The following is a 57,393-nucleotide window of genomic DNA, read 5'->3' as shown; positions in this document are numbered from 1 at the left end:
GCTCGATCGGGAACTTCAGCGGCCCGCGCGCGACCACGTCGCCGACGAAGGCCCGCGCGGCCTCCGTGCGGTCCGAATCGATCAGTCCGGCGATGACGTGCAGCCGGTTCGCGAACTCGTGCCGCTGGGCGCGGAGCGCGTTCGTCATCGACGCCACGGCGTCCAGCCGCTCCGTGAGCGAGACGAGGTCGGTTCGATCGCGGATGACGGCCACCGCGCCGAGGTCGCGACCGTCGCGCTCCACCCGGCGGAGGTCGACGTAGAGCACGCGCCCGCCGACGACGAAGGTCTCGCCCACCACCGGTGCGCCCACGACCAGGACCGCGGCGACCCCGGGATGCACGCCCAGCTCGGCGATCGGCAGCCCGACCAGCGCGTGAGCGGCGCCGCTCACGCCGAGCAGCTCGGCGGCGCGCCCGTTGCAGACGCTGACCACCCCGTCCGCGGTGACCGCCAGGACGCCTTCGCCGACGCCGTCGAGCACGGCGGCGCGGTCCTGGACGAGGGCGGCGAACTCCTCCGGCTGCAGTCCGAGCGTCACCCGCGTCAGCCGTCGCCGGAGCAGCCACGAGGCGCCGACGCCGATCGCGAGCGCACCCGCCGAGGCCGCCCCGATCGCCGTGAGCAGCCCGGGCAGGCTGCCGAAGACGCTCGCGCTCGCGAAACCGACGCTCACCTCCCCGACCGGGTCGCCGCCGTCGACGTCCCGCACCGGCACCTTGGCCCGCGCGGACTCCCCCAGCGTGCCGGATTCCCACGCCACCGACTCGCGACCGGCCAGCGCGTCGGCGAAGCTCGTGCTGACCTGCTCGCCCAGCCGGCCGGCGTCCGGATGCGCGAGCCGGATGCCGTGGTCGTCGGTGATCACGACGAAGAGCGCGCCCGTGCGTGCGCGGACCTGCTCGGCGAGCGGCCGGAGCGGACCCGTCGCCAGCGCCGAGGCGTCGGGGGTGCCCGGGTCCGCGCTGTAGCGCGCGACGGCCGACCGGACGTCGGAGTCCTCGGCGACCGTGCGGGCGATGGCGAGGGCGGAGGCCTCGGCCTCCTGGCGCAGCTGCAGGACGCCCAGCCACGTGAACGCCCCGGCGCACACGGCGACGACGGCGGAGACCGTGGCGACCTGCAGGAGGAGGACCTGGCTGGCGAACCGCACGCGGCGCCTCCCTCCTGTCTCCGTCGTCCGGACCAGCGTAGGCGGACCGGCTCCCGCACGGCGAATGAGCAGAACGCGCAGAACCTGCTGATCGCGCATATCGCCGAGGAATGCGCGATACCGCGACCCCGCGCGCGGCGATCCCTACCGTGTGGGGAAGTCCATCCCACTCGACGAAGGAGTCGACGTGCTCGTCATCCTCGGATTCACCATGATCCTCGCCTTCATGGCCCTCATCATGACCAAACGGCTGACGCCGATGGTCGCCCTCATCATCGTCCCCACGGTCTTCGGCCTGTTCGCCGGCGCCGGTCTGGGCCTCGGCGACATGATCGTCGATGCCCTCAAAGACCTCGCGCCGACCGCGGCCCTGCTCATGTTCGCGATCATGTTCTTCGGCATCATGATCGACGTCGGCCTGTTCGATCCGCTGATCCGCTTCATCGTGCGCTTCCTCGGCGACGACCCGGCCAAGGTGGTCCTGGGCACGGCGCTCCTCGCGGGGGCCGTCTCGCTCGACGGCGACGGGTCGACCACCTTCATCATCACGACGTCCGCCATGCTCCCGATCTACCTCCGGCTGGGCATGAGCCCCGTGGTCCTCACCTGCGTGGCCGGGCTGGTCAACGGCACGCTGAACATCGTCCCGTGGGGCGGTCCGACCGCCCGGGCCGCCGCCGCGCTCAAGGTCTCGCCGACGGACATCTTCGTCCCCATGCTCCCGTCGCTCGCCGTCGGGCTCGTCGTGGCCTTCGCCCTGGTGTGGGTGCTGGGCGTGCGCGAGCGCAACCGCGTCGGCAGCCTGGCGCTCTCCGAGCCGTTCGCGACGGAGCGCGGCGGAGAACCGCGGCGCCGGTTCGCGCTGTTCCAGGGCGGCCGTCTGGTCCGCGGCGCGCAGGCGGCTCCGGGAGCGCGCGGCTCGGTCGACACGCGCGGCATCGTCACGGTCCGCGGAGGCGCCGCGACGGCGACCGTCGACGCCCCGGCGGAGACGCTCGCGGGCACCGCGCTCGACCCGGGACGCGCCACCCTGCGCCCGCGTCTGATCTGGGTGAACCTCGTCCTCACGCTCGTCGTGATGGTGCTGCTGGTGATCGACGTCCTGCCGCTCGCCTACATCTTCATGGTCGGCTCGGCCGTCGCCCTGATCGTGAACTTCCCGAAGCTCCGCTCCCAGGCCGACGAGATCGTGGCGCACGCCCCCAGCATCGTCGGCGTGGTCTCGATGGTGCTCGCCGCCGGCGTGCTGGTCGGCGTCCTCAACGGCACCGGCATGGTCACGGCGATGGCGAACTGGGTCGTCGACATCGTCCCCGCGTCGATGGGCCCGTTCCTCGCCGTCATCACCGGCCTCCTGTCGATCCCGATGACGTTCTTCATGTCGAACGACGCCTTCTACTACGGCATCCTCCCGATCCTGTCCGAGACCGCGGCGACCTACGGGATCAGCCCCGTCGAGATGGCGCGGGCGTCGATCATCGGACAGCCCGTCCACCTGCAGAGCCCTCTCGTGCCCGCCATCCTGCTGCTGGTCTCCCTCGCCGGCGTCAACCTCGGCGACCACCACAAGAAGGTGCTGTGGCGGGCGCTCCTGGTCTCGCTGGTCATGCTCGCGGTCGGCGTCCTGCTGGGAGCGGTGCCCTTCGGCTGAGACGACGGAGGGCCGGGCGTCACGACGACGCCCGGCCCTCCTGCTCGTCCGGCGGGGTCAACCGCAGTACGAGCCGAGCGTGTCGAACTGGTCGCTGATCGTGTCGACGTCCGACTCGAGCAGCGTGGAGTCGCGGTCGGCCTCCGGCGTCGCGACGTAGGTGTTCAGGTCGGCCTTGAGGGTCTCGACGTCCGCGTTGAACGCGTCCACCTCGCTCGCCAGGTCCGGGTCGCTCAGGTCCGAGGTCGAGGCCGTGAACGCGTCGAACGCGGCCACGATCTGCGCCTGCGCCGTGGCCGGGTCGGTGGCGAGGTTCGGGATCTGCTCGTTGAGCACCGGGATGAGGCTGCTGGCCGCGGCGTCGAGCCGCGCGCAGTCGACGGTGAGCGCGGCGTCGCTGGACGAGTCGCTCGGCACGTCGGTCGGCAGGTTGCGCACCGCGTTGGCCACGGCGAGGCCGCTGGCCACGGAGGCGATGATGACGAAGACGATGCTGGCGATCGTGATCGCGACGCTGACGTAGCCGATGATGAGGCCGGCCAGCGCGAAGCCGCGGCCCTTCTCGCCCGTGCGCTTGATCTGGCTGAGGGCGATGTGGCCGCAGACGATGCCGACGATGTTCACGAAGAACGACGCGACGAAGGCGACGATGGCGAGCACGTTGGTCGTGCCGCTCGACGGCGCCGGCGCCTGGTACGGCTGGTACGGCGGGACGCCGGGGCCACCAGCCGCGGGGGGCGCGGGCGGTGCAGCGGCGTAGCCGGGAGCGGGCGCGGCCGCGTACGCGGGAGCCGGCTGCTCGGCCGGCTGCTGCGGGGCGTCGGGAGCCGGGTTCGGCTGGGCGTCGTTCGGTTCGGGAGGGGTCGTCGTCAAGGGAGTCTCGCTTCTGGTGAATGGGACGCACGGACCGCCGAGGATGACGTGACCCCCGGCACGGCCTTCCGAGTCTACGGAGAAGGGGCCCTTCCCCGAAACCCCGGGCGGCGCGCCGTCGAAGGCCGCGGCCGTTTTCTGCGAGACTCCCGCAGGCGGCCCGGCACGGCCGCCTGCGTCGGGGAGGGACAGATGAGCGGTCACGAGACCACCGGTACCGGCACGGCCGCCGAGGCCGTCGTCCGCATCCGCACGGGCGCGGTCCGCGGCGTCGCCGGCGAGCGCGCGAGCGTCTGGAAGGGCATCCGCTACGCCCAGCCGCCGATCGCCGCCCGCCGCTGGCGCGCTCCCGTGGCGGCCGAGCCGTGGGAGGGCGTGGCCGACGCGACGGCGTTCGGTGCGGCCGCCCCGCAGCAGCTCAACCCCGGCATCTCGCTCGGCCCGGACGCCGAGCTCGACGAGGACTGCCTCTTCCTCAACGTCTGGCGGCCGAACGGCGGCGGCGCGGGCAAGCCCGTCATGGTCTGGATCCACGGCGGCGCGTACACCTACGGCGCTGCCAGCCAGCCGCTCTTCGACGCCGCCGGACTCGCCACCACGGGCGACGCGGTCGTCGTGACGATCAACTACCGGATCGGTGCGCTCGGCTTCCTCGACCTCACGTCGTTCTCGACCCCGGAGCAGGTCTTCGACTCCAACCTCGCGCTGCGGGACGTGCTGCTCGCCCTGGAGTGGGTGCGCGACAACGTCGCCGCCTTCGGGGGCGACCCCTCCCGCGTCACCGTCTTCGGCGAGTCCGCCGGCGCCGGCCTCGTGACCACCCTGCTCGCGACCCCCGCGGCCGCCGGGCTGTTCCAGGCCGCCATCGCGGAGAGCTCGCCGGCGAGCTCGATGTACGGCCCCGCACGGGCACGGGCGGTCGCCGACCGCTTCCTCGCGGCGGCCGGAGTCGAGCACGCGGACGCCGCCGCCGTGCTGCGCCGCCTGCCCGTCGACCGGATCGTCGACGCCGCCGCCGCGGTCTACAACGACGTGCCGAGCAGCATCCCGGGCACCCTGGCGTTCGCGCCGATCGTCGACGGCGAGCTGGTGCCCGAGCACCCGATCACCGTGCTGAGCGAGGGGCGCGGCCACCCGGTCCCCCTGCTCATCGGCACGAACCACGACGAGGCAACCCTCTTCAAGTACATGAAGTCGCCGCTCATCCCGATCACGCGGGACGCGATCGAGCGGATGTTCGCGCTCATGCTCGAGGACAACCCGGGACTGCGCGCGCCGAGCCGCGACCAGGTGCTCACCGCCTACCGCCGCGGCCGGGCGAAGTCGCGCGGGCTCGACATAGCGACCGACATCGGATTCCGGATGCCGGCCGTCTGGACGGCGTCCGGGCACTCCCGCGTCGCCCCCACGTACCTCTACCGGTTCGACTTCACGACGCCGGCCCTGCGGCTGGTCGGCATCGGCGCGGCCCACGGCACGGAGCTGCCGTACGTCTGGGGCGTGCTGGGGCTCGGCCCCACGGACCCGACGTTCAAGCTGGGCGGCCGGCGCGCCGGCGCCGCGCTCTCCGCTCGGATGATCCGCCGCTGGACCGACTTCGCGCGCGACGGAACGCCCGGCGACGACTGGCCCGCGTACACCGACGCCGACCGCGCCACCCTCGTCATCGACGCGCAGGACCGGGTGGCCCCGGACCTCGACGGGCCGCTCCGGCGGGCGTGGGGCGACGTCGTGCTGTCCTTCCGCTGAGGGCGGCCTCCGCAGCGGCCCAGCAGGCACGCCACCCCTAGACTCGGGGCATGGTGCTGGTGTTCCTGGCCGTGCTCGTGATCACGGCGATGTCGCTCTACGACATCCTGTCGCGCGACCCGGCGCTCGTGCGCCTGGCTCCGAAGGCGGTCTGGCTGTTCCTCGTGATCGTGCTGCCGCTGATCGGCGCCGGCCTCTGGTTCTTGATCGGACGCCGGCCCGAGCCCGCCGACGGCGGCACCGCCGAGGGTCGGACCGGACGGACCGTGGTGGTGCGCGAATCCCCCACCGCATCGCCCGCAGCGCCTCCGGCAGCTCCCGCGCCGCGCCACCCCGGCGCCCCGCTCAGCACCGAGGAGCAGCTGGCCGCCCTCGAGCGCGAGATCGAGGAGGACCGCATCGCCCGGCGCATCGCCGAGCTCGAGACGGAGCTCCGCCGCCGCCGCGGCGACGACGGCGAGCCCGCGTGATCAGAAGTCGGTGTGACCCAGCCGTGGCTCGGCCACGAACTCGGCCGTCGCATCGGCGGCCGATTCCAGCTCCAGGATGATCAGCTCGTTGTGCCCGGCGCGGACCACCGGTCCGGGCACGTGGAGGGTCTCCTGCGGCCCGCGGGTCCAGTAGCGGCCGAGGTTGAAACCGTTGATCCAGGCCACGCCCTTGCCGAGGCCGGTGGTGTCGAGGAACAAGGTCCCCGGCTCCTCCACCTCGAAGGAGGCGCGGGCGAAGACCGGGCCGGCCAGGCGTTCGGGGGCGGGGTCGCCGGCGGCCACGGAGGCGTCCAGCGCCGCGCGCACGGCGACCAGGGACGGCAGGCGCAGCGGCAGCACGCTCCAGCGCTGCAGCTCCTCGCCGTTCAGGTGCACCGGACCGATGAGTCCTTTGGACTCGCCGATGCGCGGCCCGTAGTCGACGCGGCCCTGGTCCTCCACGAGCACCGTCAGGGTGCCGCGGCTCGGCGAGAGGGTGATCGCGCGGTCGTGGTGGTCGCGCGCGAGCACGCCGACGCGGGTGGAGCCGACGAAGACGTACGCGCGGTCGCGCACCTCCCCGAACTCCAGCACGGCCGGCTCCTGGGTGTCGATCTCGGTGCGGTACAGCCCGAATCCCGAGTAGTGGCCGAGCTCGTCGAAGGTGGAGACGTCGTCGGTGTGCGCCCACTCCCCCAGCTGGCCGGCGACCGCGAAGAGCGGGACGGCAGACTCGAAGGCCTGCGAGAACGCGGGAGCGGAGGCGGCCACGACGGGCTCCTCCACCGGCACCGGCGCGTGCTTCGCGATGACGTCCCGGAACGCCCAGAACTTCTCGGTCGGCTCGCCGGCCTCGTCGAGCGGGGCGTCGTAGTCGTAGCTGGTGACGATGGGCTGGTACACGCCCTTGTCGTTGGCCCCGTTGGTGAAGCCGAAGTTGGTGCCGCCGTGGAACATGTAGATGTTGACGGACGCGCCGAGGGCGAGCAGGTCGTCCAGGTCGGCGGCGGACTGCTCCACCGGCGTCGTGTGGTGGTGCGCGCCCCAGTGGTCGAACCAGCCGTCCCAGAACTCCGAGCACATGAGCGGCCCGGTCGGCTGGTGCTCGCGCAGGGTGGCGAGGCGCTCCGTCGAGCGGGAGCCGAAGGAGGCGGTCTTCAGCAGCTCCGGCAGCGAGCCGTTCTCGAGCATGTCGGGCTGCGGCTGGTCCACGGTCGTCAGCGGCACGGTGATGCCGGCGCCGCGGAACACCTCGACGAGGTGGCGCAGGTACTCCTTGTCGTCGCCGTAGGCGCCGTACTCGTTCTCGACCTGCACGAGCAGCACGGGGCCGCCCCGGTGGACCTGGAACGGCTCGACGATAGCGAGCACGCGCTCCAGGAACGCAGTGACGGCGGCGACGAATACCGGCTCCGAGCGGCGGATGCCGACCGACGGGTCGGTGAAGAGCCAGGCGGGCAGGCCGCCGTTGTCCCACTCGGCGCAGATGTAGGGGCCGGGGCGCACGATGGCGTGCATCCCCTCCTCCTGGATCGTCCGCAGGAAGCGGGCGAGGTCGAGCGCGCCCTCGGCGGAGAACGCGCCGGGCTGCGGCTCGTGCGCGTTCCACGGGACGTACGTCTCGATGGTGTTCAGCCCCATGAGCCGGGCCTTGCGGATGCGGTCCGCCCAGTCGTCCGGGTGCACGCGGAAGTAGTGGATCGCTCCCGAGAGGATGCGGTACGGCTCGCCGTCGAGGACGAAGTCGTCGCCCGCGATCTCGAACGTGGTCATGAGGTGGGTTCTCCTGGTGGATCGGTGCAGACGCGTGGCCGGCCGCGGTGAGCGACCGGCCACGCGGGGCGGTCACTTGCCGGTGACGGTGAAGCCCTGCTTGTTGCCGTAGTCGACGATCGACTGCTGCCAGGCCTTCAGGCCCGTGTTCAGGTCGCTGTTCGACGCGTAGGACTGGCCGACCGAGTCGGCGTAGATGCTGTTCGCGTAGACCTGGTAAGGCAGGTACTGCCAACCGGTCGACACGTTCTTCGCGCCGTCGGCGAGCACCTCGTTGATCTTCTGGCCGCCGAAGTACTCGGGGGCGTCGGAGAGGAACGCGTCGGAGCTGAGGTCCTTGGTGGTCGACGGGAAGCCGCCCGACTTCAGGAAGACCTTGATGCTCGACTCGTCGTTGTTCAGCCACTTGAGGAAGCCGGCCGCGAGCGCCTGGTTCTTGCTCTGCTTCAGCACGACCTGGCCGCCGCCGCCGTTCTCTGCGTTGGCGGGCTTGCCGTCGTACGTCGGGATGGGCGCGACGCGCCACTGGCCGGACGCCTCGGTGACCGACGACTCGAGGGTGCCGGGCATCCACGCGCCGGTGATCAGGGTCGCGATCGAGCCGTTGCCGAGCGCCTTGTACCACTCGTCGCTCCAGCCGGGAACGGAGGAGAGCAGCTTGCCCTCGACCAGCTTGTTCCAGGTGGCGGTCCACTTCTTGGTGCCCTCGTCCTGCAGGTTGACGGTCACCTTGGTGCCGTCGACGCTGAACGGACGGCCGCCGGCCTGCCAGATCATGCTGGTGGTGAAGCCGGAGTCACCCGAGTCGCTGGTGATGTAGGCGTTCGGGTCCGCGGCGTGCAGCTTCTCCGCTGCCGCCGTGTACTCGTCCCAGGTGGTCGGCACGGCGATGCCGTACTTGTCGAAGACGGTCTTGTTGTAGAACATCGCCATGGGGCCCGAGTCCTGCGGGAGGCCGACGAGCTTGCCGCCGACGTTCACCGAGCTCCACGGGCCGGCCGTGTAGTCGCTCTTGAGCTTGTCGAAGCCGAACTGGGTCAGGTCGACGAGGGAGTCGGAGAGGGCGAACTGCGGGATGGCGTAGTACTCGACCTGGGCGACGTCGGGGGCGCCGGAGCCGGCCTTGATCGCGTTCTGCAGCTTGGTGTACTCGGTGGTGTTGGTGCCGGCGTTGACCAGCTTGACCTTGACCTTCGGGTACTGCTTCTCGAAGGCGGCGACCTGGGCCTCCGCCGAGGGGGTCCACGACCAGTACGTGATCTCGCCGCCCGCCTTGAGGGCGGCGTCGACGTCGGAGCCGCTCCCGGACGAGTCGGAGCCGGAGCCCGACGAGCACGCGGCGAGCGAGGCGCCGACGACGGCCGTGGCGACGATCGCCGTGGCGACCCGCCGGAGCGACCGTGAACGCAGGATGCGCTTCATGGGTGTTCCTTTCACTTCATTGGGATTCAGGGTGATGCGGTGATGCGGTGGTGCGAGGGAGGAGCGATGGGTCACTGCTTGACGCTGCCGGCGGCGAGGCCCGACTGCCAGAAGCGCTGCAGGAAGAGGAACGCGATGACGATCGGGACGATCGTGAGCAGCGATCCGGTGATGACCAGGTTGTAGATCGGTTGTGCCGCGACCCCGGTCGCCTGCGCGCTCCACTGGCTGAGGCCGACCGTGAGGGGGTACCAGGTCGGATCGCTCAGCATGATGAGCGGCAGGAAGTAGTTGTTCCAGGTCGCCACGATCGCGAAGAGGGCGACGGTGACGACGCCCGGTGCGAGGAGCCGCAGCGAGATGGTGAAGAAGGTGCGGAACTCGCTCGCGCCGTCCATCCTGGCCGCCTCCAGCAGCTCGGTCGGGATGGCCTCGGTCGCGTACGTCCAGACGAGGTACAGGCCGAACGGGCTGACGAGCGAGGGCAGGATGACGGCCCACGGCGTGTTCGTCAGGCCGACCTGGCTGAACATGAGGAACGTCGGCACCGCCAGCGCCGTGCCGGGGACCGCGATCGCGCCGAGCACGATGGCGAACACCGCGCGCTTGCCGGGGAAGTTGAATTTCGCCAGGCCGTAGCCGGCGACCGTGGCGAGCAGGGTCGCCCCTCCCGCGCCCACCACCACGTAGAGGAGGGTGTTGCCCAGCCACTTGAGGAAGATGCCGTCGCGGTAGGTCAGCGTGTCCGCGATGTTCTGGAAGAGGTTGAAGTCCTTCCCGAACCAGAGGCCGAACGACGAGAACAGGTCGGGCTGGGTCTTCGTCGCGTTGACGAGCAGCCAGGCGAGCGGCACCAGCGAGTAGACCGTGAAGAGCACCATCACGATCGTGAGCACGATGGAGCGGCGGGGGCGGCGTCCTCCGGTGGAGAAGGACTTCGCTGCCCGGCGGTCCGCCTTGCGGACGGCCGCACGGTCGGCGCGGGTGGGGGCGATGTCGGTGAGCGTGGCCATCAGCGGACCTCCTTGCGGGAGCCGCGGAGCTGGACCACGTAGGCGATCACCGCGGTGATCACTCCCATCACGATCGCCACCGTGGCCGCGTAGTTGAACTGCTGCCCGGCGAAGGACAGGTTGTAGGCGTACATGTTCGGGGTGAAGTAGCTGCTGATCGCGTTCGGGGCGATCACCTTCAGGAGGTTCGGCTCGTTGAAGAGCTGGAAGCTGCCGATGATCGAGAAGATCGTGGCGATCACGATCGCACCGCGCACGGCGGGGATCTTGATGCTCCACACCTGGCGGAACGCGCCGGCGCCGTCGATCTCGGCCGCCTCGTACAGCTCGCCCGGGATGACGCGGAGGGCCGCGTAGAAGATGAGCATGTTGTAGCCCATGAACTCCCAGGTGACGATGTTGCCGATCGAGCCGAGGATCCACGACCCGCTGAGCGGCGCGAGGCTGGTGCCGAGCAGCTGGTTGACGCTCGCGGTCAGGCCGAACTGGTCGCCGTAGATGAAGCCCCAGATGAGGGCGGCGACGACGCCGGGCACCGCGTAGGGGAGGAAGAGGGCGATGCGGAAGAAGCCGGAGCCGTGCAGGCGCGCACTGTCGAGGGCCAGCGCGGCGATCAGCGAGATCGCGAGCATGATCGGCACCTGGATGACGAGGAAGACCGACACGCGGCCGAGCGACTCCCAGAACTTCGCATCCTGGAACACCGCGATGTAGTTGCCGAGGCCGACGAAGGCGTTGCCGCCGATGAGCTGCTGCCGGAACAGGCTGAGGTAGATCGCGTAGAGCACCGGCGCGATGATCATCGCGGCGAAGACGACCAGGAACGGGGCGACGAAGGCCCAGCCGCGCCAGTCGCGACGCGCGCGGCGCTTGCGGGGATTCGGGGAGACGGCCTGCCGGGTGGCCGGCGGCGTGAGAGACGTCGTTGTCATGGCCTTCCTTGGATGGTTCGGGGGCGATGCGCGGATGTTTACGTCAACATCCGCGGGCATACCCTAACATGTTGACGTCAACATCGTGCAAGTCCGATGCGCATCTCCGCGCGGACCGTGCGGGTTCAGCAGAATGGGGAGCTATGACCGAGTCGATCGCCGAGCCCGCACCCGGCACCGCGCCGCGCGGCCGGCGCAAGCGGGGCCCCTCCCTCGGCGACGTCGCCGCGCACGCCGGCGTCTCGACGCAGACCGTGTCGCGCGTGGCCAACGGCCTCACCAATGTCGAGGCCGCCACCCGGGAGCGCGTGCTCGCCTCCATGCACGCCCTCGGCTACCGCCCGAACCACGCGGCGCGCGCCCTCCGCTCCGGCCGCTTCCGCAACCTCGGCGTCGTGATGTTCACCCTCTCGTCGTACGGCAACATGCGCACGCTCGACGCCATCGCCGTCAACGCGGCGACCGCCGGGTACTCGATCACCGTCGTCCCGGTCGAGCGGCCCACGCAGAAGGACGTCAGCATCGCCTTCTCGCGCCTCCTGGAGCAGGCCGTCGACGGCATCATCATCGTCATCGAGGCCCACATCGTCGACGGCGCCGACGTGGAGCTGCCCGAGGGCCTCTCGGTCGTCGTCATCGACTCCACGCAGCGCCCCGACTACCCGCAGGTCGACAACGACCAGGCGCTCGGCGCACGCCTCGCGACCGAGCACCTCCTGTCCCTGGGCCACGAGACCGTGTGGCACATCTCCGGCCCCACCGAGTCGTATTCCGCCGGCCGCCGCGAGGAGGCCTGGCGCGAGACGCTGGAGGCCGCGGGCGCGCCCGTGCCGGAGGTCCTGCACGGCGACTGGTCGACGGCCGCCGGCTACGAGCACGGCCTCGCGATCGCCGAGCGCCCCGAGGTCACCGCCGTCTTCGCCGCCAACGACCGCATGGCGCTCGGGGTGCTGCGTGCGCTGCACGAGGCCGGCCGGCGCGTCCCGGCCGACGTGAGCGTCGTCGGCTTCGACGACATGGCCGAGTCCGACTCGTTCTGGCCGCCGCTCACGACCATCCACCAGGAGTTCGAGGCCACCGGCCGCCGCGCGGTCGAGCTGCTCATCGCCGAGATCGAGGGCCGGCCCGAGCCGGTCACCTCCACCGTCGTCCCGACCCGCCTGGTCGTGCGCGCGAGCACGGGCCCCGCCCCGCACTAGCCCGCCCGCTTCTCGCGAGACGTGAGTAGACGCGGGTGCGGAGACCGCATCACCCGCGTCTACTCACGTCTCGCGGAGCGCTCCGCTCGCTATACTGCGAGAGTCCGGCGGGCCCTCCCGTCGGTGCTCGAAAAAAGGGCACGAGGCGCGCGCGGGGATGCGCGCGCGAGACACATACGGAAGCTCACCATCCGTCCTGTCTCGAAAGGCTCCGCCATGCCCTCCGTGTCCGCCCACGTCGCCGCCACCCTCGCCGCCCACGTCCAGCACGTCTTCGGGGTGATGGGCAACGGCAACGCCTACGTCCTCGACGCGCTGGAGCGCCAAGGCGCCGTCCCGTACACCGCGATGCGGCACGAGGGCGGCGCGGTGGTCGCCGCCGATGCCTTCCACCGGGCGTCCGGCGGCCTCGCCGCGGCGACCGCCACCTACGGCGCGGGCTTCACGAACACGCTGACCGCGCTGGCCGAGGCCGTGCAGGCGCGCATCCCGCTCATCCTGCTGGTCGGCGACGAGCCCACGTCGGGCCCGCGGCCGTGGGGCGTCGACCAGATCGCCCTCGCGTCGGCGGTCGGCGCCCGCACCTACACGGTGGGCCGGGCGGATGCGGCGGCGACCACCATGATCGCGGTCGAGCACGCGCTGACCTATCGCGTGCCGACGGTCCTGGCGATCCCCTACGACATCGCGACCCGCGAGGCGGGGCCGATCCCGGCCGCGCCCCAGCCCGTGCTGCCCGCTCCGCTCGCCCCGGCGGGACCGTTCGCCGCCGGCGCGGTGCGGGCGGCGGCCGATGCCCTCGCGCGGGCGGAGCGACCGCTCCTCCTCGCGGGACGCGGCGCCTGGATCGCCGGTGCGAGCGAAGCCCTGGGCGCCCTGGCCGAGGCGACCGGCGCGATCACCGCGTCGACGGCGCTGGGTCGCGGCGTCTTCCCCGACGACCGCTACGACCTCGGCGTGACCGGCGGGTTCGGCGCGGACGGCGCGATGGAGCTCCTCCGGGAGGCCGACGTCGCCGTGGTCTTCGGCGCCTCCCTCAACCAGTTCACGATGCGGTTCGGCGAGCTGTTCGCGCCGGGCACCCGCATCGTGCAGGTGGACGTCGCCGCCGCCGCGACGCACCCGTACGTCGGCAGCTACCTGCGCGGGGACGCGCGGGTGGTGGCGGAGGCGCTGGTCGCCGAGCTGCGCGAGCGCGGCGGCCGCCCGTCGGGCTGGCGGGAGTCGGTGGACGTCGGCGCGCTGCGCGCACGCGAGCTCGGCCGGGCGGACGGGCTCGCCGACGACGGCCTGCTCGACCCCCGCGCCGCCGCCGCGCGCATCGGCGAGCTGCTGCCGGAGGATCGCGTCGTCGTCTCCGACGGCGGCCATTTCATCGGCTGGGCGAACATGTACTGGCCGGTGGCCTCCCCCGACCGGATGATCATGGTCGGCACCGCCTATCAGTCGATCGGCCTGGGCTTCCCCAGCGTCCCGGGTGCGGCGGTCGCGCATCCCGAGTCGACCGTCGTACTGACCACCGGCGACGGCGGCGGGCTGATGGCCCTCGCCGATCTGGAGTCCGCCGTGCGCGTCGCGCGAGGTCACGGCCTGGCCGTCGTCTGGAACGACGCCGCGTACGGAGCGGAGGTGCACGTCTACGGCCGCAAGGGCCTCGCGCAGGCGCCCATGCTCATCCCGACCGTCGACTTCTCCGGGCTCGCCCGCGCGGTCGGCGCCGAGGCCGCGATCGTCCGCACCCTCGACGACCTCGCGGTGCTCGCGGAGTGGGCCGCGCGCCCGGCGGACGAGCGGCCGTTCCTGCTCCTCGACCTGCGCATCTCCCCCACGGTCGTCGCGCCGTACCAGCAGGAGATCTACCGCGTGAACAGCTAGCCCCGCAGGGGTTCACGACGTGGCGCCCATTCCCTGCGGAATAGGCGCCACGTCGTGAACCTCGCGTGCGGACGGCCTCAGCCGCGGGCGCCGTAGATCGGCGAGCGCGCCTGCGCGGCCTCGTTGTCCGGCCCGAGCGGGATGCCGGTGCGGTCGCGCAGCAGCAGGGTCGCGATCAGCCCGATCACCGTCATCCCGGCCAGGTAGAGCGTCACGGCGAACGTCGACCCGGTGGCCTGCACCAGCGCCGTCGCGATCGTCGGTGCGAACGCCCCGCCCAGGATGGCGCCGATCGCGTACGAGATCGACACCCCCGAGAAGCGCACCGATGCCGGGAAGAGCTCGGCGTAGTACGCGGCCTGCGGGCCGTAGGTGAAGCCGAGCCCGATCGTCAGCACCGCGATGCCGAGGAACAGCAGCCACACGCTGCCGGTGTTCACCAGCGGGAAGAGCGAGAACACGCCGACGAGCTGCAGGATCCAGCCCGCGATGTAGGTCGTGCGGCGCCCGATGCGGTCGCTCAACCTCCCCGCGTACCAGGTGGAGAGCAGCCAGGTGACCGCCGATCCGGCGACCGCCCAGAGCACGGGGCCGCGATCGAGCGCGATCGGCCCGTCCGGGTTCGTGGCGTAGTTCTGGATGTAGCCGCCGGTGGTCATGTACCCCACCGCGTTGTTGCCGGCGAAGATCAGGGCGGCGATCACCACGAGCAGCGCGTGCTTGCGGAACAGTTGCACGATCGGGGTGCGGGTCTGCTCCTTGCGCTGGGCGATCTCGAGGAAGACCGGGCTCTCCTCGACCCGCCGGCGCACGTAGTAGCCGATCAGGATGAGCACGATCGACAGCAGGAACGGCACGCGCCAGCCCCACGCGAGGAAGGCGTCGCCCGGTGCGATCACTGCCATGAGCGCCATCGTGCCCGACGCGAGCAGGAGGCCGAGCGGCACGCCGATCTGCGGCGACGCCCCGAAAAGGCCGCGGCGCGCGGTCGGCGCGTGCTCGACGGCCATCAGCACCGCCCCTCCCCACTCGCCGCCGGCCGAGATGCCCTGCACGATGCGCAGGAGCACGAGCAGGATCGGAGCCGCGATGCCGATGGCGGCGTACGTCGGAAGAAGGCCGACGAGCGCGGTCGTGGCGCCCATGAGGATGAGGGTGATCATCAGCACGAACCGGCGCCCGTACTTGTCGCCCAGGTGCCCGGCGACGAAGGCGCCGAGCGGGCGGAACAGGAAGCTGACGCCCACGGTGAGGAACGACAGGATGGTCGCGAACTGCGGTCCTGCCGGCTCGAAGAACAGCTGGCCGAAGACCAGGGCGGCGGCCGACGCGTAGATGAAGAAGTCGTACCACTCGACCGTGGTGCCGACCACGGTGGCGAAGACGACCCTCCGGCGATCCGTCCGGGCCGCGAAGCTCCCGGTCGGGGTGAAGGTGGCGGGCGGGCGGGGCTGCGACGTGCTCATGCGGGGTTCTCCTTCGATCGACGTCATCGTCAGCACCGAGCAGCGAGGCTCGGAAGGGGATCACGATAGTATATGATACGATTTCGGATATTTCGAGCCCGCAGCACACTCGGATATATGATCGCCTTTCGATGGCGACGGACGAGAAGACGCAGAGCAAATCGCGGGCCGCGTACGACTGGGTCAAGGCGAAGATCGCTCGACGCGAGTACACCCCCGGCTACCGGCTGGTGCTCGGTTCGATCGCCGCCGAGCTCGACATGAGCGTCGTCCCGGTGCGGGAGGCGCTGCGCCAGCTCGAGGCGGAGGGGCTCGTCACCTTCGAGCGCAACGTCGGCGCGCGCGTCTCGATGGTGGACGAGTCGCAGTACGCGTTCAGCATGCAGACCCTGGCCATCCTGGAAGGGTCGGCGACGGCGCTGGCGGCCCGCGCCCTCACGGCGGACGACCTGCGGCGCGCCCGCGACATCAACGACCGGATGGTCGCGAGCCTCGACCACTTCGATCCCGGCGCGTTCACGGCGCTCAACCACGAGTTCCACGCGACGCTCTACGCCCCCTGCCCCAACGCCCGCCTCCTCGACCTCGTGAACGCCGAGTGGGGACGCCTGGGCAACCTCCGCAACTCCACCTTCGCCTTCGTGCCCGGCCGCGCCCAGGAGTCCGTGCGCGAGCACGAAGGCATCGTCGGGCTCATCGAGTCGGGCGCGCCGCTCGACGAGATCGAGTCCGCCGCGCGCCGCCATCGCTCGGCCACCCTCGACGCCTACCTGGAGCACGAGCACACCTCCGCCTGAGCACGCGGACTATTCGCCGCCTCGGGGAGGCGGACCGTCCCAGCCGGCCGCCGCGCGAACGCGTCGCGCGATCTCGTCCGGTGCCGCGTCCGTCGCGTCGACGACCAGGCCGTCGAGCGCGGCGGCGTCCAGGATCGCTGCGAGTTCACCCGCGCGGTGGAGGTGCCAGTCGAGACCCTCGGGATCGGCGGAGTGACGCGCCCGCAGCCGCCGCTCGACGACCGCGGGATCGGCGACGAGCCGGCAGACCAGCATCCCGTCGGCCTCCAGCGCGGCGGTGTAGCGCGCCACCTCCGCAGCCTCCTCGATCACCCCGGCCAGGATGAAGCGGCGCGCGCCCGCCGCCCGGTAGTTCGCCGCGAGCGCGCGGAGGTTGCGGAGCTCCAATTCGTGGTTGAACACATCGCTCGCGGGCGCGGGATGCAGGCGTCGCACCGCGTCGAGGTCGATCACCGCGTGCGGCGCGGGCTCGAGCGCGCTGATCGCGTCCGCGACCGTCGTCTTGCCGACGCCGACCGTCCCGTTGAGAAACACGCCGTCCATCCCCTCATTCTTCCCCGCGAGGCGGCACAGACTGCACGCGAATCCGCCGAGGCGGCGAACCATTCCCCGTCTCGGCGCACTGACCATCCCGTGTGAGCCGCCGATAGTCGGCAGGGACGGCATCGGCCGTCACCGAGTGGAGGTTCCCCGTGATCGACTCCCCCCGCACCGACTCCGGCCCCACCGACGCGCGCTCCGCCGACTCGCCCCGCCGCCGGCGGTCCGCCCTCGCGGCGGCGCTCCTCACCGCCGCGCTCGTCGTCGGCGGTGCCGTCGCCTCCACCGCGGCGAGCGCCGCCGCCGATCGCGTGGACGTGACCTGGACCACCACCAACTCGTGGACGACGGGATTCCAGGCGTCGGTGGATGTCGCCAACGGCTCGACGACGAAACTGTCGCCCTGGCAGGTGCGCTTCACCTTCCCGCACACCCTGGTGAGCATCTGGTCGGCGGTGCAGCAGCCGTCGGAGGCGGGCACGCTCACCGTGGGGGCACCGTCCTGGGCCACGACCCTGACCCCGGGCGCGAAGACGAACTTCGGGCTGACCGCCACGAAGGCCGGAGCGGCGGCGATCGTGCCCACCGGCTGCACCATCGTGGGGCTGCCCGCCGGCACGTCGGTGCCGTGCTCGGTGAACGGCGGCCCGGTCGGTGGCGGCAGCACGTCCGGACCGACCGCCCCCACCCCGACTCCGACGCCGACGCCGACCGTCACGACGACGCCCACGCCGACCCCCACGCCGACGCCGACGCCAACCCTGACGCCCACGCCGACCCCCACGCCGACGCCGACGCCCACCAGCGCCGGCCTCCAGGTCACCTGGAGCACCACGTCCGAGTGGACGGCCGGGTTCCAGTCCGCCGTGCGCGTGCGCAACACGTCGGGCACGGCGCTCAACCCGTGGCGGCTGTCGTTCACCACCGGCACCACCGTGGTGAGTCTCTGGGACGGCACGGCCGGCGCCGCTCCGGACGGTTTCACCGTGGCGGCGCCCTCGTACGCGACGTCCCTCCCCGCCGGCGGCGAGGTCTCCTTCGGGCTGACGTCGAACAAGGCGGCAGGCGCCGGTCTCGTCCCGACGGCGTGCCGCGTCGTCGGCGCCGACCTCCCCTGCACGATCAACGGCTCGACCAGCACCCCCGAGCCCACGCCCACCCCGACGCCCACGCCGACCCCGACCCCGACCCCGACCCCGACCCCCACCATCCCGGCCCCGTCCGGCCCTCTCGTCGTCGCCCCCTACGTCGACCTGGGCCTCTGGCCGACCGCCGACCTCACCGCCTTCAGCCGGGCGAGCGGCGTCTCCGCCGTGACGGCCGCGTTCGTCGTGGCCGACCGCAGCAGCGCCTGCTCCCCCACCTGGGCCGGCTACACCGCCTACGCGATCGGCGGCAGCCAGGACTTCCAGCCGAACATCGCCGCGTTCCAGGCGGCGGGCGGTCGGGTCGTCGCCTCGTTCGGAGGCGCCGTGAACGACGAGCTCGCGCGGGTCTGCACCGATCCGGCGAAGGTCCTCGCCGCGTACACGACGGTCGTCACCCGCTTCGGCCTCGACCGGGTGGACTTCGACATCGAGGGCGCCGACGTCTCGGACTCCGCGGCGAACCAGCGGCGGGCGACGGCCGTGGCCGCCCTCCAGAAGCAGCGCGCGGCCGCCGGGCATCCGCTGGAGGTCACCCTCACCCTCCCGGTCATGCCGTACGGGCTGCTCGACAGCGGTCTGCGCACGATCCGCGAGTTCACCGCGGCCGGCGTCCAGCTCTCCGCGGTGAACCTCATGACGATGGACTACGGCACGGGCGTGACCGACATGGCGAAGGCCGCGATCGACGCGGCCACCGCGACCGCCACGCAGTTGAAGACGGTGAGCGCCTTCGCCGGCCTCTCCGACGCGCAGCGGCGCGCGCTCGTCTCCGTGACCCCGATGATCGGGGCCAACGACACGGGCGAGGTCTTCACCCTCGCGAACGCCACGACGGTCGCGGCGTACGCGAAGGCGAACGGTCTCGCGGGCCTCGGCTGGTGGGAGCTCACCCGCGACCAGCCCTGCACCGGCGGCATCCCGGCGTACATGTGCACCGGGACGTCGGCGGCCCGGTGGTCCTACTCGAAGGCGTTCGTCGCGGCCGCGCGCTGACCCGCGCCGATCACGGTGGGACCGGTGCCGTGCCCGGCGCCGGTCTCACCGTTCAGCACCGCCCAGGTCCCGAATCCGACGAGGGCGATCGCGACGAGCGCCAGGATGATGGCGACGACGACGGTCGCACGCTTGTGACTCACGAACCCTCCCCCGGGTGGACAACGGTGTCCACCCTACGGGGAGAACGGTAGGTTTCAGAATCGAGCGCCCGGGTGTCAGACCCCGGCCGTGCTGCGCACCCCGAGAATCGGCATGAAGAACCCGGCGAGCGCCTCCGTCGCCGCCAGCGGGAGCACGTCGGCGACGTACTGATCGGGGCGCACCACGACGATCGCACCGCCGCGATCGATGCCGCGCGCCTCGAACACGTCGTCGGCCGGATCCGCCGCGTAGACCTTCTCCTGGTCGATCAGCGCGAACGGCCCCACCCGCGGACGGAACACCGACGGCACGGCGCCGAGATCCACCTCGGTGTGCGGCTGCTGGTAGACGATCTTCACGTCGAAGTGCGCATCGAGGTCGGCGCCCTCCGGGGTGGAGACGACGATCGGAGACGTCGGTGCGTGCTCCAGCCAGTCAGCCAACTGGGCGACCACGGCGGACTCCCCCGGCCGCGCCGCGTCGGCGAACACGTAGATCCGCCAGCGGCCGTCCGCCTTGGCGTGATGGCCGAGGTGCACGGGGTTGCCGTCGCACACCCGCGTCGCCATCGGGGACTTGAAGCGCTTGCCCAGGGGGAACCCGCTCGCGAGCTCCTGGTGCGCCGGTTCGCCGACGAGGAGGCTGGGCGGGTACTGCGTCATGAAGCCGGCCGGGAACTCCGCCGTGCGCACGTAGAAGTCCTCCAGCTCCGTGGGGTCGCCGAGCTCCTCCGGCTTGGCCGCCATGAGCGAGGACCACTCGCGGTCGAAGTCGATGAGGTTCTGGGCGATCACCTGACGCTCCGCCGAGTAGGTCGCGAGCAGGCTCTCGGGGCTCCGGCCGTCGAGCACGTGCCCGAGCTTCCAGCCGAGGTTGAAGCCGTCCTGCATCGAGACGTTCATGCCCTGGCCGGCCTTGGCGCTGTGCGTGTGGCAGGCGTCGCCGGCGATGAACACGCGCGGGGTGCGGGTGCCCAGGTCTTCGGCGACCACGTCGTCGAACCGGTCGGTCAGCCGATGGCCGACCTCGTAGACGCTGTGCCAGGCGACGTTCTTCACGTCGAGCACGTAGGGGTGCAGGATCTCGTTGGCCTTTGCGATGATCTGCTCGATCGTCGTCGCCCGCACCGCGCCGTTGTCGCCCTCCCTGACCTCGCCGAGGTCCACGTACATCCGGAACAGGTGACCGCCCTCGCGCGGGATGAGGAGGATGTTGCCCGCCTCCGACTGGATCGAGCACTTCGTGCGGATGTCCGGGAAGTCGGTGACGGCGAGCACGTCCATCACACCCCAGGCGTGGTTCGCCTGATCGCCGGCGAGCGTGCAGCCGATGGACTCGCGCACCTTGCTGCGCGCGCCGTCGGCGCCCAGCACGTACTTCGCCCGGACGACCCGCTCCTCGCCCTCGTGCTCTCCCGCGGTGCGCACGAGGCGCACGCTCACGGGGTGCTCGGCATCGTCGTCCACGGTGAGCCCGGCGAACTCGTAGCCGTAGTCGGGGTGCATCCGCGCGGGGGCGTTCGCCATGTACTCGGCGAAGTAGTCCAGCACGCGCGCCTGGTTGACGATGAGGTGGGGCCACTCGCTGACACCGGTGGGGTCGTCCACGGCGCGGGCGGCGCGGTGGATGCGCGAGGGATCGGCCGGGTCCGGCTTCCAGAACGCCATCTCGGTGATCCGGTACGCCTCCGAGATGATCCGCTCGGCGAAGCCGAAGGCGTCGAAGGTCTCGACACTGCGCGCCTGGATCCCGTCGGCCTGTCCGATCGCGAGGCGGCCGGGGCGGCGCTCGACGATGCGGGTCGTGACGCCCGGGAACTGCGAGAGCTGCGCCGCGGTGATCATGCCGGCGGGGCCGGTGCCGACGATGAGCACGTCGACCTCGTCGGGCAGCTCGTCGGGCCGGTCGATGCCCGTCCCGGCCGCGGGCTGCACTCGCGGGTCTCCGGACACGTAGCCGTGGTGGTGGAACTGCACGGGTTCTCCTCACTTCGCTGTGGGGTGCGGTGTTCGATTATCGAACAGCGGGTTCTGATATCGCACACTGATCATAGGCATGCGACGGCAGCGCGACAAGAGCGCGACGAAGGGAGGGGGAAGGAGGAGGGGAAAATGGAGCCGGCTGCGGGACTCGAACCCGCGACCGCTCGCTTACAAGGCGAGTGCTCTACCAACTGAGCTAAGCCGGCGACGACGGCTGGCCCGTCGCGCACCATCCTAGAGGATGGCGTGAGGATCGTCCGGAGGGGTCAGCCGGCGGACGGGGTCGGCGAGGGCGTGGGGGTCGAGGTCGAGGAGTACTCGTCGCCCTGGGCCTGCAGGATGAACGCCTTGAAGTCGTCGGCGCTGGTGAGCGAGCCCGTGTACGGCTTGCCGTTCACCAGCACGAGGAGCGCGTTCGTCATCTTCTTCACATCGGAGTTCGGGATGGGGCCGCTCAGGGCGCGGTCGCTCGCCGTGGTCACCCAGGTCTTGAACCGGCCGTCGTCGATGCACGAGTCGATGCTGGAGACGCTGGCCGCCTTCGCGGAGGCGACGCGGGACTTCAGCTGCTGGTCGCTGAGACCGGGGCTGCCCTCCTTGGGCTGCTTCTCGAACAGCGACGAGTTGAACGCCCAGAAGGCCTCCGGCGAGTAGTTCGCCACGCAGGCGGCGGCGTTCGCCGCGCGGAGCGAGTATTTCGTGCCGGCCGAGTGGCTGGTGTAGATCGCGACGGGGTGCATCTCGACGGTGACCGCGCCATCCTTCACCAGCGGCTCCAGCTGCGAGAGGTTCGTGCGCTGGAAGTCGCCGCAGAGGTCGCACAGGTAGTCGGCGTAGATGCGGATGTCCACGGCCGCGCCGTCCGGGTCGGGCGTGCTCGCGACGGGCTTCGAGTCGGCCGCGAGCGCCGGAGTGGTCGCGACCTTGAGGCCGGCGCCGACCACGACGCCGTCGCTGGCCATGTTCTTCGGGCCGGGCACGGTCGGGCGGATGGCGCCGACGATGACGACGGCGACGATGGCGATCACGGCGAGCACGCCGATCGCGATGCCACCGCCGATCAGGGCCCGGTTGCGACGGTCCTTGCGCTGCTGGGATGTGCGGAGCTGCCGGGCTTTCTCCCGTGCGGCCGCGCGGACATCGCCGCTCTCGTCGGGATCGGTCATGGGGGAATCACACTCTCGGGGTCGATCGGGGCTGCGCAGGGGGACGCAGCGGCGTCGTCGTGCGCCGGGACGCACGCAACCGGACGATCGTATTCCGCCAGTCTGGGAATAGGCCAGACGGTCGCTGGACGTACTGGGGCACGGCTTGGGCGTCCCGACCCAGGGACGGTCGTCGACACCCTCGCCGATGCCATATTATGGGGGATTGCGGCGCCGATGCCCAACGGACGTCGACGCCACGTTCATCCATCACAACGGATCGTCCGGCACGTACCTGCCGGTGAAGGAGAAAAGAAAGAAATGGCGACTGTCACTTACGACAAGGCGACCCGGCTCTACCCGGGTTCCAACCGTCCCGCCGTGGACGCGCTCGACCTCGACATCGCGGACGGCGAATTCCTCGTCCTCGTCGGCCCGTCCGGCTGCGGCAAGTCGACCTCCCTCCGCATGCTCGCGGGTCTGGAAGAGGTCAACGACGGCAACATCTTCATCGGCGAGCGCAACGTCACCGACGTGCCGCCGAAGGACCGCGACATCGCGATGGTGTTCCAGAACTACGCGCTGTACCCGCACATGACCGTCGCCGAGAACATGGGCTTCGCGCTCAAGATCGCGGGCGTCGGCAAGGAGGAGCGTGCACAGCGCGTCCTCGAGGCCGCCAAGCTGCTCGACCTGGAGCCGTACCTCGGCCGCAAGCCGAAGGCCCTCTCCGGTGGTCAGCGTCAGCGCGTCGCCATGGGCCGCGCGATCGTCCGCTCCCCCCAGGTGTTCCTCATGGACGAGCCGCTGTCGAACCTCGACGCCAAGCTCCGCGTCCAGACCCGTACGCAGATCGCGTCGCTGACGCGCCGCCTCGGCGTCACCACCGTCTACGTGACCCACGACCAGACCGAGGCGCTCACCATGGGCGACCGCATCGCGGTCCTCAAGGACGGCGTCCTGCAGCAGGTCGGCACCCCGCGCGACCTGTACGCGCAGCCGAAGAACGTCTTCGTCGCCGGCTTCATCGGCAGCCCGGCCATGAACCTGTTCACGGCCGACGTCACCGACGGCGGCATCAAGTTCGGCAACGCGGTCGTCCCGGTCGAGCGCGACATCCTCGCCGCCGCCGGCACCGCCGTGACCATCGGTGTCCGCCCGGAGGACGTCGTCGTGTCGTCCACCGAGGGCAGCGGCCTCAAGGTGACGGTCGACCTCGTCGAGGAGCTCGGCGCCGACGGCTACCTGTACGGTCACTCGGAGGTCGACGGCAAGCGCACCGACATCGTCGGCCGCGTCGACGGCCGCGTGCACCCGAACGCCGGCGACACCGTCTTCATCACCCCGAAGCCGGGCCACGTCCACGCGTTCCACGCGGAGTCGGGCGAGCGCCTCGGCGGCGCCGTCGTCGACTGAGGTCGCACGCACTAGGCTCCAACAGGAATCACACTCTGCCGCAGTCCGGTTCCCGGGCTGCGGCAGAGTGCTTTTCCCCTCAGCACCGACACCGGAAGGCACTCTCATGCCCGGCTCCGTCAACATCACCGCCGCGACCGTCGACCCCGCGCTGCTCGACCTCCCGTGGAACATCCCGCTCGATCAGTGGTCGGCCGAGCACATCGCACTGTTGCCGAAGGGCATCAGCCGGCACCTCGTGCGTTTCGCCAACCTCTCGGGCTACGTCATCGCCATCAAGGAGACGACGGCGGAGATGGCGCAGCGCGAGTACGACATGCTCCGCACCCTGCAGCGCCTCGACGTGCCCTGCGTCGACCCGGTGGCGGTCATCAAGAACCGCACCGACGACGACGGCAACGAGTTGAACGCCGCCCTCGTCACCCGCCACCTCAAGTTCTCGCTCCCCTACCGCGCCCTGTTCTCGCAGACGCTGCGCCCCGACACGGCCACGCGGCTCGTGGATGCACTGGCCGTGCTGCTCGTGCGCCTCCACATCGTCGGCTTCTTCTGGGGCGACGTGTCGCTCTCCAACACGCTCTTCCGCCGCGACGCCGGTTCGTTCGCCGCGTACCTCGTCGACGCCGAGACCGGCCAGCTGTACGACGGCCTCTCGAACGGCCAGCGCGAGAACGACCTCGAGATCGCCCGCGTCAATATCGCCGGCGAGCTGATGGATCTGGAGGCCGGCGGCCGCATCGACGAGGAGCTCGACCCGATCAGCGTCTCCAACGGCATCGTCGCGGCCTACCGTTCGCTCTGGAAGGAGCTGACGGGCAGCGAGTCCTTCTCGTCGTCCGAGCGCTGGCGCATCAGCCAGCGCGTCGAGCGCCTCAACGAGCTGGGCTTCGACATCGAGGAGCTCGCGATCAAGACCTCGGATGCGGGCACCACCGTCCGCATCCAGCCCAAGGTCGTCGACGCCGGGCACCACCAGCGCCGTCTCCTGCGCCTCACCGGCCTCGACACCGGCGAGAATCAGGCCCGCCGCCTGCTGAACGACCTCGACTCCTACTCGGCCACGCTGGGCAAGCAGGGGCTCGACGAGGAGGCGATGGCGCACGAGTGGCTGCTGCGCGTCTTCGAGCCCGTGGTCCGCGCCATCCCGGCCGACCTGAAGGGCAAGCTCGAGCCGGCGGAGGTGTTCCACCAGCTCCTCGAGCACCGCTGGTTCATGTCGCAGCGGGAGGGCCGCGACGTGCCGCTCGCGGAGGCCCTCACGTCGTACATCAACGACGTGCTCCGCCACCGCCGCGACGAGGCCACCGTGATCGCACCGCCCACGGACACCATGAGCATCCCGACCATCCGGCGCGCCGCCGGCCTCGACGACGACGAGGACGACGACGACGACTGGCGCTCGAAGGTCTGACGCCGCTGCACGACGAAACCGCCGAGTGCGCAGATTCTCTGCGCACTCGGCGGTTTTCGTCGGACGTTCCGCGTACTCGGCGGGTGCCCGGCTGCTACTTCGCGGACTCCGCGCGCAGCTTCGCGATCTCGTAGAGGGTGACGCTGACGGCGATGCCCGCGTTGAGGGACTCGGTCGCGTCGCTGATCGGGATGGAGACGACGGCGTCACAGGTCTCGGTGACGAGGCGGGACAGGCCCTTGCCCTCGCTGCCGACGACGATGACGACCGGCCGGTCGGCGAACGACAGGCCGGGCAGCGAGAGGTCGCCGCCGCCGTCGAGGCCGAGGACGAAGACGCCCGCCTGCTTGTACGCCTTGAGCGTCTGGGTCAGGTTGGCGGCCATCGCGACGGGCGTGCGCGCCGCGGCGCCGGCCGAGGTCTTCCACGCGGAGGCGGTCATGCCGACCGAACGACGCTGCGGCACGATGACGCCCTGGCCGCCGAACGCGGCGGTCGAGCGGATGATCGCGCCGAGGTTGCGCGGGTCGGTGATGCCGTCGAGGGCCACGAACAGCGGCGTCTCGCCCTTGCGCAGGGTGAGGTCGAGCAGCTCGCCGGGGTGGGCGTACTCGTACGGCGGCACCTTGAGCGCGACGCCCTGGTGCACGGCGTCCCGGCCGGCGAGGCGGTCGAGCTCGGGGCGCATGATCTCGAGCACGGGGATGCCACGGCCGGTCGCGATGGAGAGGATCTCCTTCATCCGGTCGTCCATCTCCACGCGCGCGGCGATGTACAGCGTCGTGGCCGGGATGCGCGCGCGCAGAGCCTCGAGCACCGAGTTGCGACCGGTGACGATCTCGCTCTCGTCCCCGGACTTGGCGCGACGGGCAGCGCCCGAGGCACCACGCGGTGCGGCGTCACGACCGCCGCGCCCCGCATGCTTGGCCGCGGCGCGCTCGCGCAGCACCTTGGCCTTGTGCGCGACGTGGTACTCGCGGTCCTCCGCCTTGGGCGTCGGCCCCTTGCCCTCGAGCGCCCGGCGCCCGTTGCCTCCGCTGCCGACCTGGGCGCCCTTGCGCCCCTTCCTCACGGCGCCGCCGCGGGACTTGCCACCCGAACTCTTCATGCTTCGATACTCCAATGCGACCCCGTCGGGGTGTCTTCGATGGTGATGCCCGCGCCGATCAGCTCGTCGCGGATGCGGTCGGCAGAGGCGAAGTCGCGCGCCTGCCGGGCGGCCTGACGGTCGTCGAGCAGTCGCGAGACGAGCTGGCCGAGCGCCGCGTCGGCGGCGGACGAGCCCGAACGGCTCCACTGCGGGGACAGCGGGTTGATGCCCAGGACCTCGGTCATCGCGAGGGCCTGACCGCGCGCGGATGCGGCGGCCTCCAAGTCTTCCGCATCCAGCGCCGCGTTTCCTGTGCGCACGGTGTCGTGCAGCACGGCGAGCGCCTGCGGCACGGCGAGGTCGTCGTCCATCGCCGCGGCGAACGCGTCGGGGACGACCTCTGCGCCGCTGCCGGCGAAGCGGGTGCCGGCGAGCCGGCGGTCGACGCGCTCGAAGAAACCGGCGATGCGGTCGAGGGCCGCCTCCGCCTCGGCGAGCGAGCCGTCGTGGAAGTCGATGGTGGAGCGGTAGTGCGCCGAGCCGAGGTAGTAGCGGACGACGAGCGGGCGCGCGGCGCCGAGCAGGTCGGCCGCGTAGACCGAGTTGCCGAGCGACTTGCTCATCTTCTGCCCGTTGACGTGTACCAGGCCGTTGTGCACCCAGTAGTTGGCGAACGCGTCGCCCGCCGCGGTCGACTGGGCCAGCTCGTTCTCGTGGTGCGGGAAGCGCAGGTCGAGGCCGCCGCCGTGGATGTCGAACTGCGGCCCGAGGTAGCGCCGCGACATCGCGGAGCACTCGATGTGCCAGCCCGGACGTCCGTCGCCCCACGGGGAGGGGAACGCCGCCGACTCCGGCTCGTCGGCCTTGCGGCCCTTCCAGAGGGCGAAGTCGCGCGGGTCGCGCTTGTCGCGCGGGTCGGCGTCGGCCGCCGCCTCCATGTTGTCGATGCTCTGCCGGGTGAGCTCGCCGTAGGCGCTCCAGCTCTTCACGTCGAAGTAGACGTCGCCGGAGCCGTCGGCGGCGGCGTATGCGTGCCCGCGCTTGATCAGCCGAGCGATGAGCTCCTGCATCTGCGGGATGCTGGCGGTCGCCCGCGGCTCGTACGTCGGCGGCTGCACGCCGAGCGCCGTGTACCCGGCGGTGAACTCCAGCTCGAACCGGTAGGCCAGGGCCCACCACTCCTCGCTGCCGCCGTCGGCCTGCGCGGCCGCCGCGTTGATCAGGATCTTGTCGTCGATGTCGGTGACGTTGCGCACGAGCGTGACATCCAGCCCGCGGTAGGTGAGCCAGCGGCGCAGCTGGTCGTAGACCAGGGCCGAACGCAGGTGCCCGATGTGCGGCGACGACTGGACGGTGGGGCCGCACACGTACATCCCCACGGCGCCGGGGCGGAGGGGGACGAAGTCGCGCAGGGCGCCGGCCTTCGTGTCGTAGAGTCGCAGAGTCACGGCATACAGCCTACGGGCCGCGCGCCTCCGCCGCTCAGCGCGGGAGCAGCAGGGCGGTCGCGAAGACGGCGACGCCCTCCCCGCGGCCGGTGAAGCCGAGGCCGTCGGTGGTCGTCGCGCTGACCGAGACCGGGGCTCCGAGCACCGCCGTGAGCGCCTCCTGCGCCTCCGCCCGCCGCGGCGAGAAGATCGGCCGGTTGCCGACGATCTGCGCGGCGACGTTGCCGATGCGGTAGCCGGCCTCCTCGACCAGGCGGCGCGTCTCGGCCAGGAAGACCTCGCCGCGCGCGTCGGCGAAGCGCGGGTCGCCGGTGCCGAAGACGCTCCCGATGTCGCCGAGGCCCGCCGCCGACAGCAGGGCGTCGACGATGGCGTGCGCGACCGCGTCGCCGTCGCTGTGGCCGGCGAGGCCGCGCTCCCCCGGCCAGTGCAGCCCGGCGAGCCAGAGCTCCGCGTCGGCGTCGAAGGCGTGGGTGTCGCTGCCGAACCCGGTGCGCGGGACGGCGGAGGCGCCGAGCAGCTCCTCGGCCCGGCGCAGGTCCCACGGCGTGGTGATCTTGAACGCGTGCGCGTCGCCGGGCACGACGGAGACGGGATGGCCCGCTGCGGCGACGAGGCCGGCGTCGTCGGTCTCGTCCCGCTCGGCGGCGGCGTACGCGGCCAGCAGCTGGTCCCGCGGGAAGCCCTGCGGGGTCTGGATGGCCGAGAGCTCCGAGCGGTCGACCGTCTCGTGCACGGCGCCGTCGACCGACACCCGCTTGATCGTGTCGCTCACCGGCAGGCCGGGGATGACGCCGTGCCCGGTCGCGCGGACCGCGGAGACGACCGCGTCGAAGAGCGAGGACGGTGTCAGCGCGCGTGCGGCGTCGTGGACGAGCACGACCTCCACCCCGGACGCGAGCACAGCGAGTCCCGCGGCCACCGACTGCTGCCGGGTGTCCCCGCCCACGACGACCGCCACCGGAGCGAGGTCGCCGAGCGTCGCGCCCGCGATCCCCTGCGCCTCGTCCAGGAGGTCGGCGGGGGCGACCACGATCGTCTGCACCGGCTCGGCGAGGCCGCGCACGGCCGCGAGCGAGCGCTCGAGCAGGGTGCGGCCGGCCAGCCGCACGAACGCCTTGGGGAGCCCGGCGCCCAACCGGGTGCCGCTCCCGGCGGCGACGACGACGACGGCCACGCGCGGGTCCGGGATGCTGCTGTTCACCCCACGAGACTACCGGGGCGCCCCTGCCGCGCGGCCCGCCTCAATAGGCGAAGTGGATCTGCGCGCGGCGACGCGTCGGATGCTCGATCTCGTCGAGCACAGCTGTCGCGAAGTCCTCGCCGCCGATCGTCGACTCCCCCGCAGCGTCGAACAGTGCGACATCCTCGCCGACGCGGTACTCCCCGCGCCGCTCGCCCTGCGGGGCGTACGCGCCGTAGGCGGCGGCCGGGCTGACGAACAACCAGTCGAGCTCGTCCGGGGTCGCGCCGAGCGCGGTGAGCACGTCGTTCATCTCCCGCGCCTCCTCGACGAACTGGGGCGGCAGGTCGTCGCCCTCCGCGAACCGCGGAGCGCCGGGAGCGGGGCGCAGCGAGCTGAAGCCGCCCACCACCACCAGCCGGGCGCCGGCGCGTGCCGCCGCCTCCCCGAGCTGCGAGTAGACGCCGACCAGGGTGCCCGCCGTGTTACCGCGCGGCGACAGGGCGCCGACGACCACGTCGGCCCCGTCGACCAGCGCCGACGCATCGGCCGCGGCTCCCGCGACGTACTCGACGCCGTCGACCTTCTCCTCCGGCACAGAGCGGCTGAGCGACACGACTTCGTGCCCCCGCCGCGCGGCCTCGCGCACGATCCGCGATCCGGTGAATCCCGTTCCTCCGACGACGACCACTCGCGCCATGGTTGCACCCCGCTTCCGCTCGGGCGGCGGATGCCGCCATCGACTCGAAACGCTAGTCCCACGCCGGCCGTTCCGCGAGGATATGCCCGTGAACGTATGCGGCCCCGCGACCAGAAGGTCGCGGGGCCGCAGGAAAAAGCAGGTGAGTCGCTAGGACGCGAGGACCTCGTCGAGCAGGCTGGACGCCTTCTCGTCATCGGTCTTCTCCGCCAGCGCGAGCTCGGAGATCAGGATCTGGCGAGCCTTCGCCAGCATGCGCTTCTCGCCGGCCGAAAGGCCGCGGTCCTGATCGCGGCGCCAGAGGTCGCGGACGACCTCCGAGACCTTGATGACGTCGCCCGACGCCAGCTTCTCCAGGTTCGCCTTGTAGCGGCGGGACCAGTTCGTGGGCTCCTCGGTGAACGGAGCACGCAGGACCTCGAAGACGCGGTCCAGGCCCTCTTTGCCGATCACGTCGCGGACCCCGACGAGGTCGACGTTCTCAGCGGGGACCTCGATGGTCAGGTCGCCCTGGGTCACGTTGAGCTTGAGGTACAGCTTCTCTTCACCCTTGATGATTCGTTTCTTGACCTCGGTGATCGTTGCAGCACCGTGATGGGGGTAAACGACGGTTTCGCCAACCTCGAAAAGCATAGATATGTTGTCCCTTCAGCAAAGAATAGGATACCACACGAGGCACATGCTAAGGTTCGCTCCCGCACCTTCCGGGGCCCCCGAAGCGCCCTCGCGCATACGCTAAACTCGACTCGAATCTCCGCTTTCTGACAAGGCTGCACCGCGCCGTCGAGCGGAACGATCGGGAGGGTCATCCAGTGAAAGCTCGAGTCGCGGCGTCCGTCGTCCTCGCCCTGACGGTTGCATTCGGCACCGCGGGCTGCGGCCTCATCGCCCCGCAGGCCACCACGAAGCACTACGACGCGAGCGACGGCGTCAGCGGCAGCGTCGGCAGCGTCGACGTCCGCAACGCGATCATCGTCACCGACGCCTCCGGCGGCACGGTCGGCAACCTCGTCGTGACCCTCGTGAACACCGGCTCGACCGCCCAGCGCGTCGCCGTCACGGCGGGCGACAAGAGCACCGAGCCCGCCTACGTGACCGTCGACGCCGGCCAGACGAAGAAGGTCGGCACCTCGCCGAAGTCGACCTCCGGCAACGTCTTCTTCTCGCCGTTCTCCTCGCTGCCCGGCAGCCTGTTCCCCGTCTACTTCCAGTACGGCGACCAGACCGGCGTGCAGCTTCAGGTGCCCGTCCTCGACGGCGCGCTCCCCGAGTACGAGAGCCTCGTCCCGCCGCTCCAGCTGCCGACGTCCACGCCGACCGCCGTCCCGACGCCGACCGAGACGCCGACTCCGACGGAGACCCCGGCGCCGTAGCCCGGCCCCACGACACACGACGAAGCCGCCCCTCACTGCGAGGGGCGGCTTCGTCGTTCGCGACGGGGTCGCGGGTCAGGCGTTGAAGCGGTAGCCCAGGCCGCGCACCGTCACGAGCATCTGCGGCTCGGAGGGGCTCTCCTCGATGCGCGAGCGGATGCGCTTGATGTGCACGTCGAGCGTCTTGGTGTCGCCGAAGTAGTCGCTCCCCCACACCCGGTCGATGAGCTGACCGCGGGTGAGCACGCGTCCGGCGTTGCGGAGCAGCAGCTCCAGCAGCTCGAATTCCTTCAGCGGCATGGAGATCTCGGAGCCGTTCACGGCGACCGTGTGGCGGTCCACGTCCATGCGGACGGTGCCGGCCTCCAGGATGCCGTCGTCCTCGAGCTCCTCCGCATCCACCCGGCGGCGGAGCACGGCGCGGATGCGGGCGAGGAGCTCCCGCGACGAGTACGGCTTGGTCACGTAGTCGTCGGCCCCGAGCTCCAGGCCCACCACGATGTCCACCTCGGAGTCCTTGGCGGTCAGCATGATGATCGGCACGTTCGAGCGCGAGCGGATCTCGCGGCACACCTCCGTGCCCGGGATGCCCGGGAGCATCAGGTCGAGCAGCACGAGGTCCGCGCCGCCCTTGTCGAATTCGGCGAGGGCGGTCGGGCCGTCCTCGGCAACGGTCACCTCGTAGCCCTCACGGCCGAGCAGGTAGGCGAGCGGCTCGCTGAGCGCGGCCTCATCCTCGACGAGCAGGATGGATGTCACGGGTTCTCTCCTATCGGGGGACGAACGGTGGAGGCTTCGGGCAGCCGGATGGTGAAGGTGGAGCCGCGTCCCGGCTGCGACCAGACGCGCACCTCGCCACCGTGGTTCTGGACGGCGTGCTTGACGATCGACAGGCCGAGGCCGGTGCCGCCGGTGTTGCGCGACCGGGCCTGATCCACGCGGAAGAACCGCTCGAAGACGCGGTCGAGGTCGTCCTCGGGGATCCCCTCGCCCTGGTCGGTGACCGCGATCTCGACGACGCCGTCGAGGGTGCGGACGCCGATGCCGACGCGGGACTCGTCCGGCGAGTACTGGATGGCGTTCGAGATGAGGTTGTCGACCGCGGTGACGAGCAGGCTCTCGTTGCCGAGGACCTCCGCCGCCTTCTCGCCGCGCATGGCGATCTCGATGCCGCGCGCCTCCGCCGCCACCCGGTTCTGGTCGATGGCGGCCTTCACGATCTTGGCGGCGGACAGGGTGCGGGCGTCGCCGAGCGCGTCCGTGGCCTGCAGCCGGCTGAGCTCGATGATGTCGCGGGTGATGCGGGCCAGCCTGTCCGCCTCCTCGCTCAGCCGGTGCGCGAACCGGCGCACCTGCTCGGGGTCGTCGGAGGCGCCGTCGAGCGCTTCGGCCAGCAGGCCCACGGCGCCGATCGGGGTCTTCAGCTCGTGGCTGATGTTCGCCACGAAGTCGCGGCGCACCGAGTCGAGCCGGAACGACTCCGTGCGGTCCTCCGCGAGCAGCAGGATGTAGCGGGAGCCGAGCCGCGCCACCCGCACGCTCAGGTGGATGTTCGCGTCGCCGAACGGCCCGCGCGCCAGTTCGCAGTCCTCCGTGACCGGCTCGCCGGAACGGCGCACGCGGTCGACGAGCTCGACGAGGTGCGGGTGCACGAGCGTCCCGCCCCAGACGAGCCCGATGGCGTGGGCGCCCGGGGAGGCCTTGATCACGTTGTTCGACGGGTCGATCACGACACCGGCCGACTCCATCGCGTCGAGCACCTGGTCGACGCCGTCGGGCACGGCGGGGTTCACCACGGCCGCGGCATGGTCGCCGCGCCGGGCGGCGACGTGCAGGATCCACACGAATCCGGCGCCGACGGCGAGGCCCAAGCCCAGCGAGAGCAGCACCAACCAGGCGGAGTCCATGCGGCAAGCGTATGGGATGGCGGAACACGGGTTGGCCGCGTGCCCCGTTCCGCCGCGTGTTTTCGCGGGTACGTTAGACAGTGTTCGAGCTCAGGTCACCCACTGTTAACCTGATGCGGCGAACATGCTGAGCGGGGTCAGTCGACCCCCGCATCCCGCGTGCCCGCGCACGCCCAGGAAGGATCCCACCCCCATGCGCGAAGTTTTCCAGCAGGAGCTGGCCGAAGTCCAGGACCGCCTCGTCGAGATCGCCGAGCTCGTCGTCCGCTCGATCCAGGATGCGACGCGGGCCTTCAACGAGTCCGACGTCTCGCTCGCCGAGGACGTCATCGCGAACGACAAGAAGATCGACGAGCTCACCGTGCTCCTCGACGAGCTCTCCATCCAGATCCTCGCCCGCCAGCAGCCGGTCGCGCGCGACCTGCGCATCGTCGTCAGCGCCCTGCGCATCAGCGCGTCGCTCGAGCGCATGGGCGACATGGCCGAGCACATCGCCCAGCTCTCCCGCTACCGCTTCCCGGACAAGGTGGTGCCGAAGGGCCTGCGCGCCACCTTCGCCGAGATGGGGCGCCTCGACGTGGCCATCGCCGAGAAGCTCGCCGAGCTGCTCCGCTCGCAGGACATCCGTCTCGCGGACGAGATCCGCAACGACGACGACGACGTCGACGAGCTGCACGCCAGCGTCTTCGACAAGGTCCTCGGCGAGACGTGGAAGGGCCAGGCGGTCGACACCGTCGACGCGACCCTCGCCTCCCGTTACCACGAGCGCTTCGCGGACCACGCCGTCTCGATCGCCAAGAAGGTCCAGTACCTCGCGACCGGCGACTGGGCCCCCGAGCTCGCCTCCTGACCCCACCGCTCCGTAGCCGCCGAGCACAGCAAAAAGGCTCCCGAATCGTCGATTCGGGAGCCTTTTTGCTGTGCTCGGCGGCTGGCGGCTACTTCTTGCCCTGCGCGGCGACGGCGGCGGCGCCGGCTGCGGCGGCCTCCGGGTCGAGGTAGTAGGCGGGCTCGGTCGGGCGGAAGTCCGCGTCGAGCTTGTAGACGAGCGGGATACCGGTCGGGATGTTGAGCTCGGCGATGTCGTCATCGGAGATGCCGTCGAGGTGCTTCACCAGCGCCCGCAGCGAGTTGCCGTGCGCGGTGACGAGCACCGTCTTGCCCTCGGCGAGGCTGACCGTGATGTCGGACTCCCAGTACGGCAGCATCCGCTCGATGACGTCCTTCAGGCACTCGGTGCGCGGGAGGTCGTCGCCGAGCCCCGCGTAGCGCGGGTCGTGCGCCTGCGAGAACTCGCTGTCGTCGTCGAGCGGCGGCGGCGGGACGTCGAACGAGCGGCGCCACAGCTGGAACTGCTCGGGGCCGTACTTCTCGAGCGTCTCGGCCTTGTCGAGACCCTGCAGAGCGCCGTAGTGGCGCTCGTTGAGGCGCCAGGAGCGCTTGACGTCGATCCAGAGCCGGTCGGAGACGTCCAGCGCGTAGTTCGCGGTCTGGATCGCGCGGGTCAGGACGGACGTGTAGAGGATGTCGGGCTGCAGCCCGGACTCGGCGAGCAGCTCGCCGGCACGCTTGGCCTCGGTGACGCCCTGCTCGCTGAGCCGGACGTCCACCCAGCCGGTGAACAGGTTCTTCTGGTTCCACTCGCTGTTGCCGTGGCGGAGAAGGATCAAAGTGTAGGGCGCGGACATGGCTCCTAATCTACCGTGCCGGGTACGGCAGACTGGAGCGATGGCTTCCGGTGCGATCGGCACGGTGACGCGTGGCACGACCAACACCAACCGGCTGCGCCGCGTCGACCGCTGGGTCGCGGCCCAGCCGGTGCTTCGCCGCGCCTCCGACCCGCTCGTCGTCGACCTCGGCTACGGCGCCAGCGGCGTGACCGCGCTCGAACTGCACCAGCGGCTGGCGAAGACGCGTCCAGACGTGGAGGTCGTCGGGCTCGAGATCGAGCCCGCCCGGGTGCGCACCGCCGACGAGCAGCTCGCCGCCGTGCGGGCCGGTCGGACCGGTTTCGCCGCCGACGCGCGCATCCGCTTCGCCTTGGGCGGGTTCGAGGTGCCGCTGCCGGACGGGCGACGCGCGGCGGTGATCCGCGCGTTCAACGTCCTGCGCCAGTACGACGAGACGGAGGTCGCCGGCGCCTGGAACCGGATGCTCTCGCGCCTCCAGCCCGGCGGCCTCCTGGTCGAGGGCACCTGCGACGAGATCGGCCGCATCGCGAGCTGGGTCGCGCTCGATCCCGGCGGACCGGTCTCCCTCACGGTGTCGCTGCGTCTGCGCGGGCTGGATGCGCCCTCCATCGTGGCGGAGCGACTGCCGAAGGCGCTCATCCACCGCAACGTCCCCGGTGAGCGCGTGCACGCTTTCCTGACCGAGCTGGACCGGCTGTGGCGCATCCACTCGCCGCTGGCCGCCTACGGCCCGTCACAGCGCTGGATCGCGGTCGCCCAGGGGATGCGCGACGCCGGCTGGCCCGTCATCGGCGGTCGCTCGCGCTGGCGTCTCGGCGAGCTCACCGTCGCCTGGAGCGCCGTCGCACCCGCCTGACGCGTCCACCCCTCCCCACATTTGGCCCAAATGTCGACTCCGGGCGCCGCATTCGCGACATTTGTGACAAATGCTGGCTGAGGGCACCGCATTCGCGACATTTGTGACGAATCTCGCGGCAGGGAGGTGGGGTTCAGGCGCGGGGACGGCGCGTGACCGCTCCCAGGCGCGGGAGGTGCGGGATCTGCGCCTCGGCGCCGGCGCCGGGAGGCACGACGACCTCCTGCGCGGCCGCCACGAGCGTGCCGTCGGCGTCGACCGTGAGGGTCTCGTCGGGTGCCGTGCTGCGCTTGACCACGGCGAGCGCGATCGGCCCGAGCTCGTAGTGCAGGGCGGTGGAGGTCACGGTTCCGACCTCCTTCTCGCCCAGCGAGACGGCCGCTCCGCGCACAGGATGGGCGCCTTCGGAGCCGTCCAGGTGCAGCATCACGAGGCGGCGCGGCGGGTGGCCGAGGTTGTGGACCTTCGCCACCGTCTCCTGCCCGCGGTAGCACCCCTTGTCGAGGTGGACGGCGCTGCGCAGCCAGTCGAGCTCGTGCGGGATGGTGCGCTCGTCGACCTCGGTGGAGAACCGCGGCCGCCAGGCGGCGATGCGCAGGGCGTCCGCCGCGGAGGCGCCCGCGACGACCAGCTCGCGGCTCTCGACCCGGGCGACGATCGACTCCAGCGCATCGCGCGGGACGATCCGCTCGCTCCAGGTCCAGCCGGCTCCGGGATGCTCGCCCTGCGCGTACTGGTGGCCGCCGACCGCCACGGCCCGCCACGGGTCGTGCCAGATGAGCGGCACCCCGTTCGGTGCGGCGATGGGGAGGGGCGGGTCGCCGAGCGTCCCGATCGTCGCGAGGTCGTCGCTGCGGTCGGCGAGCTCGACGCGGAGCATGAAGCGCATCCGGTCGAGCCACGACAGCAGGCCCTCGGCCTCGGGGCGGTCGACGAGCAGCCAGAGGGTCTCGCCGTCCTCGATGAGGCGGACGGCGTGCTCGACCCGGCCGGTCACATCCAGCAGGAGGGTCTCGGAGGACTCCCCGGGCTGCAGCCGGGTGAGCGCCTGGCTGGTGAGGGAGTTGAGCCAGCTCAGCCGGTCCGGGCCGGTGATGGTGAGCACGGCGCGGTCGGAGAGGTCGACGATGGCGCGGCCCTCGGCGAGCGCGCGCTGCTCCCCGAGCGGGTTGCCGTAGTGCGCGGGGACGCCGGCCTCGGCCGTCGTTCCCGGGATCGAGGCCGCGTCGACGGCGCCGGGAAGGCGGAGGAACGGGGAGGAGGCCATCACTCCGCCTTGGCGAGGCGCGCGGACGCGTGAGTCCGCAGTTCCTGACCGAGCGCGGCGATGTCCCACGCCCAGAGCAGGTGGTTCTCGACCAGTCCGTAGAGGCGGGTGGCGGCCGTGTATTCCTTGGCGCCCGCGGTGCGGACGACGGCGTCGGTCGCCAGATCGATGCGCGGACCGCTCACCTGGCCGAGGTAGAGCTCGCTGACGCCGTCGGGGTGGATGACGGAGACGTCGATGTCGAACGCGCCGTTGGAGTTGCGCAGCGTCTCGACCGCCTGCGCCGTGCCGAACGGGCGCGGTCCGGAGCCCGGCAGCATCGCCGGCCCCTGGTCGCCCTCGATCAGCTTGCGGCTGAGCCGCCAGTAGCCGGTCTCGGCCGCGAGCGGGGTCTTCTCCTCGTCGAGGATCCAGGAGGTCGACGAGTAGTTGAGGTACGGCTGGCCGTCGTGGCTGAAGCTCACGCGCTGGCCGAACTCGAGTTCCGTGTGCTCGTCGCCGATGGCGTAGTCGAGCACGCCGGTGCCCTCCCAGACGCCGATGAGCCAGGAGAGCGGGACCAGCTCGGAGGGGAGGTCGGTCGGGATCTCGATCATGGTGACCGCTCCCCCGCCTAGCGCTGGCCGCGGAAGAGGTTGTAGACGACCAGTCCGGAGACGCCGAGGATCGCGAGGGTGGCCAGGCCCAGCAGGCCGACGAAGAAGAGTTCGAGAGCGACGAGCATAGGGAGAGTCTATGTCAGCTCGCGGCCGAGACGATGGCGAGGACGGCTCCGGTGACGCCGAGGATGATGAAGCTGCCCGTCAGCGTGGCCGCCAGCCGGTTGACGAAGCCGTCCTTGCGCTGGGTCGCGAGCTGCGCCGCGAAGGCCAGCAGCACGCTCACGCCCAGGGCGAGGGAGAGCCAGGAGGCGTAGGCGCCGTGCGGGGAGAGGATGCCGATGAGCACCGCGAGCACGATGGAGACGGCCCAGACCGAGCCGACGCTGCCGTAGAGAGCGGGGCGCGGCATCGGCTCCGGCGGCTCGACGGCCGCGGCAGGCCCCTGCGGATGCGGACCGGGACCGGGCAGATCGGGCCCGGGCGCGCCGTTCGCGATGTCGCTCATGAACCCATTGTGCCCTGAGCGCGGAGTCCGCGGACGGCCGGGGCATGCATTTCGGGTAGCATTGCGGCACCGAGAGGGTGGAGGACCTGGGTGGCGCAGCTGTTGATCCTCACCTCTGCGCCCGACGTGGAGGTGCTGCCTTCGCTCGCCCTCCTCAGCCATCGCACCCGCCAGATCCCCGCGGAACCGGCGGCGCTCGTGAACGCACCGAGCTGCGACCTCATCTTCGTGGACGCCCGCCGCGACCTCGCCAGCGCCAAGTCGCTCTGCAAGATCCTGACGACGACCGGTGTGACCGTGCCGCTTCTGCTCGTCCTCACCGAGGGCGGCCTCACCGCCGTGAGCGCCGACTGGGGCGCGAGCGACGGGGTGCTCGACTCGGCCGGCCCTGCCGAGGTGGATGCGCGCATCCGCCTCGCGATCGGCCGTCAGACGCAGGAGCACTCGCAGAGCAAGATCCAGGCGTCCGGCATCACCATCGACGAGGCGAGCTACTCGGCCAAGGCGCACGGACGCCAACTCGACCTCACCTTCAAGGAGTTCGAGCTCCTCCGCTTCTTCGCGACGCACCCCTCCCGCGTGTTCACCCGCGAGCAGCTGCTCAGCGAGGTGTGGGGGTACGACTACTTCGGCGGAACCCGCACGGTGGACGTCCACGTGCGGCGCCTGCGCGCGAAGCTGGGCGACCTGGAGTCGCTCATCGGCACGGTGCGCAACGTCGGCTACCGGTTCAACGTGTACGACGACGACAACGACCGGGTCCCGTCCAGCGTCCACCACTGAGCGGCGCTCACCGCGTGCCTGTGGAGGGGGCGTTTATCCACCGTTAACCGGAGCCCGTCCCCGACGTCGTGGGCGAGTGCCAAGATGGGGACATGGACTCCGACGACATCCTTCTCGACAACGGGCTGACCGGAAGCCTGGGCAGCGATTTCGACGACGACTTCGCGCCCTTCATCTACGAGCCCGATCCCGACCTCCCGGACGATCGCTACCTCGACCGCGAGATCAGCTGGCTGGCGTTCAACCAGCGCGTGCTCGAGCTCGCCGAGGATCCGCTGCTCCCCGTCCTGGAGCGCGCCAACTTCCTCGCCATCTTCGCGAGCAACCTCGACGAGTTCTTCATGGTGCGCGTCGCCGGCCTCAAGCGCCGCATCGCGACCGGTCTGGCCGTTCCCACCAACGTCGGCCGCGCCCCGCAGGACGTCCTCGCCGACATCTCGCTGAAGGCGCACGAGCTGCAGGAGCGGCACGCCCGCGCCTACCGCGAGCTCGTGGAGCCCGACCTCGACGCCGCCGGGATCTCCGTCGTGCCGTGGGACCAGCTCGACGAGGCCGATCGCGCCCAGATGCGCGAGGTGTTCTCGCAGCAGATCTTCCCGGTGCTGATGCCGCTTGCGGTCGACCCCGCGCACCCGTTCCCCTACATCTCGGGCCTCTCGCTCAACCTCTCCGTGCGGGTGCGCAACTCGCGCACGGGCAAGGAGCAGTTCGCGCGCCTCAAGGTGCCCCAGATGCTCCCCCGCTTCGTGCGCATCGACCAGCGCGAGGGTCTGGGCGAGGTGAGATTCATCCCCCTTGAGGACCTCATCGCGAACCACCTCGGCGACCTCTTCCCCGGTATGGAGATCCTCGACCACCACGTGTTCCGCGTCACGCGCAACGAAGACGTGGAGGTCGACGAGGACGAGACGGAGAACCTCATCCAGGCGCTCGAGCGCGAGCTGCTGCGCCGCCGGTTCGGTCCGCCGATCCGCCTCGAGGTCACGGACGACATGGACGACGTGACGCTGGGGCTGCTCGTGCGCGAGCTCGACGTCACGGAGCAGGAGGTCTACCGCCTTCCCGCCCCGCTCGACCTCGGCGGCCTGTTCGACCTGGCCCGCATCGACCGGCCCGACCTGCACTACCCGAACCACGTGCCCACGACCGCGGCGCAGCTCATGCCGACGGAGCCGAACGCCAAGCCGAACGTGTTCGCGGCGGTCTCGCGCGGCGACATCCTGCTGCACCACCCCTACGAGTCGTTCGCGACCAGCGTCCAGGCGTTCCTGGAGCAGGCCGCCGCCGACCCGCACGTGCTCGCCATCAAGCAGACGCTGTACCGCACGTCGGGCGACAGCCCCATCGTCGAGGCCCTCATCGACGCGGCGGAGGCGGGCAAGCAGGTCCTGGCCCTCGTCGAGATCAAGGCGCGCTTCGACGAGCAGAACAACATCTCCTGGGCCCGGAAGCTCGAGAAGGCCGGCGTGCACGTCGTGTACGGCCTCGTCGGACTCAAGACCCACTGCAAGCTCGCCCTCGTCATCCGCGAGGAGAAGGGCGTCCTCAAGCACTACAGCCACATCGGCACCGGCAACTACAACCCGAAGACCTCGCGCATCTACGAGGACCTCGGCCTGCTGACGGCCGACGACCAGGTCGGCAAAGACCTCACCCGGCTGTTCAACGAGCTCTCGGGCTACGCGATCGAGAAGAAGTTCAAGCGGCTCCTTGTCGCGCCGCTCCACCTGCGCAAGGGGCTGCTCAAGCGGATCGACACCGAGCGCGCGAACGCCGCCGCGGGCAAGCCCTCGGGCATCCGGATCAAGCTCAACTCCATCGTCGACGAGGCGATCATCGACGCGCTCTACCGCGCCAGTCAGGCCGGCGTCCCGATCGACCTGTGGGTGCGCGGCATCTGCGGGCTGGTCCCGGGGCGCGAAGGGCTGTCCGAGAACATCCGGGTCCGCTCCGTGCTGGGCCGGTACCTCGAGCACTCGCGCGTGTTCTCGTTCGTCAACGACGGCGACCCGCAGGTCTACATCGGCAGCGCGGACATGATGCACCGCAACCTCGACCGCCGCGTCGAGGCGCTCGTGCGCCTGACCTCGCCCGAGCACCTGGCCGAGCTGGACGGGCTGTTCGACCTCGCGTTCGACGACCGGACCGCCGCGTGGTCGCTCGCCGAAGACGGCGACTGGACCCGCCACCACCTCGACGAGGACGGCAAACCGCTGATCGACCTGCAGAATAAGCTCATGCAGCAGATCAGCCACCGTCCACGGAGCCAGCGCACGGGAAGCAGGCGGTGAGTCCGGCCATCTACGCCGCCGGCGCCCTGTGCTGGCGGGTGGTGGACGATCGCATCGTCGTGCTCGTCGTGCACCGCACCAAGTACGGCGACGTCACCATCCCCAAGGGCAAGGTCGACCCCGGCGAGACCCTGCCGCAGACGGCGATCCGCGAGATCCACGAGGAGACCGGGCTGAAGGTGGGCCTCGGTCTCCCGCTCGGCGTCTCCCGCTACCCGCTGAGCAGCGGTCGCGAGAAGATCGTGCACTACTGGGCGGCCGAGGTGTCCCCGAAGGCGATCGAGCAGTCGACGTTCGTCCCGAACAACGAGATCGCGGCCGTCGAGTGGGTCACCATCAAGAAGGCGCGCGGCTACCTGACCTACGAGCGCGACGTCGAGATCCTCGACGCGTTCGACGGGTTCCTGCGCCAGGGCATCACCTCGACGTTCTCCCTCATCGCCCTGCGGCACGGCAAAGCCGAGCCGCGCGGCGGCTGGGACGGCTCCGACGCTTCCCGCCCCCTCACCGACCGCGGCGTCAAGCAGGCCGCGGGCGACGTGCCGACACTGGTCGCCTGGCGGCCGAAGCGCATCGTCACGAGCGACGCGGTCCGCTGCATTGCGACGGTCGCTCCCCTCGCCGCAGCGACGGGCATCCAGCCGCATCGCACGCACGACATCAGCCAGGAGGCGTACGAGGAGGGCCAGGGCGACGTGCGCTCGGTCGTCGGCAAGCGCATCCGTGCCGGCAAGAACGCGGTGCTGTGCAGCCACGGCCCGGTGCTGCCGGAGATCCTTCGCGAGATCGCCCTCGCGACCGGCACGATGCCCGGCGCGTACCTGAACGATGCCGCCGACCTCGACACCGGCGGCTTCTCCGTGGTGCACCTGTCGTCGACCAATCCGGCCTCCGGGATCATCTCGATCGAGACGTACGCGCCCGCCGTCGCGTGATGAGGTGACCTCCCCTTCCCCCGCATCGCACCCGTCCTGGCGGGACGCGGTCGCGCGGCTCTCGCGCCCGACGACGGAGGAGACCGTGGGAGAGGCGGCTGCCGCGCTCCACTTCGACGTCCGGCAGCTCGATCGTCGTCCGGCCGACCGCTGGCAGCGCTCGAACTCCCGCACCGTGCGGGCCGATCCGGCCTCGGACGCGCCGATTGTCCTGGCGGTGCGGCCCGCGGTGCTCAGCGCCTCGGGGCGCTGGAAGACGTCCGGCATCAGCTGGGGCACCATCCAGTACCACGTGCATCGCCTGGCCCTCTCGCGCCGCCAGACCCGCTGGTTCCACCAGGTGTCCGCCCTTCGGCGTTCGACGCCCCCGGGGCTCGGCGACGACCCCGACCGCATCCTGCTCGACGACTACGAGAGCCCGCTGCTCTGGGAGCTGCTCGCCCAGGCGGGCGATGCCGGGGTGGAACTCGTCACCGGCCCCGGCGGCTCCGTGCAGCTCGGGACGACGGCCGACGCGCTGCTCGACGCGAGCGCCGTCGACGACGCGCTGGGCCTGGAGACCGTCGTGCTGTTCGACGGCGAGCGCCGGCCGGTCGAATCGGTGGGCCGCATCGGCGACCACGGTCTCTACGCGGTGGACTGGGCTCCCGCACCCCGGATCCTGCTCGCTCCCAGCACCGGCCCGCTCACGCCCGAGCAGCGGGCCGTTCTCACGCATCCGCTCCCCCGCGTGCCGGCCGCGGAGGCCGACGAGTTCCTCCACGAGGTCTACCCGGTGCTCCGGCAGGCGATCTCCATCGTGAGCTCGGACGAGACGGTCGCCTTCCCGGCCATCGATCCGCCGAGCCTCGCGCTGGTGGTCGAGCACCGGCCGAACGCGTCCGTCGAGCTGCACTGGGAGTGGCTGTATCGCGTGGGCGCGACCCGCACGCGCCGGGCGTCCGACGTCCCGCCCGAGGCCGGCCAGTACAGCGACCCCGCGGCCGAGGCCCAGCGTCTGGCACTGATCGGCCGCGACCCGCTCCCCGGCGGTCTCGTCGCCGGCGTGCCCGCCGCGCTGACCGGCCTGGACGCGCTCGAGTTCGTGGAGGAGACCCTCCCCCGGCTCGCGGGCCGCGGCGACCTCCGTATCCGGGAGGTGGGAGCGCGTCCGGCCTTCCGCGCGATCACCGACGCCCCCGAGCTGACGCTCACGGTGATGCCGGCAACGGAGGCGGACTGGTTCGACCTGGGCGTGATCGTCCGGGTCGACGGCCGCGACATCCCCTTCACCCCGCTCTTCGCCGCCCTGACGCGCGGCTCGAAGAAGCTGCTGCTCGTCGATCGCAGCTATCTGCCGCTCGACCTGCCGGTCTTCGATCGGCTGCGGGAGATCATCCAAGACGCCTCGACCTTCCCCGAGTGGGAGACCGGCGTCCTCCGCCTCAATCGCCGCCAGGCCGCCGTCTGGGAGGAGCTCGCCGAGCTCGCCGACCACACCGAGCAGGACGAGAGCTGGCGCGAGACCGTCGAGGGGCTCCTCGCTCTCGCGGCAGCCGGCGAGGGCCCCCTCGACGACGTCCCGGCACCGGCGCCCTCCGTCACGGCCGAGCTCCGGCCGTACCAGGAGCACGGCCGCCGCTGGCTGCACTTCCTCTGGCGCCACCGGCTCGGCGGGATCCTGGCCGACGACATGGGGCTCGGCAAGACGGTGCAGACGCTCAGCCTCATCGCCGACGTGGTCGCCGCACGCCCGGACGACGCCTCCCCGGCGCCCTTCCTGGTCGTCGCTCCCGCCTCCGTCGTCTCCAACTGGGGTGCGGAGGCCGGACGCTTCACGCCGGAGCTCACCGTGGCCACTCTCACCTCCGGCGTGCGGAGCGTCGCGCAGCTGCGGGAGGCGATGGCGGGCGCCGACCTGGTCGTCACCTCCTACGCCCTCTTCCGCCTCGACACCGACCGTTACGCGGCGCTGGACTGGGCGGGGCTCGTCCTCGACGAAGCGCAGGTCGTGAAGAACCGCCAGTCGCTCGTCCACCGCGCCGCCCGCGACTTCCCCGCCCCGTTCAAGCTCGCCATCACCGGGACGCCGCTCGAGAACCACCTCCTGGAGCTGTGGGCGCTGTTCGCGATCGTGGCACCGGGGCTGCTGCCGCCGGCGCACCGCTTCACGCAGCACTACGCCCGGCCGATCGCCGCGGGAGACGATGTCGCCGCGGCGCGGCTGGAGACGCTGCGCCGCCGGGTGCGCCCGCTCCTGCTCCGCCGCACGAAGGAGCAGGTCGCACCCGAACTGCCCGCGCGCCAGGAGCAGGTGCTGACCGTCGAGCTCTCGCCGAGCCACCGGCGCGTCTACGACGCCTACCTGCAGCGGGAGCGCCAGAAGGTCCTCGACCTGGTGGACGACCTCGACCGCCAGCGGTTCACCGTGCTCCGCTCGCTCACGCTGTTGCGGCGCCTGAGCCTCGACGCCTCGCTCATCGACACGTCCGACGATCCGCACGGGGAGTTCGACGACATCCCGTCGAGCAAGCTGGACGCGCTGCTGGAGCAGCTCGCCGACGTGATCGCCGAAGGGCACCGCGCGCTCGTGTTCAGCCAGTTCACGACCTATCTCGCGAAGGCGGCCGAGCGGTTGACCGCCGCGGGCATCCCCTTCGCGATGCTCGACGGGTCGACGCGACGCCGCTCGAAGGTCATCGACGGCTTCCGCACCGGCTCCGCGCCGGTCTTCCTGATCAGCCTGCGCGCGGGCGGGGTGGGGCTGAATCTCACCGAGGCGGACTACGTGTTCCTGCTCGACCCGTGGTGGAATCCGGCGGTCGAGCAGCAGGCCATCGACCGCACCCACCGCATCGGCCAATCCGCACCCGTCATGGTCTACCGCCTCGTCGCCGCCGACACCATCGAGGAGAAGGTGATGGCGCTGAAGGCCGAGAAAGCGCGCCTGTTCGACGCGGTGTTGGACGGCGGGACCGGCTTCGACGCGGCCCTGACCGCCGAGGACATCCGCGGCCTGCTCGCCTGATCGGGCCGCTCGGGACAGCCAAGACAACACCCCTCGTTCACCTTCCGTTTACCGTTGCGGGGGACGCTGGTCAGACACCGGGAATAGCGTCACACGCGGGTCGCACCGACCCCGTCCTGTTGTTACTGATCCCCGGAAGGGACAACTGTGAAACTGAAGCGTCTTGGCGCTCCTCTGGTCATTCTGGCCGCTGCCGCCATCTCTCTGACCGCGTGCGCGTCGAACGAGGGCAGCACCCCGTCGACCACGTCGGCCGCGCCTTCCAACCTCTCCGGCACGCTGAACGGCATCGGTTCGTCCGCTCAGGGCGCTGCGCAGACCGTCTGGGCAGCCGGCTTCCAGGAGGCCAACCCCAAGGTCACCGTCAACTACGACCCGCAGGGCTCCGGCGCCGGCCGCAAGTCCTTCATCTCGGGCGCAGCCGACTTCGCCGGCTCCGACGCCGCGCTCAAGACCGAGGAGCTCGCCTCCGACTTCGCGGGCTGCGCCGCCGGCAGCAAGGGCATCGACCTCCCCGTCTACATCTCCCCGATCGCCATCGCCTACAACGTGGACGGCGTGAAGGACCTCAAGCTCGACGCCGACACGATCGCCGGCATCTTCTCGGGCAAGATCACCACGTGGGACGACGCGAAGATCAAGGCGCAGAACTCGGGCGCGACCCTCCCGTCCGCCGCGATCACCGTCGTGCACCGCTCCGACGACTCGGGCACCACCCAGAACTTCACCGAGTACCTCGCGGCGAACGCTGCGGACGTCTGGACCGCCCCGGCTTCGCAGACCTTCCCGTTCCAGGTCGGTGACGCCGCCAAGGGCACCTCGGGTGTCGCGGATGCCACGAAGAACGCCAAGAACTCGATCACGTACATCGACGAGTCCGGCTCGGCCGGTCTCTCCATCGCGCAGCTCAAGGTGGGCGACACCTACACCAAGCTGAGCGCCGACGGTGCCGCTGCGGTCGTTGCCGCCTCGCCCATCGCCGACGGCCGCACCGCCAACGACCTCGCCATCGCGATCGACCGCAAGGCCGACAAGAAGGGCGACTGGCCGCTGGTCCTCGTCTCCTACGTCGTGGCCTGCCAGGAGTACAAGGACTCCGCCAAGGGCGACCTGGTGAAGGGCTACGTCGACTACATCGTGAGCGCCGACGCGCAGAAGGCCGCCGCCGAGCAGGCCGGCTCCGCCCCGCTCTCGTCCGACCTCGCCGCCAAGGTGAGCAAGGCCGTCGCCAGCATCAAGTAACACCTCGCCGCTCGGCCTGGGCTGTCTGCAGCCCGGGCCGAGCGGTGCGTCTCCCCTCACCCGCCTCGAGCGGGAAACCCGATGAGAGAAAGCAACGAATGACCGCCGGAACCGCAGGAGCAATCAGACCGAAAGCGAAGGTCCGCCTCGGCGACCGCGTCTTCTCCACCAGTACCGTCGTCGCGGGATCGCTGATCCTCGCCATCCTGGCCGCGGTCGCGATCTTCCTCGTCGTCCAGAGCATCCCGGCCCTGTTCGCCGGCGCCGGCGAGCTGCCGAACAACGCCACGAACTTCTGGTCGTGGGTCTGGCCCCTGGTGTTCGGCACCATCTGGGCCGCCCTCATCGCCCTCCTCATCGCGACGCCGCTCTCCATCGGCATCGCCCTCTTCATCTCGCACTACGCCCCGCGCCGGGTCGCCCAGACCCTCGGCTACATCATCGACCTCCTCGCCGCGGTGCCATCCGTGGTCTTCGGCCTCTGGGGCATCGCGACGCTCGCCTCGTTCGTGCAGCCCTTCTACGCGTGGCTGAGCACCTACCTCGGCTGGATCCCCTTCTTCGCCCCGCCCGTGTCGGGCACGGGCCGCACCATCCTGACCGCCGCCATCGTGCTCGCCGTCATGGTGATCCCGATCATGACGGCCATCTGCCGTGAGATCTTCCTGCAGACCCCGCGCCTCCACGAGGAGGCCGCGCTCGCCCTCGGCGCCACGCGCTGGGAGATGGTCCGCATGGCGGTCCTGCCGTTCGCCCGCAGCGGCATCATCTCGGCGATCATGCTCGGCCTCGGCCGTGCGCTCGGCGAGACCCTCGCCATCGCGATGGTGCTCTCCCCCGCCCTGGTGGTGAAGTTCGCGGTGCTGCAGGCGCAGAGCCCGAACACCATCGCGGCCAACATCGCCCTGCAGTTCCCCGAGGCGACCGGTGTGGGCGTCAACGCCCTCGTCGCCTCCGGCCTGGTGCTGTTCGTCGTCACCCTGCTGATCAACATGCTCGCCCGCTACATCGTCAACCGCCGCAAGGCCTTCTCGGGAGCGAACTGATGGCCGCCACGACCACGACCACCGCCACCGCCGCTCCGCGGCCCCTGGCGAACTCCTACACCGCGGGCAAGCTGCCCCGCTGGTCGCCGTGGACGATGCTCGTCGTCTCGTGGATCGTCTTCGGGGCGATCTTCGCGATCCTGGCCGCGAGCGGCATCACCAAGGACTTCAACATCGTCGGGGCGATCTTCTTCGGCACCGTGCTGTTCGACGTCGCGATCTACACGACGTCGCTGCTGGTCGAGGGGCGCCGCAAGGCGACCGACCGCCTGATCACGTCCCTCGTGGCGACCGCGTTCATCATCGCGCTGCTGCCGCTGATCTCCCTCGGCTGGACCGTGATCGCCCAGGGCCTCGCGCGCTTCGACATCGCGTTCTTCTCCGAGTCGATGCGCAACGTCATCGGCGCCGGCGGCGGCGCGCTGCACGCGATCACCGGCACCCTGCTGATCACCGGCATGGCCGCCCTCATCTCGGTGCCGATCGGCCTGCTCACCTCGATCTACCTCGTGGAGTACGGGCGCGGGATGCTCGCCCGCGGCATCACCTTCTTCGTCGACGTGATGACGGGCATCCCGTCGATCGTCGCCGGCCTGTTCGCCTACGCCCTGTTCGCCCTCTTCTTCGGCCCCGCCATCCGCAACGGCTTCATGGGGTCCGTCGCCCTCTCGGTGCTGATGATCCCGGTGGTCGTGCGCTCGAGCGAGGAGATCCTCCGGATCGTCCCGAACGAGCTGCGGGAGGCCTCCCTCGCGCTCGGCGTGCCGAAGTGGCTGACCGTGCTCAAGGTGATCCTCCCGACGTCCCTCGCGGGTCTCGTCACCGGCATCATGCTCGCGATCGCCCGCGTCATCGGCGAGACCGCGCCGCTGCTCATCGTGGCCGGGTTCACGACCAGCATGAACTACGACCTGTTCTTCGACCGCATGATGACCCTGCCGGTGTTCGTGTACACCCAGTACACGCAGGCCGCCGGGCTGCACGCCCAGGACTCGATCGACCGCGCCTGGACCGGCGCGCTCGCGCTGATCATCATCGTCATGCTCCTGAACCTCGTCGGCCGCATCATCGCGAAGGCCTTCGCCCCCAAGTACGGCCGCTGACCCCGGCCTCCCACAGCTTCTCGAACCAACGCAGACAAGGAAAAACGTGTCCAAGCGCATCGAAGTCAACGACCTGAACGTCTACTACAGCAAGTTCCTCGCTGTGGAGGGCGTGTCGCTCACCATCGAGCCCCGGACGGTCACCGCGTTCATCGGCCCGTCCGGGTGCGGCAAGTCGACCTTCCTCCGCACCCTCAACCGGATGCACGAGGTGATCCCGGGTGCCTACGTCGACGGCGAGGTGCTGATCGACGGCAACAACCTCTACGGCACGGGCGTCGACCCGGTGCTCGTGCGCCGCCAGGTGGGCATGGTGTTCCAGCGCCCCAACCCGTTCCCGACCATGAGCATCCGCGACAACGTGCTCGCCGGCGTGAAGCTGAACAACCGCCGCATGTCGAAGCCGGAGAGCGACGACCTGGTCGAGAAGTCCCTCCGGGGCGCGAACCTGTGGAACGAGGTCAAGGACCGGCTGAACCTCCCCGGCTCCGGACTCTCGGGCGGCCAGCAGCAGCGTCTCTGCATCGCGCGCGCGATCGCGGTCTCCCCCGACGTGCTGCTGATGGACGAGCCGTGCTCGGCGCTCGACCCGATCTCGACGCTCGCGATCGAGGACCTCATCGAGGAGCTCAAGAACGACTACACGATCGTGATCGTGACCCACAACATGCAGCAGGCCTCGCGTGTCTCGGACCGCACCGCGTTCTTCAACATCGCGGGCACCGGCAAGCCGGGCAAGCTCATCGAGTACAACGACACGAACCAGATCTTCTCCAACCCCAGCGTGCAGGCCACCGAGGACTACGTCTCCGGCCGCTTCGGTTGATCCCGCGCCCGGCCGGCCGACCAGCCGCCGAGCACAGGAAAAGTGCGCCGTTTCGAGGGGAATCGGCGCACTTTTCCTGTGCTCGGCGGCTGATTGCTAGGAGGGGATGGCCACGATCGGGTTGGTGGTCGGCTGCGGGGAACCGCCGCTCGGCTCGACGGTGACGCCGACGGTGTCGCCCGCCTTCATCGTGCCCGCGAGCACCTTCCAGGTGGAACCGGCGCCCGCCGCCTCCATCGTCCCGGCCGGAGTGGCCTTGCCGTCGCGGATGTACCAGAGCTCGTAGGTCTTGTCGTTCGGGAGGTTCGGGAGGTCGTTGGCGATCAGCGCGGACGTCCCGAGCTGAGCCGACCACACGAGCGTCGCCGTGCCGCCGCCGGTGACCGCCGCACTCGCGCGCTGCGCATCCGGTGCCGCGTTGATCTGCGCGAGAGCGGATGCCTGCTGCTGCTGAGTGGAATCGTGACCGGCGATGGCGCCGCCGACGATCGCGCCGCCGAAGAAGAGGACGACGGCCGCGGCCGCCGAGGCGGCGATGGTCGCAGGGCGGGTGAACCACCGGCGCTGGGCCTTGCGCTCGGCCGGGGTGGCCTCGGGGGCCGGCGCTTCCGGGGCAGCGGGAGCCGCGGGAGCGGACTGTGCGGCCTCCGGGGCCGGCACAGGCGCGAGCGTGGGCGCCGGAGCAGCCTCGGGCTCGGCCGGGAGCTGCGGGGTCGTCTGGATGGCCGCGAACAGCGCCGCTTTGAGCTCGGGACGCGGTGCCACCGGTTCGGCGGCGAGGCCGAGCTGCGCCGCGACGTCTTCGAAGTCGCGGGCCTCCTGCTCGTTCTCGGCCCCCAGTTCGGCGCCGAGGCGCGCGGAGGTGTTCCGGTTCTCGTCGGTCATCGTGTCACCCCCAGTTCCTCTCGCAGCCGTATCATCGCATCGCGTAGCCGTGTCTTCGCTGTGCCCAATGGAATGCCCAGTTCCGCCGCGACCTCGCTCTGGCTGAGGCCGCCGTAGTAGGCGAGCGTGATCGCTTGACGATGCGCCTCGCTCAGCGTCGCCATGGCCACCTCCACCCTCTCGCTCTCCATCCGGACCTCGACGGTCTCGGCCACCTGGTCGTACGCCGTGGGAAGGTCGCGGATGCCCACGGCGGTGTCCCGGTCGCGGGACGCCTGGGACGCCCGGATCCGGTCGATCGCACGACGGTGGGCCATCGTCATGATCCACGTCATCGCTCGACCTTTGTTCGGATCGAAACGCGAAGCGGATTGCCATGCCTCGAGAAAGACTTCCTGGGCCACTTCCTCGGACTGCGCGGCGTCGATGAGGACGCGGCGGATCAGGCCGAGGACGCGTGCGGCCGTGTGGTCGTAGAGCGTGGAGAACGCTTGTTGGTCACCCGTGGCGGTTCGAACGAGGAGGGCGTCCAGATCCGGCGCCGCGGCGTCGTCCACGTCGTCTCCGCTCTTTCGGCTGCCCGGTCGGGGGGACAGTAGTGCCGGGCCGCAGAACGCCTCTCGGCGCGAGGCCGCTCGGAGCGGCAAGTTTTGGAGCCCGGGGTTACTGCGGCCCGGCTCCATCAATAGTACACAAGGCGCGCCGGACCTCCAGGGCGTGTCGTTCGCCGCCCGAGAACGGGGAATCCGCCGGGAACGCCCGTCAGTCGAGCGAATCGGACCGCCAGAGGCGCGCGCACGCGGTGAGCTCCTCGGCCGTGGTGGTGAAGCGGAGCGCCCGCGTGGTCAACTCGGCGGCGCGGTCCGAGTCGAGCACGACGTCGCGGTCGTCGGCGATGGCGGCCGCTCCCGCAGCGGTCACCCGGCAGAAGGCCGCGGCCCGGTCCAGCGCACCGGCGAAGTCGCCCTCGAAAAGCCCGCGCAGGATGCGGTCGGCCAGCTCGGTGATCTCCGCCGGTCCCGCCGGTGCAGGCGCGCCCGCGACGACCGGGTCGATGGAGGTCAGCACCTCGGTGCCCCGCTGGTACAGCAGAGCGGTGCCCTCCGCGTCCTGCCGGATCAGGAGCCGCAGCAGATAGATGCGCCAGAGCGCGCCGGGCAGACTCTTGGCGTTGGACCGCGACCAGAGCTCGGCGAGCGCGTCGATCCCGTTCGCGTCGGTGTACGAGACGAGCCGCTCCACGACCTCGGGATCCGGGTTCTCCCGCACCCGGGCGAGCAGGGCGCGGGCCGTCTCGTGCGCGACGCGGCTGATCTGCGCGGGATCCTCCCCGCCCAGGAACGCCTCGAACATCCCGCCAGGGAACGTGACCGGCTTGTGGTGTCGTTCAGCCATTGCCCCATTCTCCCCCGTGCACGGGACGGTGGCGATCCACGGTAGATTAGTGAGCGATCGGGCCTGTAGCTCAGTTGGCAGAGCATCGGACTTTTAATCCGCGGGTCGTGGGTTCGAGCCCCACCGGGCCCACTCGATCGTCTCGCGCGTGCGCTCAGCAGCGCGCCCTCATCCCCCGATTCCGCGCACCCGTTTTTCATACTGCCGTGTGATATACAAGCCTCAGGTGTACTACGATCATGCCTTGATGTAGAAATACAGTCAATCGAGGGGATCAATCACATGGCACGCCCGCACCGTGGCCCGCGCAGGAGATCGAAGGGTCTGCGCTTCGCTTCCGCAGTCCTGCTGGCAGCGGTGCTGGTCGTCGGCTTCGCCATCGTGAACAACGACCTCAACCGACGAGCCCGGGTGTTCAACCCCACGGTGGCCCTGGTGAACGAGGACCTCCCCGCCGACTTCAACGACGCCTCCTACACGTTCGGCACGAACTTCGTCGACCGCGTCTCGAAGGACTCCGACTACAACTGGACGGTGCTCTCGCGGCCGATCGCGGAGAAGGCCTACAAAGACGGATCCGTCGACGCCATCGTCACCCTGCCGCAATCGTTCTCGCACGACATCCTGACCCTCCAGAACATCGACCCGACCAAAGCGACGATCGAGTACAAGCTGCGCCCGCAGCCGGACGAGACATCCGATCGGGTGCTGCAGAGCCGGATCGTCGACATCGTGACCGTGTTCAACCAGAGCGTCGTCAAGATGTACTACGCCTCCATCGCCGACAACGTCGCGGAAGCCGACGGCTCCATGCACGCTGCGCTCGACAACCAGGGCGCCCTCATCGCCGCGTTGACCTCGGACGTCGAGGAGCCGTTCTCCGGCACGATGCCGAACTTCGAGGGGTTCCTCTCGAGCGCGAGCGGCCTCAAGGACATGAATGCGTCCACCGTCGAGGCTCAGAACACCTTCACCGGGTCCGTCACCGACACCCTCACCAGGACGAGCGAGACGTTCTCGGGCACGCTACCCGAGATCGACGAGTACGCGAACCGGCAGAAGGACATCGCGCAGATCAACGCGGCGAACAGCAACGAGGGGATCGCCACCCAGGCGGACTCCGACCGAACCTTCTACGGCAGTCAGTTCGACGCGCTCAAGACCAGCATGGCGTGCGCGCTGAGCGGCGTCGATCCCACCGAACTCGCCGCCCCGTGCGCGCGTCCGGACGGCACGGTTCCGCCCTACCTCGCCGGAGAGCTCGCCTCCCTGCGGCAGTCGATCGCCGACTACGCCACCGAATACACCGGCGCCGTCGACACCCTCCAGACCACCATCGAACGCACTCGAACCACCCTCGACGAAAGGATCGCCACCCTGAAGGCTCTCGCGGCCATCCTCGAGCCTCACGTCATCCCGGCCCAACCTGGCCAACCCGGCGGGTCTGGCGGGCCTGGCGGCTCCGCAGGTTCCGGCGGCTCCGGCGGTTCCGGCGGGTCTGGCGGTTCCGGCGGTCCCGGCGGTCCGAATCCGATCACCCCGACGCTCGATCCCGCCGTGCTGGAGACCCTGAATGCGGAGATCGACGCACTCCAGGCCTCCAAGGATGCCCTGAGCGTGACCACTCCGCCCGCTCCGCACTTCGAGGTCCCGCTCTCGAGCCTCGACGCGTGGTACCTCCGCACGCTGACAGTCCTCACCGGTTCCACGCTGACGACGAGCGCGGTCAACACCCTCGAGGTCGCGGACTGGACGCGCTTCGACCCCGACCGTCTCGGCCTGTACATCGACAACAGCGACGACCTGCATCGGACCATCTCCGGCCTAGTGACCCAGACCGCGCAAGCCAGCAGCTCGATCGCCGCCGGCAGCACGACCGTCCCGGACAACTCCCCACTGTTCGACGCGCTCCTGAGAAGCGCCGACGCGACCTTCCAGGGCGCCGAGACCGTCCACAACGGGGTGAGCGGCCTGCTGTCCACGGGAAGCGCCGACCTGCGCAAGAACCAGCAGTACTACCAAGGCTTCTCAACCGTGCTGGCGAACACCAGGACGCAAGGCGCCGACACCGGCAAGATCCACGACTTCTTCTCCGCCCCCATCGCCGCCAAGAACATCACCCCCGAGCGCGTCGCCGTTCCCAGCACCCTCGATCTGCAATGGATGGCGATCTTCGCCGGCGGCCTGCTCGCCGGTGCGCTGGTCACCATGCTCGGGCGTGTGTTCCGCCGCAGGAAGAGGGCGTAGGGCGCCTGGGGGCTGGGCGGAGTTGCGACCGTCAGTCTTCACAGCGAAGCGGGAGGACAGAGGGACGCCCCCCTGCTGACGCGCATCGCATCACCCGGACGGACCGGCCGGCCTTTTCGCGGATCGAGGCGCACTCCGTCGACGGGAAGGCGGCTCACCTGCTTTCGCTCACGACCAGCAACGAAACGGTGCTTCGATGGACAAGAACCTGCGCGCGACCTTCGCACGAAAGATGGTCCACGCCGACTACTGGCTCGACGACCCTCTCTTCGGACCGGTTTTCGGAGTACGCGATCGCTATCACAATGCGAGACTGTATTTGCGGCAGGCCAAGGCAGGGCGCAGCAGATTCATCGGCAACAGGGTGCTGGCCTTCGTGAACAGCAGCGTGGCGGCCATCAGCGTCGGCGGGCTGGGTGCGCTCGGTCTGCGGGACGCGATCGAAGGGAGCGCCACCGATAACCAGACGTTCGGCGTGATCCGCGTCGTCGTCTTCCTGCTCCTCGGCTGCAGCTTCACGTGGAGTGCACTGAAATCGCACTCGTGGATCCGCTGGATGGCGCGCAACTGGAATGCCCCGACGGTCGCGCCACGAAGTGGCATCACGTCGAGGAAGCGGTCCGAGCGAAAGCAGGAACGAGCACTCCGATCGGTCACACGAGCAGCCTCTTCCGAAGTTCGTTTGATCGACCTTCTCGACATTGCGCGCGAGTGGTTCGTCAGCGAGTTCATGCGCAAACACGTCCGGGCGAACTACCAGCCAGGCGACAGTTTGCTCGCCGGCCAAAATCTGCAGGGATGGATTCGGCAGTATCCGGAGGAGTACCTCAGTTCCGCGAAGTGGTGGCGGGCATTCATGATCGGCTCGAGACTCGTGTTTCTGGGCCTGGCGTTAGCGATCCTCGACGTGCTCCGCCCATCGAACTTCGAAGGCGAATTCACGCTGATCGACTACTACTCTGCCGCCGTCGTCGGTTACATCGCGTTGGGAGTGAGTGTCGGCTCGCAATCGTTCCTTCGGTGGATGATCCGCAATTGGAACGCAGATCGCGAGACATACGGCTGAAGCCGTGGACGGAATGGCCTTGTCGGCCGAAAGCTCCTGCGCCATGGGCGAGCAGCTTCCCCGGCTCTCTGCGCCGTGAACTGCCCGACATATAGCCAAGGCAATCGCCCGAGGATGGCGAACCGCATGCGGTCATCGCCGAACCGGGAGCAGCCAAGCGCCAGCCTTATCGCTACACCGAGTCGAAGAGGACTTTGGCTCCCGCGCACCGGTCATCCTCGTGAGCGCTATCTCCTCCCGGGCTGAGGGCAACACAATGCGAGAACTCAACGAGGTTGACGTCGTCGCCGCGTCGCCAGGACCGATGGCCATTATTTCGGTTCTGGCACCAGAGCCGCGGATGTTGTCCTCATCGTTGCTCGGCGCACCCGCTACGACAGCCTCGGGCGGAACTTCTCCGCGAGCCTTGTACGCCGATCGATCTCATACGTCCACGCCATCAGTGTGTGGCCCACTCGATCACGATCGGGCACGTCCGGTAGAAGAAGTAGTTGCCGTCTCGCAGATCGCGTTCGTCTGCCGGGAAGGACGCTCGCAGGTCCCGGATCAGCCCGTCGGCGCTTTCGTCGGCATCACTCGCATCCCGGCGCCTCAGACACGCGTGACCGTCCGAGATCAGCTTCCGCACCACCCAACAGAACCCATCGATCCGTTCGTGGTAGCTCTCACACCAGAGCGGGACCTCCGGATACCCCCCGGGCGCAAAAAAAGCCCCAGATCTCCGCCAGGCCCCACCCACCGACGGCAGCAATCAGGTATGTGAGGTGTTCCGGCGCCAACACGTCGGTCGAACCCGGCTCGACTCGGCCAACGCCCGGAGCTCTCAGAAGCCTCCGCATCGGATCCCGCCCCTTCGGAGACGACGACTCTGCACCTGGGGCAACGAACGGGACAGGTTTCGTACGGTTCGGCCACCACCAACTCGACCCCATTGGGCATTCGGGGAAGAAGAACCACAACCCGTCCTGCATCCCGTCATCATTCGCCGGAAACGCCTCGCGAAGGGCCGCCAGCTTCTCATCGATCGTGCCCGGGAACGGCACCCCGCCATTCCGATTCAACTCGATGAACCCGTGCTCGAACAATTGCTTCACCGTCCACAAGAACCCCTCACGCCGCTCCTCGAAGCTCTCCATCGAGTGCGGGAACCCGGGATCGCCACCGGGTGTCTCGAAGTAGATCCACAGAGAGTCGAGGTCGCGGTCCTCGCATTCAGCAGCGATCTGTCCAAGCTGTTCCGCCGTGATCGGATTCATACCGGCTTCCTCGCTACTCGAATTTGATCTCAAAGCCACCCTTTGGCCACCCCCATGCTTCGTACTGAGACTTGTTGAGGATGTCGATGGTCCAGGTTGCTTTGTTGGCACTGCCGGCGACCGGCGAGCTTGACACGTTTCGGAGGTTGATGCTTGTTCCGTCGTCGAGTTTCACGTTCCATACTTTTGGAGGGTCGTAGACGCCGACGGGGCGGCCTCCGGCCTGCCTATCCACGAGATCCCGCACCAGGTTTTCGAGTTCGCTCGGCGACAGTCCTGTGGTATCGAACACCTTTGTGGAACCGATCTTGTTGCTGGCGCCGGTTGGCAGATAGAGGCGATCACCCAGACGCAATCCCTCCGAGCCGGGATTCGTGAACGGGGTCCGGCGTCGCTGGCCCTGTCGCGGCCGGAGTCAGTGACGGGGTAGAGCCGAGTTAGCCCTCTCCGTCTGCGGGAAGCGCTAGCCAGATCTGAGGGTTTCCTGGTGCAGGAACATCCCACGCCGCACGTTCGCGTAGGTCAATTGCTTGATCCAGCGCCATAAGCGGCTTCATGCTTCCACCGGGTTGATCGAGAGTGTAGGCCTCCACAGCGCCGCTCTGGACAAGAGAGTGGATCACTTCCGCGACCTCAGACTGGATCTCTGTCGAGCTCATTCCCAAGGTGCCGCCCAAACGCCACCCGATCTCCCATAGTCCGAAACAATCTTCATCGAGAAGCTCGATAATCTCGCGCGCGATTTCTTCTCTGGTCATAAAGTTGGGTTCCCTTGCAGAGGTATGGGGTCCGAAACAGTTCCGTTGCGGCTGATTCGAACGTACGGGCCTTGCTTGGCAGGATTCGGGTCGGTTGCTTTTCCTGGCATGATCCGGACTTGCTCCCCCAAACGTTCCGGGTTGGAGTACCGAACTCCTGTTCCACCCTTGTTTGCGTTGGTGGTGGATTTTGACCAACCTGATGGAATCAGTGCTTCCACCTCGTTCCAGCTCGCTCCACGAAGGGAGTTGACATCTCCAAGGTCCAGCTTTGGCTTCGGTAGTTCGGCAACAGCGGCCGGTGTGTTGGCTTTCTCGAGGGGTTTTGCCGTCGGGGTGAATATCTTGCTGACCTTGGCCCCGGCCGTCCCGGCCCATCCTCTCGCGAGGTTGAGGGCGCTGGTGGCCAGGCTGGGGGTGGTGATGATCGGGGGTTGTTTGACCAGGCCGGGGATCTTGGCGGCCTTGGCGGTCTTGTTCAGCAGCCCACCGACACCGCCGGCCACGGCGGGCAGCACGTTGCCGGCCAGTTGTCCGATCACGAACGCGTCTCCGGCGAACACCTGGCCGACGGTGCCGGTCAGTTGATTCCACAACGCCGAACGCGCACTCTCGTCCAGCACCAGTGATTGCAGGCTCAGGCCGATCTCGTGGACGTTCAGCTGGGCGGCCTCGTTCAGTGCCTGCCCCAACCCGGAACCCACACCAGCCAGAAACTGCAGCCCCCAGCTGCCCGAATCAGCGGCCCGCTGTGCGACGTTCACGTCGTACCATTGGCC

General features: G+C 70.1%; 51 protein-coding genes and 2 tRNA genes (1 of these 53 only partly in view). 23 read left to right on the top strand and 30 right to left on the bottom strand.

Translation table 11 applies throughout. The features are described 5' to 3' along the window. A protein-coding gene (locus tag BGO91_RS20280) for a sensor histidine kinase (protein ID WP_290474548.1) crosses the window boundary here: on the bottom strand, positions 1-1,153 show its 5' portion. 506 nt of this gene lie to the left of the window's left edge; 1,153 of the gene's 1,659 nt are visible here — the first part of the coding sequence; it begins with the start codon at positions 1,151-1,153; its stop codon lies beyond the left edge, outside the window. 187 nt (positions 1,154-1,340) lie between these two features. Here BGO91_RS20280 and BGO91_RS20275 point away from each other — a divergent pair, with 187 nt between their 5' ends. Then, the gene (locus BGO91_RS20275; RefSeq protein ID WP_290474547.1) at positions 1,341-2,804 is read left to right on the top strand and encodes a citrate:proton symporter; all 1,464 of its coding nucleotides are present in this window, start codon (positions 1,341-1,343) and stop codon (positions 2,802-2,804) included. 57 nt (positions 2,805-2,861) lie between these two features. Here BGO91_RS20275 and BGO91_RS20270 read toward each other — a convergent pair whose 3' ends face one another. Beyond that, positions 2,862-3,677 (bottom strand): DUF4190 domain-containing protein, encoded by an 816-nt coding sequence (locus BGO91_RS20270; RefSeq protein ID WP_290474546.1) that lies wholly within the window; start codon positions 3,675-3,677, stop codon positions 2,862-2,864. Positions 3,678-3,869: 192 nt separating this feature from the next. Here BGO91_RS20270 and BGO91_RS20265 point away from each other — a divergent pair, with 192 nt between their 5' ends. Together BGO91_RS20265 and BGO91_RS20260 are read left to right on the top strand one after the other, a co-directional pair. After that, positions 3,870-5,426 carry a carboxylesterase/lipase family protein gene (locus BGO91_RS20265; protein ID WP_290474545.1) on the top strand — a complete coding sequence of 519 codons (1,557 nt, stop codon included), beginning with the start codon at positions 3,870-3,872 and terminating at the stop codon, positions 5,424-5,426. Positions 5,427-5,476: 50 nt separating this feature from the next. Next, on the top strand, positions 5,477-5,896 hold the full coding sequence (locus BGO91_RS20260) for a PLD nuclease N-terminal domain-containing protein (protein WP_290474544.1): 420 nt from the start codon (positions 5,477-5,479) through the stop codon (positions 5,894-5,896). Here the strand turns inward: BGO91_RS20260 and BGO91_RS20255 are convergent, their stop codons facing one another. The 4 genes from BGO91_RS20255 to BGO91_RS20240 all read right to left on the bottom strand — a co-directional run bounded on the left by BGO91_RS20255 (position 5,897) and on the right by BGO91_RS20240 (position 11,036). Further along, positions 5,897-7,669, bottom strand: a complete 1,773-nt coding sequence (locus tag BGO91_RS20255) for a beta-galactosidase family protein (protein ID WP_290474543.1) — start codon at positions 7,667-7,669, stop codon at positions 5,897-5,899. 72 nt (positions 7,670-7,741) lie between these two features. Beyond that, entirely contained in the window at positions 7,742-9,091 is a 1,350-nt protein-coding gene (locus BGO91_RS20250) for a sugar ABC transporter substrate-binding protein (protein ID WP_290474542.1), read from the bottom strand. A 71-nt stretch (positions 9,092-9,162) separates the two neighbouring features. Then, entirely contained in the window at positions 9,163-10,104 is a 942-nt protein-coding gene (locus tag BGO91_RS20245) for a carbohydrate ABC transporter permease (protein ID WP_290474541.1), read from the bottom strand. Next, positions 10,104-11,036, bottom strand: a complete 933-nt coding sequence (locus BGO91_RS20240; protein ID WP_290474540.1) for a carbohydrate ABC transporter permease — start codon at positions 11,034-11,036, stop codon at positions 10,104-10,106. Before BGO91_RS20240 ends, BGO91_RS20245 begins: the two co-directional genes overlap by 1 nt. 143 nt (positions 11,037-11,179) lie before the next feature. Between BGO91_RS20240 and BGO91_RS20235 the strand changes: the two genes are divergently transcribed. Beyond that, positions 11,180-12,235 (top strand): LacI family DNA-binding transcriptional regulator, encoded by a 1,056-nt coding sequence (locus tag BGO91_RS20235; protein ID WP_290474539.1) that lies wholly within the window; start codon positions 11,180-11,182, stop codon positions 12,233-12,235. Between the two features lie 216 nt (positions 12,236-12,451). Continuing rightward, a complete protein-coding gene (locus BGO91_RS20230) occupies positions 12,452-14,110 on the top strand; it encodes a thiamine pyrophosphate-binding protein (protein WP_290474538.1) in 1,659 nt (552 codons plus the stop codon). Positions 14,111-14,187: 77 nt separating this feature from the next. On the opposite strand, the gene BGO91_RS20225 is transcribed toward BGO91_RS20230, so the two are convergent. After that, positions 14,188-15,576, bottom strand: a complete 1,389-nt coding sequence (locus BGO91_RS20225) for an MFS transporter (protein WP_290474537.1) — start codon at positions 15,574-15,576, stop codon at positions 14,188-14,190. A gap of 131 nt (positions 15,577-15,707) precedes the next feature. Between BGO91_RS20225 and BGO91_RS20220 the strand changes: the two genes are divergently transcribed. Then, a complete protein-coding gene (locus BGO91_RS20220) occupies positions 15,708-16,373 on the top strand; it encodes a GntR family transcriptional regulator (RefSeq protein WP_290474536.1) in 666 nt (221 codons plus the stop codon). 9 nt (positions 16,374-16,382) lie between these two features. On the opposite strand, the gene BGO91_RS20215 is transcribed toward BGO91_RS20220, so the two are convergent. Then, on the bottom strand, positions 16,383-16,916 hold the full coding sequence (locus BGO91_RS20215) for a hypothetical protein (protein WP_290474535.1): 534 nt from the start codon (positions 16,914-16,916) through the stop codon (positions 16,383-16,385). Positions 16,917-17,065: 149 nt separating this feature from the next. Between BGO91_RS20215 and BGO91_RS20210 the strand changes: the two genes are divergently transcribed. Next, positions 17,066-19,054, top strand: a complete 1,989-nt coding sequence (locus BGO91_RS20210) for a cellulose binding domain-containing protein (protein WP_290474534.1) — start codon at positions 17,066-17,068, stop codon at positions 19,052-19,054. Here the strand turns inward: BGO91_RS20210 and BGO91_RS20205 are convergent. The 4 genes from BGO91_RS20205 to BGO91_RS20190 all read right to left on the bottom strand — a co-directional run bounded on the left by BGO91_RS20205 (position 19,021) and on the right by BGO91_RS20190 (position 22,346). Next, complete coding sequence (locus tag BGO91_RS20205) at positions 19,021-19,197, bottom strand: hypothetical protein (protein ID WP_290474533.1); 177 nt, start codon at positions 19,195-19,197, stop codon at positions 19,021-19,023. The genes BGO91_RS20210 and BGO91_RS20205 overlap by 34 nt on opposite strands. Before the next feature lie 75 nt (positions 19,198-19,272). Continuing rightward, a complete protein-coding gene (locus tag BGO91_RS20200) occupies positions 19,273-21,174 on the bottom strand; it encodes an FAD-binding monooxygenase (protein WP_290474532.1) in 1,902 nt (633 codons plus the stop codon). A gap of 136 nt (positions 21,175-21,310) precedes the next feature. Beyond that, positions 21,311-21,386 (bottom strand) — tRNA-Thr (locus BGO91_RS20195). Positions 21,387-21,446: 60 nt separating this feature from the next. Continuing rightward, on the bottom strand, positions 21,447-22,346 hold the full coding sequence (locus BGO91_RS20190) for a thioredoxin domain-containing protein (protein WP_290474531.1): 900 nt from the start codon (positions 22,344-22,346) through the stop codon (positions 21,447-21,449). Positions 22,347-22,646: 300 nt separating this feature from the next. Between BGO91_RS20190 and ugpC the strand changes: the two genes are divergently transcribed. Both ugpC and BGO91_RS20180 read left to right on the top strand, forming a co-directional pair. Next, positions 22,647-23,741, top strand: coding sequence for a sn-glycerol-3-phosphate ABC transporter ATP-binding protein UgpC (ugpC, locus tag BGO91_RS20185; RefSeq protein WP_290474530.1), 1,095 nt, complete (start codon positions 22,647-22,649; stop codon positions 23,739-23,741). A 106-nt stretch (positions 23,742-23,847) separates the two neighbouring features. Next, complete coding sequence (locus BGO91_RS20180) at positions 23,848-25,152, top strand: DUF4032 domain-containing protein (RefSeq protein WP_290474529.1); 1,305 nt, start codon at positions 23,848-23,850, stop codon at positions 25,150-25,152. A gap of 94 nt (positions 25,153-25,246) precedes the next feature. Here the strand turns inward: BGO91_RS20180 and rlmB are convergent, their stop codons facing one another. The 5 genes from rlmB to BGO91_RS20155 form a co-directional block, all read right to left on the bottom strand. Next, positions 25,247-26,260 (bottom strand): 23S rRNA (guanosine(2251)-2'-O)-methyltransferase RlmB, encoded by a 1,014-nt coding sequence (gene rlmB / locus BGO91_RS20175; protein WP_290474528.1) that lies wholly within the window; start codon positions 26,258-26,260, stop codon positions 25,247-25,249. After that, positions 26,257-27,690: a cysteine--tRNA ligase gene (gene cysS, locus BGO91_RS20170; protein WP_290474527.1), complete on the bottom strand. Its 1,434-nt coding sequence runs from the start codon at positions 27,688-27,690 to the stop codon at positions 26,257-26,259. The genes rlmB and cysS overlap by 4 nt, the downstream gene beginning before the upstream one ends. Before the next feature lie 34 nt (positions 27,691-27,724). After that, entirely contained in the window at positions 27,725-28,894 is a 1,170-nt protein-coding gene (gene ispD / locus BGO91_RS20165; protein WP_290474526.1) for a 2-C-methyl-D-erythritol 4-phosphate cytidylyltransferase, read from the bottom strand. Between the two features lie 40 nt (positions 28,895-28,934). Next, positions 28,935-29,573 (bottom strand): NAD(P)-dependent oxidoreductase, encoded by a 639-nt coding sequence (locus BGO91_RS20160; RefSeq protein ID WP_290474525.1) that lies wholly within the window; start codon positions 29,571-29,573, stop codon positions 28,935-28,937. A gap of 150 nt (positions 29,574-29,723) precedes the next feature. Further along, complete coding sequence (locus BGO91_RS20155; protein ID WP_021763858.1) at positions 29,724-30,206, bottom strand: CarD family transcriptional regulator; 483 nt, start codon at positions 30,204-30,206, stop codon at positions 29,724-29,726. A gap of 179 nt (positions 30,207-30,385) precedes the next feature. Here BGO91_RS20155 and BGO91_RS20150 point away from each other — a divergent pair, with 179 nt between their 5' ends. Beyond that, a complete protein-coding gene (locus BGO91_RS20150; RefSeq protein WP_290474524.1) occupies positions 30,386-30,946 on the top strand; it encodes a hypothetical protein in 561 nt (186 codons plus the stop codon). A 75-nt stretch (positions 30,947-31,021) separates the two neighbouring features. On the opposite strand, the gene BGO91_RS20145 is transcribed toward BGO91_RS20150, so the two are convergent. Then, a complete protein-coding gene (locus BGO91_RS20145; protein ID WP_021763856.1) occupies positions 31,022-31,705 on the bottom strand; it encodes a response regulator transcription factor in 684 nt (227 codons plus the stop codon). Next, positions 31,702-32,853: an ATP-binding protein gene (locus BGO91_RS20140; protein WP_290474523.1), complete on the bottom strand. Its 1,152-nt coding sequence runs from the start codon at positions 32,851-32,853 to the stop codon at positions 31,702-31,704. The genes BGO91_RS20145 and BGO91_RS20140 overlap by 4 nt, the downstream gene beginning before the upstream one ends. 193 nt (positions 32,854-33,046) lie before the next feature. On the opposite strand from BGO91_RS20140, the gene phoU reads away from it, so the two are divergent. Further along, the gene (gene phoU / locus BGO91_RS20135) at positions 33,047-33,703 is read left to right on the top strand and encodes a phosphate signaling complex protein PhoU (RefSeq protein ID WP_290474522.1); all 657 of its coding nucleotides are present in this window, start codon (positions 33,047-33,049) and stop codon (positions 33,701-33,703) included. A gap of 88 nt (positions 33,704-33,791) precedes the next feature. Here phoU and BGO91_RS20130 read toward each other — a convergent pair whose 3' ends face one another. Further along, positions 33,792-34,541: a phosphoglyceromutase gene (locus tag BGO91_RS20130; RefSeq protein ID WP_021763853.1), complete on the bottom strand. Its 750-nt coding sequence runs from the start codon at positions 34,539-34,541 to the stop codon at positions 33,792-33,794. A gap of 40 nt (positions 34,542-34,581) precedes the next feature. On the opposite strand from BGO91_RS20130, the gene BGO91_RS20125 reads away from it, so the two are divergent. Beyond that, complete coding sequence (locus BGO91_RS20125) at positions 34,582-35,400, top strand: class I SAM-dependent methyltransferase (RefSeq protein ID WP_290474521.1); 819 nt, start codon at positions 34,582-34,584, stop codon at positions 35,398-35,400. Positions 35,401-35,533: 133 nt separating this feature from the next. On the opposite strand, the gene BGO91_RS20120 is transcribed toward BGO91_RS20125, so the two are convergent. The 3 genes from BGO91_RS20120 to BGO91_RS20110 all read right to left on the bottom strand — a co-directional run bounded on the left by BGO91_RS20120 (position 35,534) and on the right by BGO91_RS20110 (position 37,774). Beyond that, a complete protein-coding gene (locus BGO91_RS20120; RefSeq protein WP_290474520.1) occupies positions 35,534-36,667 on the bottom strand; it encodes a glycine cleavage T C-terminal barrel domain-containing protein in 1,134 nt (377 codons plus the stop codon). Continuing rightward, positions 36,667-37,263 carry an FABP family protein gene (locus BGO91_RS20115; protein WP_179701519.1) on the bottom strand — a complete coding sequence of 199 codons (597 nt, stop codon included), beginning with the start codon at positions 37,261-37,263 and terminating at the stop codon, positions 36,667-36,669. The genes BGO91_RS20120 and BGO91_RS20115 overlap by 1 nt, the downstream gene beginning before the upstream one ends. 142 nt (positions 37,264-37,405) lie before the next feature. Next, positions 37,406-37,774: a hypothetical protein gene (locus tag BGO91_RS20110; protein ID WP_290474519.1), complete on the bottom strand. Its 369-nt coding sequence runs from the start codon at positions 37,772-37,774 to the stop codon at positions 37,406-37,408. A gap of 90 nt (positions 37,775-37,864) precedes the next feature. Between BGO91_RS20110 and BGO91_RS20105 the strand changes: the two genes are divergently transcribed. The 8 genes from BGO91_RS20105 (at position 37,865) to pstB (ending at position 49,007) form a co-directional block, all read left to right on the top strand. Further along, complete coding sequence (locus BGO91_RS20105; protein WP_290474518.1) at positions 37,865-38,557, top strand: response regulator transcription factor; 693 nt, start codon at positions 37,865-37,867, stop codon at positions 38,555-38,557. Positions 38,558-38,649: 92 nt separating this feature from the next. Then, complete coding sequence (locus BGO91_RS20100; protein ID WP_290474517.1) at positions 38,650-40,848, top strand: RNA degradosome polyphosphate kinase; 2,199 nt, start codon at positions 38,650-38,652, stop codon at positions 40,846-40,848. After that, positions 40,845-41,783, top strand: coding sequence for an NUDIX hydrolase (locus tag BGO91_RS20095; RefSeq protein ID WP_290474516.1), 939 nt, complete (start codon positions 40,845-40,847; stop codon positions 41,781-41,783). The genes BGO91_RS20100 and BGO91_RS20095 overlap by 4 nt, the downstream gene beginning before the upstream one ends. A gap of 4 nt (positions 41,784-41,787) precedes the next feature. Beyond that, the gene (locus BGO91_RS20090) at positions 41,788-44,790 is read left to right on the top strand and encodes a DEAD/DEAH box helicase (protein ID WP_290474515.1); all 3,003 of its coding nucleotides are present in this window, start codon (positions 41,788-41,790) and stop codon (positions 44,788-44,790) included. Between the two features lie 147 nt (positions 44,791-44,937). After that, positions 44,938-46,032, top strand: coding sequence for a phosphate ABC transporter substrate-binding protein PstS (gene pstS, locus BGO91_RS20085; protein WP_290474514.1), 1,095 nt, complete (start codon positions 44,938-44,940; stop codon positions 46,030-46,032). Positions 46,033-46,130: 98 nt separating this feature from the next. After that, on the top strand, positions 46,131-47,078 hold the full coding sequence (gene pstC / locus BGO91_RS20080) for a phosphate ABC transporter permease subunit PstC (protein WP_290474513.1): 948 nt from the start codon (positions 46,131-46,133) through the stop codon (positions 47,076-47,078). Further along, positions 47,078-48,181 (top strand): phosphate ABC transporter permease PstA, encoded by a 1,104-nt coding sequence (gene pstA, locus BGO91_RS20075; protein ID WP_290474512.1) that lies wholly within the window; start codon positions 47,078-47,080, stop codon positions 48,179-48,181. The genes pstC and pstA overlap by 1 nt, the downstream gene beginning before the upstream one ends. Positions 48,182-48,227: 46 nt before the next feature. Beyond that, on the top strand, positions 48,228-49,007 hold the full coding sequence (gene pstB, locus BGO91_RS20070) for a phosphate ABC transporter ATP-binding protein PstB (RefSeq protein ID WP_290474511.1): 780 nt from the start codon (positions 48,228-48,230) through the stop codon (positions 49,005-49,007). Positions 49,008-49,103: 96 nt separating this feature from the next. Here the strand turns inward: pstB and BGO91_RS20065 are convergent, their stop codons facing one another. The 3 genes from BGO91_RS20065 to BGO91_RS20055 all read right to left on the bottom strand — a co-directional run bounded on the left by BGO91_RS20065 (position 49,104) and on the right by BGO91_RS20055 (position 51,287). Further along, positions 49,104-49,892 (bottom strand): anti-sigma factor, encoded by a 789-nt coding sequence (locus BGO91_RS20065; RefSeq protein ID WP_290474510.1) that lies wholly within the window; start codon positions 49,890-49,892, stop codon positions 49,104-49,106. After that, positions 49,889-50,449: an ECF RNA polymerase sigma factor SigK gene (gene sigK, locus BGO91_RS20060; protein ID WP_290474509.1), complete on the bottom strand. Its 561-nt coding sequence runs from the start codon at positions 50,447-50,449 to the stop codon at positions 49,889-49,891. The genes BGO91_RS20065 and sigK overlap by 4 nt, the downstream gene beginning before the upstream one ends. A gap of 205 nt (positions 50,450-50,654) precedes the next feature. Next, positions 50,655-51,287, bottom strand: a complete 633-nt coding sequence (locus BGO91_RS20055) for a DNA-directed RNA polymerase subunit beta (protein WP_290474508.1) — start codon at positions 51,285-51,287, stop codon at positions 50,655-50,657. A 59-nt stretch (positions 51,288-51,346) separates the two neighbouring features. Between BGO91_RS20055 and BGO91_RS20050 the strand changes: the two genes are divergently transcribed. The 3 genes from BGO91_RS20050 to BGO91_RS20040 all read left to right on the top strand — a co-directional run bounded on the left by BGO91_RS20050 (position 51,347) and on the right by BGO91_RS20040 (position 54,600). Next, a tRNA-Lys gene (locus BGO91_RS20050) sits at positions 51,347-51,419 on the top strand. Positions 51,420-51,569: 150 nt separating this feature from the next. Beyond that, on the top strand, positions 51,570-53,534 hold the full coding sequence (gene esaA, locus BGO91_RS20045; protein WP_290474507.1) for a type VII secretion protein EsaA: 1,965 nt from the start codon (positions 51,570-51,572) through the stop codon (positions 53,532-53,534). A 196-nt stretch (positions 53,535-53,730) separates the two neighbouring features. After that, on the top strand, positions 53,731-54,600 hold the full coding sequence (locus tag BGO91_RS20040) for a hypothetical protein (protein ID WP_290474506.1): 870 nt from the start codon (positions 53,731-53,733) through the stop codon (positions 54,598-54,600). Between the two features lie 665 nt (positions 54,601-55,265). On the opposite strand, the gene BGO91_RS20035 is transcribed toward BGO91_RS20040, so the two are convergent. From BGO91_RS20035 to BGO91_RS20020, 4 genes are all read right to left on the bottom strand, one after another. Further along, complete coding sequence (locus BGO91_RS20035) at positions 55,266-55,856, bottom strand: DUF596 domain-containing protein (RefSeq protein ID WP_290474505.1); 591 nt, start codon at positions 55,854-55,856, stop codon at positions 55,266-55,268. Positions 55,857-55,869: 13 nt separating this feature from the next. Continuing rightward, the gene (locus BGO91_RS20030; protein WP_290474504.1) at positions 55,870-56,211 is read right to left on the bottom strand and encodes a hypothetical protein; all 342 of its coding nucleotides are present in this window, start codon (positions 56,209-56,211) and stop codon (positions 55,870-55,872) included. A gap of 82 nt (positions 56,212-56,293) precedes the next feature. Continuing rightward, positions 56,294-56,614, bottom strand: a complete 321-nt coding sequence (locus tag BGO91_RS20025) for a hypothetical protein (RefSeq protein ID WP_290474503.1) — start codon at positions 56,612-56,614, stop codon at positions 56,294-56,296. After that, positions 56,611-57,393 (bottom strand): hypothetical protein (locus BGO91_RS20020; protein ID WP_290474502.1); only part of this gene is annotated, 783 nt, incomplete at its 5' end. The genes BGO91_RS20025 and BGO91_RS20020, both read right to left, overlap by 4 nt.

It is taken from the genome of Leifsonia sp. 71-9, assembly GCF_001898805.1.
Classification (GTDB): domain Bacteria; phylum Actinomycetota; class Actinomycetes; order Actinomycetales; family Microbacteriaceae; genus Leifsonia.
This window is presented reverse-complemented; position numbering and strand designations above follow the sequence as displayed.

Coding starts and splice junctions, on each gene's coding strand:
- BGO91_RS20260 (WP_290474544.1), top strand. CDS start 5,477: ATGGTGCTGGTGTTCCTGGCCGTGCTCGTGATCACGGCGATGTCGCTC.
- BGO91_RS20265 (WP_290474545.1), top strand. CDS start 3,870: ATGAGCGGTCACGAGACCACCGGTACCGGCACGGCCGCCGAGGCCGTC.
- phoU (WP_290474522.1), top strand. CDS start 33,047: ATGCGCGAAGTTTTCCAGCAGGAGCTGGCCGAAGTCCAGGACCGCCTC.
- BGO91_RS20230 (WP_290474538.1), top strand. CDS start 12,452: ATGCCCTCCGTGTCCGCCCACGTCGCCGCCACCCTCGCCGCCCACGTC.
- BGO91_RS20240 (WP_290474540.1), bottom strand. CDS start 11,036: ATGACAACGACGTCTCTCACGCCGCCGGCCACCCGGCAGGCCGTCTCC.
- pstC (WP_290474513.1), top strand. CDS start 46,131: ATGACCGCCGGAACCGCAGGAGCAATCAGACCGAAAGCGAAGGTCCGC.
- BGO91_RS20190 (WP_290474531.1), bottom strand. CDS start 22,346: ATGACCGATCCCGACGAGAGCGGCGATGTCCGCGCGGCCGCACGGGAG.
- BGO91_RS20055 (WP_290474508.1), bottom strand. CDS start 51,287: ATGGCTGAACGACACCACAAGCCGGTCACGTTCCCTGGCGGGATGTTC.
- BGO91_RS20250 (WP_290474542.1), bottom strand. CDS start 9,091: ATGAAGCGCATCCTGCGTTCACGGTCGCTCCGGCGGGTCGCCACGGCG.
- BGO91_RS20160 (WP_290474525.1), bottom strand. CDS start 29,573: ATGGCGCGAGTGGTCGTCGTCGGAGGAACGGGATTCACCGGATCGCGG.
- BGO91_RS20125 (WP_290474521.1), top strand. CDS start 34,582: ATGGCTTCCGGTGCGATCGGCACGGTGACGCGTGGCACGACCAACACC.
- BGO91_RS20115 (WP_179701519.1), bottom strand. CDS start 37,263: ATGATCGAGATCCCGACCGACCTCCCCTCCGAGCTGGTCCCGCTCTCC.
- BGO91_RS20065 (WP_290474510.1), bottom strand. CDS start 49,892: ATGACCGACGAGAACCGGAACACCTCCGCGCGCCTCGGCGCCGAACTG.
- BGO91_RS20110 (WP_290474519.1), bottom strand. CDS start 37,774: ATGAGCGACATCGCGAACGGCGCGCCCGGGCCCGATCTGCCCGGTCCC.
- BGO91_RS20025 (WP_290474503.1), bottom strand. CDS start 56,614: ATGACCAGAGAAGAAATCGCGCGCGAGATTATCGAGCTTCTCGATGAA.
- pstA (WP_290474512.1), top strand. CDS start 47,078: ATGGCCGCCACGACCACGACCACCGCCACCGCCGCTCCGCGGCCCCTG.
- rlmB (WP_290474528.1), bottom strand. CDS start 26,260: ATGAAGAGTTCGGGTGGCAAGTCCCGCGGCGGCGCCGTGAGGAAGGGG.
- BGO91_RS20035 (WP_290474505.1), bottom strand. CDS start 55,856: ATGAATCCGATCACGGCGGAACAGCTTGGACAGATCGCTGCTGAATGC.
- BGO91_RS20235 (WP_290474539.1), top strand. CDS start 11,180: ATGACCGAGTCGATCGCCGAGCCCGCACCCGGCACCGCGCCGCGCGGC.
- BGO91_RS20215 (WP_290474535.1), bottom strand. CDS start 16,916: ATGGACGGCGTGTTTCTCAACGGGACGGTCGGCGTCGGCAAGACGACG.
- ugpC (WP_290474530.1), top strand. CDS start 22,647: ATGGCGACTGTCACTTACGACAAGGCGACCCGGCTCTACCCGGGTTCC.
- BGO91_RS20255 (WP_290474543.1), bottom strand. CDS start 7,669: ATGACCACGTTCGAGATCGCGGGCGACGACTTCGTCCTCGACGGCGAG.
- BGO91_RS20130 (WP_021763853.1), bottom strand. CDS start 34,541: ATGTCCGCGCCCTACACTTTGATCCTTCTCCGCCACGGCAACAGCGAG.
- BGO91_RS20180 (WP_290474529.1), top strand. CDS start 23,848: ATGCCCGGCTCCGTCAACATCACCGCCGCGACCGTCGACCCCGCGCTG.
- BGO91_RS20245 (WP_290474541.1), bottom strand. CDS start 10,104: ATGGCCACGCTCACCGACATCGCCCCCACCCGCGCCGACCGTGCGGCC.
- esaA (WP_290474507.1), top strand. CDS start 51,570: ATGGCACGCCCGCACCGTGGCCCGCGCAGGAGATCGAAGGGTCTGCGC.
- BGO91_RS20120 (WP_290474520.1), bottom strand. CDS start 36,667: ATGGCCTCCTCCCCGTTCCTCCGCCTTCCCGGCGCCGTCGACGCGGCC.
- BGO91_RS20225 (WP_290474537.1), bottom strand. CDS start 15,576: ATGAGCACGTCGCAGCCCCGCCCGCCCGCCACCTTCACCCCGACCGGG.
- BGO91_RS20220 (WP_290474536.1), top strand. CDS start 15,708: ATGGCGACGGACGAGAAGACGCAGAGCAAATCGCGGGCCGCGTACGAC.
- BGO91_RS20040 (WP_290474506.1), top strand. CDS start 53,731: ATGGACAAGAACCTGCGCGCGACCTTCGCACGAAAGATGGTCCACGCC.
- BGO91_RS20100 (WP_290474517.1), top strand. CDS start 38,650: ATGGACTCCGACGACATCCTTCTCGACAACGGGCTGACCGGAAGCCTG.
- BGO91_RS20140 (WP_290474523.1), bottom strand. CDS start 32,853: ATGGACTCCGCCTGGTTGGTGCTGCTCTCGCTGGGCTTGGGCCTCGCC.
- BGO91_RS20155 (WP_021763858.1), bottom strand. CDS start 30,206: ATGCTTTTCGAGGTTGGCGAAACCGTCGTTTACCCCCATCACGGTGCT.